General features: G+C 44.0%; 48 protein-coding genes and 1 pseudogene (2 of these 49 running past the window's edge). 34 read left to right on the top strand and 15 right to left on the bottom strand.

Translation table 11 applies throughout. The annotated features are described in order from the left end of the window. The 11 genes from ACBP55_RS25640 to ACBP55_RS25590 all read left to right on the top strand — a co-directional run. A protein-coding gene (locus ACBP55_RS25640; protein WP_464645705.1) for an extracellular solute-binding protein crosses the window boundary here: on the top strand, positions 1 to 532 show its 3' end. It extends 1,127 nt beyond the left edge of the window; only the last 532 of its 1,659 coding nucleotides appear in the window; its start codon lies off the left edge, out of view; its stop codon occupies positions 530 to 532. A gap of 168 nt (positions 533 to 700) precedes the next feature. Continuing rightward, complete coding sequence (locus tag ACBP55_RS25635; protein WP_464645704.1) at positions 701 to 1,627, top strand: ABC transporter permease; 927 nt, start codon at positions 701 to 703, stop codon at positions 1,625 to 1,627. Positions 1,628 to 1,658: 31 nt separating this feature from the next. Continuing rightward, positions 1,659 to 2,528, top strand: a complete 870-nt coding sequence (locus ACBP55_RS25630) for a carbohydrate ABC transporter permease (protein WP_029199052.1) — start codon at positions 1,659 to 1,661, stop codon at positions 2,526 to 2,528. Positions 2,529 to 2,604: 76 nt separating this feature from the next. Then, complete coding sequence (locus tag ACBP55_RS25625; RefSeq protein WP_464645703.1) at positions 2,605 to 4,188, top strand: extracellular solute-binding protein; 1,584 nt, start codon at positions 2,605 to 2,607, stop codon at positions 4,186 to 4,188. 121 nt (positions 4,189 to 4,309) lie between these two features. After that, the gene (locus ACBP55_RS25620; RefSeq protein WP_464645702.1) at positions 4,310 to 6,958 is read left to right on the top strand and encodes a GH36 C-terminal domain-containing protein; all 2,649 of its coding nucleotides are present in this window, start codon (positions 4,310 to 4,312) and stop codon (positions 6,956 to 6,958) included. Beyond that, entirely contained in the window at positions 6,924 to 7,844 is a 921-nt protein-coding gene (locus tag ACBP55_RS25615; protein WP_464645701.1) for a carbohydrate-binding protein, read from the top strand. Before ACBP55_RS25620 ends, ACBP55_RS25615 begins: the two co-directional genes overlap by 35 nt. A 1,124-nt stretch (positions 7,845 to 8,968) precedes the next feature. Beyond that, positions 8,969 to 10,024: a type I glyceraldehyde-3-phosphate dehydrogenase gene (gene gap, locus ACBP55_RS25610; protein WP_464645700.1), complete on the top strand. Its 1,056-nt coding sequence runs from the start codon at positions 8,969 to 8,971 to the stop codon at positions 10,022 to 10,024. Next, positions 10,003 to 10,179 (top strand): hypothetical protein, encoded by a 177-nt coding sequence (locus tag ACBP55_RS25605; protein WP_464645699.1) that lies wholly within the window; start codon positions 10,003 to 10,005, stop codon positions 10,177 to 10,179. Before gap ends, ACBP55_RS25605 begins: the two co-directional genes overlap by 22 nt. Further along, positions 10,179 to 12,860 (top strand): pyruvate, phosphate dikinase, encoded by a 2,682-nt coding sequence (ppdK, locus tag ACBP55_RS25600; RefSeq protein ID WP_464645698.1) that lies wholly within the window; start codon positions 10,179 to 10,181, stop codon positions 12,858 to 12,860. Before ACBP55_RS25605 ends, ppdK begins: the two co-directional genes overlap by 1 nt. A gap of 80 nt (positions 12,861 to 12,940) precedes the next feature. Next, on the top strand, positions 12,941 to 13,549 hold the full coding sequence (locus tag ACBP55_RS25595; protein WP_173187580.1) for a helix-turn-helix transcriptional regulator: 609 nt from the start codon (positions 12,941 to 12,943) through the stop codon (positions 13,547 to 13,549). Between the two features lie 13 nt (positions 13,550 to 13,562). Then, complete coding sequence (locus ACBP55_RS25590; RefSeq protein WP_171643224.1) at positions 13,563 to 14,363, top strand: pyruvate, water dikinase regulatory protein; 801 nt, start codon at positions 13,563 to 13,565, stop codon at positions 14,361 to 14,363. Positions 14,364 to 14,442: 79 nt separating this feature from the next. Here the strand turns inward: ACBP55_RS25590 and ACBP55_RS25585 are convergent, their stop codons facing one another. After that, complete coding sequence (locus tag ACBP55_RS25585; protein ID WP_464645697.1) at positions 14,443 to 14,634, bottom strand: hypothetical protein; 192 nt, start codon at positions 14,632 to 14,634, stop codon at positions 14,443 to 14,445. 232 nt (positions 14,635 to 14,866) lie between these two features. Between ACBP55_RS25585 and ACBP55_RS25580 the strand changes: the two genes are divergently transcribed. From ACBP55_RS25580 to ACBP55_RS25560, 5 genes are all read left to right on the top strand, one after another. Next, a complete protein-coding gene (locus ACBP55_RS25580) occupies positions 14,867 to 16,699 on the top strand; it encodes an assimilatory sulfite reductase (NADPH) flavoprotein subunit (protein WP_464645696.1) in 1,833 nt (610 codons plus the stop codon). 38 nt (positions 16,700 to 16,737) lie between these two features. Then, positions 16,738 to 18,459, top strand: a complete 1,722-nt coding sequence (cysI, locus tag ACBP55_RS25575) for an assimilatory sulfite reductase (NADPH) hemoprotein subunit (protein ID WP_464645695.1) — start codon at positions 16,738 to 16,740, stop codon at positions 18,457 to 18,459. A gap of 182 nt (positions 18,460 to 18,641) precedes the next feature. Beyond that, positions 18,642 to 18,971, top strand: a complete 330-nt coding sequence (locus ACBP55_RS25570; protein ID WP_029199067.1) for an ArsR/SmtB family transcription factor — start codon at positions 18,642 to 18,644, stop codon at positions 18,969 to 18,971. Between the two features lie 18 nt (positions 18,972 to 18,989). Then, entirely contained in the window at positions 18,990 to 19,499 is a 510-nt protein-coding gene (locus ACBP55_RS25565; RefSeq protein ID WP_464645694.1) for an SRPBCC domain-containing protein, read from the top strand. Between the two features lie 727 nt (positions 19,500 to 20,226). Continuing rightward, the gene (locus tag ACBP55_RS25560; protein ID WP_084160547.1) at positions 20,227 to 20,376 is read left to right on the top strand and encodes an aspartyl-phosphate phosphatase Spo0E family protein; all 150 of its coding nucleotides are present in this window, start codon (positions 20,227 to 20,229) and stop codon (positions 20,374 to 20,376) included. A gap of 58 nt (positions 20,377 to 20,434) precedes the next feature. Here ACBP55_RS25560 and cydS read toward each other — a convergent pair whose 3' ends face one another. The 7 genes from cydS to ACBP55_RS25525 form a co-directional block, all read right to left on the bottom strand. Next, on the bottom strand, positions 20,435 to 20,539 hold the full coding sequence (cydS, locus tag ACBP55_RS25555) for a cytochrome bd oxidase small subunit CydS family protein (RefSeq protein WP_414858833.1): 105 nt from the start codon (positions 20,537 to 20,539) through the stop codon (positions 20,435 to 20,437). Positions 20,540 to 20,544: 5 nt separating this feature from the next. Then, positions 20,545 to 21,576, bottom strand: coding sequence for a cytochrome d ubiquinol oxidase subunit II (locus ACBP55_RS25550; protein ID WP_464645693.1), 1,032 nt, complete (start codon positions 21,574 to 21,576; stop codon positions 20,545 to 20,547). Continuing rightward, entirely contained in the window at positions 21,573 to 22,916 is a 1,344-nt protein-coding gene (locus ACBP55_RS25545) for a cytochrome ubiquinol oxidase subunit I (protein ID WP_464645692.1), read from the bottom strand. The genes ACBP55_RS25550 and ACBP55_RS25545 overlap by 4 nt, the downstream gene beginning before the upstream one ends. Positions 22,917 to 23,260: 344 nt before the next feature. Beyond that, on the bottom strand, positions 23,261 to 24,637 hold the full coding sequence (locus ACBP55_RS25540; RefSeq protein WP_464645691.1) for an MFS transporter: 1,377 nt from the start codon (positions 24,635 to 24,637) through the stop codon (positions 23,261 to 23,263). A gap of 59 nt (positions 24,638 to 24,696) precedes the next feature. Continuing rightward, positions 24,697 to 25,266: a TetR/AcrR family transcriptional regulator gene (locus ACBP55_RS25535; protein ID WP_464645690.1), complete on the bottom strand. Its 570-nt coding sequence runs from the start codon at positions 25,264 to 25,266 to the stop codon at positions 24,697 to 24,699. A gap of 157 nt (positions 25,267 to 25,423) precedes the next feature. After that, a complete protein-coding gene (gene pdxR / locus ACBP55_RS25530; RefSeq protein ID WP_464645689.1) occupies positions 25,424 to 26,866 on the bottom strand; it encodes a MocR-like pyridoxine biosynthesis transcription factor PdxR in 1,443 nt (480 codons plus the stop codon). A gap of 226 nt (positions 26,867 to 27,092) precedes the next feature. Further along, positions 27,093 to 28,325 carry a cysteine desulfurase gene (locus ACBP55_RS25525; RefSeq protein ID WP_464645688.1) on the bottom strand — a complete coding sequence of 411 codons (1,233 nt, stop codon included), beginning with the start codon at positions 28,323 to 28,325 and terminating at the stop codon, positions 27,093 to 27,095. 116 nt (positions 28,326 to 28,441) lie between these two features. Between ACBP55_RS25525 and ACBP55_RS25520 the strand changes: the two genes are divergently transcribed. From ACBP55_RS25520 to ACBP55_RS25510, 3 genes are all read left to right on the top strand, one after another. Next, positions 28,442 to 29,269 carry a LysR family transcriptional regulator gene (locus ACBP55_RS25520; protein ID WP_464645687.1) on the top strand — a complete coding sequence of 276 codons (828 nt, stop codon included), beginning with the start codon at positions 28,442 to 28,444 and terminating at the stop codon, positions 29,267 to 29,269. Between the two features lie 214 nt (positions 29,270 to 29,483). After that, entirely contained in the window at positions 29,484 to 30,080 is a 597-nt protein-coding gene (locus tag ACBP55_RS25515) for a benzoate/H(+) symporter BenE family transporter (protein ID WP_464645686.1), read from the top strand. Continuing rightward, a complete protein-coding gene (locus ACBP55_RS25510; protein WP_464645685.1) occupies positions 30,028 to 30,594 on the top strand; it encodes a benzoate/H(+) symporter BenE family transporter in 567 nt (188 codons plus the stop codon). Before ACBP55_RS25515 ends, ACBP55_RS25510 begins: the two co-directional genes overlap by 53 nt. A gap of 47 nt (positions 30,595 to 30,641) precedes the next feature. Here the strand turns inward: ACBP55_RS25510 and ACBP55_RS25505 are convergent, their stop codons facing one another. Both ACBP55_RS25505 and ACBP55_RS25500 read right to left on the bottom strand, forming a co-directional pair. Further along, positions 30,642 to 32,141, bottom strand: a complete 1,500-nt coding sequence (locus ACBP55_RS25505) for a response regulator transcription factor (protein WP_464645684.1) — start codon at positions 32,139 to 32,141, stop codon at positions 30,642 to 30,644. After that, complete coding sequence (locus ACBP55_RS25500; RefSeq protein ID WP_464645683.1) at positions 32,138 to 33,880, bottom strand: cache domain-containing sensor histidine kinase; 1,743 nt, start codon at positions 33,878 to 33,880, stop codon at positions 32,138 to 32,140. Before ACBP55_RS25500 ends, ACBP55_RS25505 begins: the two co-directional genes overlap by 4 nt. A 173-nt stretch (positions 33,881 to 34,053) precedes the next feature. Here ACBP55_RS25500 and ACBP55_RS25495 point away from each other — a divergent pair, with 173 nt between their 5' ends. From ACBP55_RS25495 to ACBP55_RS25445, 11 genes are all read left to right on the top strand, one after another. Next, positions 34,054 to 35,373: an ABC transporter substrate-binding protein gene (locus tag ACBP55_RS25495; RefSeq protein ID WP_464645682.1), complete on the top strand. Its 1,320-nt coding sequence runs from the start codon at positions 34,054 to 34,056 to the stop codon at positions 35,371 to 35,373. Positions 35,374 to 35,573: 200 nt separating this feature from the next. Next, positions 35,574 to 36,413: a carbohydrate ABC transporter permease gene (locus ACBP55_RS25490; protein ID WP_464653409.1), complete on the top strand. Its 840-nt coding sequence runs from the start codon at positions 35,574 to 35,576 to the stop codon at positions 36,411 to 36,413. Continuing rightward, positions 36,410 to 37,222 (top strand): carbohydrate ABC transporter permease, encoded by an 813-nt coding sequence (locus ACBP55_RS25485; protein WP_464645681.1) that lies wholly within the window; start codon positions 36,410 to 36,412, stop codon positions 37,220 to 37,222. The genes ACBP55_RS25490 and ACBP55_RS25485 overlap by 4 nt, the downstream gene beginning before the upstream one ends. Positions 37,223 to 37,531: 309 nt before the next feature. Continuing rightward, positions 37,532 to 39,169: a response regulator gene (locus tag ACBP55_RS25480; RefSeq protein WP_464645680.1), complete on the top strand. Its 1,638-nt coding sequence runs from the start codon at positions 37,532 to 37,534 to the stop codon at positions 39,167 to 39,169. Beyond that, complete coding sequence (locus ACBP55_RS25475; RefSeq protein WP_464645679.1) at positions 39,166 to 40,962, top strand: sensor histidine kinase; 1,797 nt, start codon at positions 39,166 to 39,168, stop codon at positions 40,960 to 40,962. Before ACBP55_RS25480 ends, ACBP55_RS25475 begins: the two co-directional genes overlap by 4 nt. Beyond that, positions 40,952 to 41,941 (top strand): substrate-binding domain-containing protein, encoded by a 990-nt coding sequence (locus tag ACBP55_RS25470; protein WP_464645678.1) that lies wholly within the window; start codon positions 40,952 to 40,954, stop codon positions 41,939 to 41,941. The genes ACBP55_RS25475 and ACBP55_RS25470 overlap by 11 nt, the downstream gene beginning before the upstream one ends. A gap of 27 nt (positions 41,942 to 41,968) precedes the next feature. Then, positions 41,969 to 43,243: an ABC transporter substrate-binding protein gene (locus ACBP55_RS25465; RefSeq protein WP_464645677.1), complete on the top strand. Its 1,275-nt coding sequence runs from the start codon at positions 41,969 to 41,971 to the stop codon at positions 43,241 to 43,243. A gap of 674 nt (positions 43,244 to 43,917) precedes the next feature. Further along, positions 43,918 to 45,297 carry an ABC transporter substrate-binding protein gene (locus tag ACBP55_RS25460; RefSeq protein WP_464645676.1) on the top strand — a complete coding sequence of 460 codons (1,380 nt, stop codon included), beginning with the start codon at positions 43,918 to 43,920 and terminating at the stop codon, positions 45,295 to 45,297. A 112-nt stretch (positions 45,298 to 45,409) separates the two neighbouring features. Further along, positions 45,410 to 46,333: a carbohydrate ABC transporter permease gene (locus ACBP55_RS25455; RefSeq protein WP_171643309.1), complete on the top strand. Its 924-nt coding sequence runs from the start codon at positions 45,410 to 45,412 to the stop codon at positions 46,331 to 46,333. 13 nt (positions 46,334 to 46,346) lie between these two features. Next, positions 46,347 to 47,195 (top strand): carbohydrate ABC transporter permease, encoded by an 849-nt coding sequence (locus ACBP55_RS25450; protein ID WP_464645675.1) that lies wholly within the window; start codon positions 46,347 to 46,349, stop codon positions 47,193 to 47,195. A gap of 52 nt (positions 47,196 to 47,247) precedes the next feature. After that, complete coding sequence (locus tag ACBP55_RS25445; RefSeq protein ID WP_464645674.1) at positions 47,248 to 52,650, top strand: discoidin domain-containing protein; 5,403 nt, start codon at positions 47,248 to 47,250, stop codon at positions 52,648 to 52,650. Positions 52,651 to 52,737: 87 nt separating this feature from the next. Here the strand turns inward: ACBP55_RS25445 and gerPC are convergent, their stop codons facing one another. Genes gerPC through ACBP55_RS25425 form a run of 4 tightly spaced genes read right to left on the bottom strand, consistent with a single transcriptional unit; the run spans position 52,738 to position 53,867 of the window. Beyond that, positions 52,738 to 53,121: a spore germination protein GerPC gene (gene gerPC / locus ACBP55_RS25440; RefSeq protein WP_464645673.1), complete on the bottom strand. Its 384-nt coding sequence runs from the start codon at positions 53,119 to 53,121 to the stop codon at positions 52,738 to 52,740. Between the two features lie 48 nt (positions 53,122 to 53,169). Then, complete coding sequence (locus ACBP55_RS25435; protein ID WP_464645672.1) at positions 53,170 to 53,352, bottom strand: hypothetical protein; 183 nt, start codon at positions 53,350 to 53,352, stop codon at positions 53,170 to 53,172. Between the two features lie 13 nt (positions 53,353 to 53,365). Continuing rightward, positions 53,366 to 53,584 carry a spore germination protein gene (locus ACBP55_RS25430; RefSeq protein WP_464645671.1) on the bottom strand — a complete coding sequence of 73 codons (219 nt, stop codon included), beginning with the start codon at positions 53,582 to 53,584 and terminating at the stop codon, positions 53,366 to 53,368. Continuing rightward, positions 53,568 to 53,867, bottom strand: a complete 300-nt coding sequence (locus tag ACBP55_RS25425) for a hypothetical protein (RefSeq protein ID WP_464645670.1) — start codon at positions 53,865 to 53,867, stop codon at positions 53,568 to 53,570. Before ACBP55_RS25425 ends, ACBP55_RS25430 begins: the two co-directional genes overlap by 17 nt. Before the next feature lie 178 nt (positions 53,868 to 54,045). Between ACBP55_RS25425 and ACBP55_RS25420 the strand changes: the two genes are divergently transcribed. Beyond that, entirely contained in the window at positions 54,046 to 54,243 is a 198-nt protein-coding gene (locus tag ACBP55_RS25420; RefSeq protein WP_464645669.1) for a hypothetical protein, read from the top strand. 50 nt (positions 54,244 to 54,293) lie between these two features. Next, entirely contained in the window at positions 54,294 to 55,496 is a 1,203-nt protein-coding gene (locus ACBP55_RS25415) for a metallophosphoesterase family protein (protein WP_464645668.1), read from the top strand. 171 nt (positions 55,497 to 55,667) lie between these two features. Here ACBP55_RS25415 and ACBP55_RS25410 read toward each other — a convergent pair. Continuing rightward, positions 55,668 to 55,898 (bottom strand): annotated as a pseudogene (locus tag ACBP55_RS25410) (Lrp/AsnC family transcriptional regulator); the annotation flags it as partial. Between the two features lie 173 nt (positions 55,899 to 56,071). On the opposite strand from ACBP55_RS25410, the gene ACBP55_RS25405 reads away from it, so the two are divergent. Both ACBP55_RS25405 and ACBP55_RS25400 read left to right on the top strand, forming a co-directional pair. Further along, positions 56,072 to 57,247 (top strand): serine hydrolase domain-containing protein, encoded by a 1,176-nt coding sequence (locus ACBP55_RS25405; RefSeq protein WP_464645667.1) that lies wholly within the window; start codon positions 56,072 to 56,074, stop codon positions 57,245 to 57,247. Further along, positions 57,247 to 57,671, top strand: the 5' portion of a protein-coding gene (locus tag ACBP55_RS25400) for an MFS transporter (protein WP_464645666.1). The gene runs 763 nt beyond the window's last position; only the first 425 of its 1,188 coding nucleotides appear in the window; it begins with the start codon at positions 57,247 to 57,249; its stop codon lies beyond the right edge, outside the window. Before ACBP55_RS25405 ends, ACBP55_RS25400 begins: the two co-directional genes overlap by 1 nt.

Genomic DNA, 57,671 nt, shown 5'->3' with positions numbered 1-57,671 from the left:
AGGTGTGCATAGTAAGACGGAGCCAGGGAAATGCCCGCAGGTGACAGATCTGGACAAATGGAAAACCGAGTTTAATTTCGCCACCGGTGATTTTGCCATGCTGGCTTCTCCTATTTTATCGGGCAATTGTTATTACGGAACGGAGAAGCTGAATGCGAATGATCCCCTTCAGGCGGACGTGAAGAAAATGTTTGAGTTGAACTCTTCGTTTATCAATTTTGATCTTCAAGTTGCGGGTCCGACGCATTCCGAGCAGATGCCTCAGCTGCCCAAAGAATTGCAGCAGATCTTGTCCAACACAACTAATCACGTGGGCGTCGGCGATGGCGATATCTGGATCAAGTCCATTTTGACCCCCAATTATTTGCCGGAGCAGGCCATGCAGGATGCCATTTCACTATGGGAGAAGGCTGGAGGGAAGCAGGTCGATGATTGGTACAGAAATTACTATGCGAATGAAAAGAGCCATATGATTTTAACGAAAGACATCTATGACATTTTCAAACAGCAGCGCGCTGCTCAAAATAAATAAACAGAGTCCGGATGATCGCATCCGGGCTTTTTTTTGTCTCACCTAAAAATAGTATCCATTTTCCCAATGTTCGTAGATGTTGTCGAATTGCGTAACTACTATACTTGCTTCATAGAGGTGAACGAAAGCCACAGAAACACATATCAACAAGAATTTGAGGTGAAGGAAATGAGTTCCGTAACTGCCAATATCAAAGGCACATTTCGTTATTTGAACAAAAAGAAGTATTTGTATCTGTTATTACTGCCCTGCGTCATTTATTTCCTCGTTTTCAATTACATCCCCATGTATGGAGTGATGATTGCGTTTAAGGATTTCAATTTTGCAAAAGGCATTCTTCACAGTCCTTGGATAGGGTTGGAAAATTTCAGGTACATGTTCGGCTTAAGCGACTTTTACAAGGTGTTTTGGAATTCACTTTACCTTGGTCTATTGCGGCTCGTTTTCGGGTTCCCGTTCCCCATCATACTGGCTTTGTTATTGAATGAAATCCGAATGGCTAGCTTTCAACGCGTCACTCAGACCATGATCTATCTGCCTCACTTTATTTCGTGGGTTGTTATTGGAGGCATTCTAGTCAACTTCCTCTCGCCGTCTTGGGGAATTGTTAATATCTTTCTTAAAGAGATGGGCATAGACCCTGTGTTCTTTCTAGCCGATCCGGATTATTTCCGCCCAATCGTCGTGCTCAGCAGCATATGGAAGGAATCAGGCTGGGGGAGCATCATTTATCTGGCTGCAATTGCTGGCATTAATTCGGAATTATACGAGGCTGCGAGTATAGATGGGGCAAGCAGAATGCAGAGATTATTGCACGTAACACTGCCAGGCATCAAATCTACGATAGTCATTCTATTCATTCTGAGACTTGGTCAATTGATGGGAAATGGCTTCGAACAAATTTTCGTGCTTCAAAATCCAATGAATCTGGACGTCTCCGAGGTATTCGAAACGTATGCGTATCGAGTGGGTATCCTTGGTGGTCGCTTCTCTTTTGGAACAACCGTCGGGCTATTCACCTCCGTCATCGGGTTTATCTTTATCCTCATTAGCAACCAAATTGCCAAACTTCTGAAAGAAGACGGGATTTGGTAAGCCAATTACATTAGAAAAGGAGGCGCCTGTATTGATAATTCGATCCTTTGGCGATAAAGTTTTTGACTTTTTCAACTATATCATTGTCTCACTATTCGCTTTAGCTTGCTTATTCCCGTTCTTTTATGTGGCTTCCTTCTCAGTTACACCCTACTCGGAATATTTGCAAAATCCTTTAAAGTTGATACCCAGTCACATCGAGTTCGGTGCTTACAAACAAATTCTTCAGATGCCGCTTATGTGGACCGGCTATAAAAATACCATTTTGATCACCGTTATCGGAGTGGCCTTAAATATCTTTTTGCTGCTTGTTTCTGCGTACCCGCTCTCCAAACCGGATCTTAAGGGGAGGAACGTAATCTTGGTCCTTATCACATTTACGATGTTTTTCAACGGTGGATTAATCCCGAATTTCTACCTTGTGAAGACACTGCACCTCTATAACACGCTTTGGAGTATGATTTTGCCCGGCGCACTCGGTGCCTATAACCTGATTTTGATGAAAAACTTTGTAAGCGCCATACCGGCGAGTCTTGAAGAATCCGCTTTTATCGATGGCGCCAATGAAATTAAAGTGCTTTACAAGATTATTATCCCGCTCTCCAAGCCTGCGATTGCCACTTTTGTGATTTTCCATGCGGTGACGCAGTGGAACACCTTTTTCTCGGCCATTATTTATACCTCCAAACGGGAGCTTTGGCCGCTCATGCTGATCTTGCGGGATATGGTAGTAGATGACGGCGGCATTGTGAAGGATGCAATGGATACCAGTTCAGGCGTAACGGAATTTACGATAAAAATGGCCATCATCATCTTTGCCACACTGCCGATCGTGCTTGTGTATCCCTTTTTACAAAGATTTTTTATGAAGGGAATGCTAGTAGGCTCAATTAAAGGGTAAGCGGCTGAAGTTCGGTTTTATCTGCAATTCATTTGCAGTTGAAATATACCATTCGATGTAAAAGGGAGTGTTCGCAATGAAAAAGGTGGGAAGAAATTTCGTAAGTACGTTCGTCAGTCTCCTGCTGATAGCCGCTGTTTTAGAAGGCTGCGGCGCCAGTACGGACAACAAAAAGGGAGAGGCTGCGCCTACAAGCACCAGCTCGGCGGCAAGCTCGAGTCCGAAGGCTGCGCCTGTATCTATTAAGATGTTCAATAGGGTAAATGCCGGAATTGTGTTAGAAAATAATCCTGTCATTGCCGAAGTTGAAAAGCTAGCCAACGTCAAATTATCTATCGAAGCTCCGCCGATCAATAACTATGTGGATAAGCTGCAGGTGTTAATGGCATCGGGCGATCTGCCGGATCTTGTTTACAACTGGGGCGGCGCTGACGCCAATATGGAAACTTGGGCCAAAAACGGTCTTCTAGCGCCCTTGGATGACAAAATTGCCAAATACCCCAATCTGATGAAAAACATCACGAAAGAAATGTGGGACGGCGTCAAATCAGTTAACGATGGTAAAACCTACATCATTCCCAGAGCGAATGTCGTCAATCATTGGGGATATATGATCAATCAGCAATGGCTCGATAAGTTGAATCTAAAGGCTCCTACAACCCTTGATGAATTTACGAATGTTTGTAAGGCGTTCACAAAGAACGATCCTGATGGCAACGGAAAACCGGATACGTTTTGCTTGAACTTCTCCAATCCATCGCTAGGCAACAACTCGATATGGAACGCATCAAACTTTCTTGCTTCCGCATTCACTCTACCTATTGTTAATGGCGCCAAGGACACGGACGGAAGCTATAAAATACGTGAAAAGATGTCAGGCTATATCCCTTACTTGACTTACTTAAAGCAATTGAATGATGAGAAGTTGATCGATCCTGAATTTTTGATCAATAAAATTTATGTGGATCAAGAAAAGCTAAACCAAAACAAAATCGGTATCATCTACGCTCACCAATACGCGGTAATGGGCAACATTTCCAAGGAAAAAGAGTCGGATAAGAAGTACACCTATCAAGGCGTTTTAAAGGACAGCAAAGGTGTTGCTACGGATTGGGTGACTCCTGCAACGTGGGGCGGATGGATGATTTCCAAGTCGTCCAAAAATATGGATGCTGTCTTGAAATTCCTGGATTGGGGCAATACGACGGAAGCGAATACCTTATTCCAAATCGGTTTGAAAGGGCTTACATTTGATAGCTATGAACCTTCTACGAAGATCATTAGCCGTACAGCGGACCAGACAGCCAAGCTTCCAAGCACGACAAGTACTTACATGACAATCGCCAACGCGATTGACGGCAATCCCGCTATCATCGAGAATGCCGACACGCCAGAGCGTCTTGGCAAATACAAAGCACAGTTAGATACAGCAATGAAACAAATGACATCCGTAAATGTGCCGGCCGTAAGATCGCCAAAAATATTAAACTTGAACAGTACAATTCCTGATGTTGTAAAGAAAAAAGATGACAGAGAAATGAAATACGTCATGGGTGCTATTTCGCTGCAAGAGTTTAAAGATTTCCTTGAAAAAGAATGGTATCCGGCAACCGCCGATGCCGAAAAGGAATATGTCGACTACATGAACAAGCTTAAATAAAAGCGGAATCCCGCGCAGGGCAGAACGCAATGGTCATGCGCGGGTTAAGCTTTAATAACAGGCAATGAGGGAAGGAATGCTGAGACCTATTTTTTCATACTCGATAAAGGATGTGTTGATCATGTTAAAAAGAAAATTTCGGCTACTAGTGTGCTTTCTCCTATTGGCAAGTGTATGGCTAACAGGCTTGCCCATTGGTGAACAGGGAACCGTTCCGAAAGCGGAGGCAGCAGCCTCCCTAATAACCAAGAACGGAACGAGTTGGACGCTGGAAAACGATGTCCTGCGAGCTGTAGTTTCATTTGCCAATGGCAGTATTCAGATGACAAGCTTTTACAATAAAGAAGCGGGCAAGGAATATTTGACCGGAAGCGGCAGCAGCTATCTGTTTTATTATAATTATGGAGGCAGCGACCTCTATGCGAATGACGGCGGCTGGACGCTGGGTACGGATGCAATAACCAATATTTTCAAATTCGGTACGACTTGGGGAAAATCATTGGAAATCCCGATCACAAGAGTGTCTCCGCAAAATGTCACCATCACACTCAAATTTGAAATGTATAACGATAGAGCCGGTTTAAAGTATTCAAATTTCATCAAAAATAATTCGACATCGAATAAAACCATTACTAATTCGGATATCATTGCGTTGAATTTTCCAAATGACGCCCATACCCTGCACTATGTGCCTAATATGACATGGTATAGTACTTCAGGATCGCTGGCGCCAAATGCGGGACGCAACGCAGTGGTGAATTATGATACAGGCGATGGATGGATCATTCAGCCCGAAATGAATTGGAAAACACAGGACGCCACAGACAGGCTGCCATTTGCGAGTATTAATGCTTGGAGCGGAATTCCTAACGTTAAAGTGTCCACAAACACGGGATCGCTTCAACTGGTCCTATTTCCTAATGAACAATTTGAGTATATTCCAGTCAACTTGACTGTTTTCAAAGGAGATGCACTGGATGGCAAAATGGCTATGGAAGAGCATTTCAGAAAAAGATTTAAATATCACGACACGGAATCGATCTTTCTGACCAATGATTGGGATTGGCAGGGCAATCGCAATGACGCTTATTACCGGAATACGGTCGTTCCTAAAGCCGCTCAGGCTGGTCTGGATATGGTGATGATCGACGATTTGTGGAATACTACAAGAGATACGACCACACCGGTAAGCGGCTTCACTACCAACCTGCAATCGTTAAGTGATTATATTGTATCCCAAGGCATGAAATTCGGGTTGTGGTTCAGCATGACAGGCGATAACCATAATTTGGGCAGGGATTTGGCTGATCCCGCGAATATCGAATTTAAAAGAAGCCAGGTGGAAGATTACATGATTCCACAATACAATTTGTCACACCAAATGATAGATTTGACGGAATTCTGGCCTAATACATCAGCAACCTCCACTTCGCATCCGAGCGACAGCGTATACCGCAAGAACGTTCTGGTCAGGAACTATCTGAACGATCTAACTTCGCGCCATCCTGATTTTATTGGGAAGCTGACTAGCGAAGTGGATATTTACCCGACGCAGGGGGATCGGAATGTAGGACTCCTTCACATGGCGGACAATGGATTCGTGTCGTCCAAAGGCGACGTTGATAAAAGCATGAAGATCGGTATGTACAGCTTCGGTTATTTGCCGATGAGCTCTGTCTATTACGGCGGCGCGCCTACAGGGAAGATGGAGGATTACTATTCCTATATGTTGGCTAGAGCCATTAAGTTCAAAACCGATCCAGGAACCTGGAGTACGACTGGCATAAATTCGCTTAAAAAGTTCAATGATTGGAGAAAAAGTCCTAGAATTCAAGCCTTAACGAAGGAGACGATTAGACCGCTGTACGCAGGACCGAATTTCGATACTTCGGGACCGTATGCATGGATGTATACGCCGGCGGATAAGAGTAATGCGTTGGTCATCGTTACGGCTGCCAGCGAAGTGACGCCAGCTAACGAATTGACACTCAATTTGAGATGGCTCGACAATAACAAAACCTATCTGGTTGAAGATATCACGATGGACGACAGCGGGACTTCCTCTTATTCGTATAAAGGGAGATATACCGGAGCGGAGCTGAAGTCAACTGGACTCTCCGTGAATCTGACGGAGAACACGTCCAAAGGCAAAGCTTTCTGGATCCAAGAAGACAATGGCTCGAGTATGCAGGTTGTGTATGCCGATGAGCAAATCGCTTCCTTCACGACAAGTGCCGGTTCTTCAAGCATAACTGTGAATGTAACTGGGACGGCTAATTCAACCGGTCAAATTGTTGTCTTCGACAGGACGGCATACAAAGCATTCGTCAGCCAGGTATCGATAGGTGCAGGAGGAACGGGCAGTGCAACCATTGATTCCGGCATTAAATTCGAAGCGGAAAGCCTTGTGACTTCCGTGTCGACCGGGGACAATCATGTCATAGGCACGGATACAGCTGCAAGCAACGGATCTTTAGATTATGCCAATCTTAACGCCGTAGGCGACTGGGTGGACTATACGGTTAATGTGCCAAGCGCTGGAACGTATAACGTGAAAGTTCAGGTTAAGAAGCATCCGGACAGGGGAACAGCGCAATTGTATATTGACGGCTCTCCGCAAGGAGTCCCTATTGACGAATACGCAAGTTCTCAGGGATATACGGAACTGGATCTGGGACAAATTGCTTTCACGTCGGCAGGCAGCAAAACATTTAGATTTCAGATCACAGGAAAGCATGCAAGCAGCGGGTGCTTATACGCTGGCTACTGATTTTATAAGGTTGACGTATAAATCGCCAGATATCCTGCTGCCGCCAGCAGTGCCTGAACTGGTTAAGTATGAAGCTGAAAACTTGGCAGCAGCTATTTCGTCAGGAGATACGATAGCAAGTGCATCGGATTCGAGTGCAAGCAATGGAGGATTAAGCTACGGGAATGTTAACGCTATTGGAGACTGGGTACAGTATACGTTGAACGTCCCGTCTTCTGGAACCTATAACGTTAAAGTACAGGTTAAGAAACATCCTAATCGAGGTATGGCCCAACTGTATATTGACGGAGTTGCGCAGGGTACTGCCATTGATGAATATCAAAGCGCACAGGGTTATGTGCAGGTCGATTTGGGCAATGTAACGTTCGCTGCTCCCGGAAACAAGCAATTCAAGTTTCAAGTGACGGGAAAAAATGCAAGCAGCGGTGCATACACGCTGGCTACCGATTATATAGCTCTAACGCGGCAGCCTATTCTTTATGAAGCTGAAAGTCTGACAACTACCGTATCTGTCGGAGACACAAGCGTAAATTCTGCAGATGCTGCGGCGAGCGGCGGATCGCTCAGCTATGGCAATTTTAATGCCGTAGGCGATTGGATTCAATATACGGTAAATGTTCCGACTGCTGGAACTTATATCGTAAGCTCAAGAGTCAAAAAGCATCCCGATAGAGGAACTGCTCAATTGTATATTGACGGTATCGCTCAAGGGAATCCCGTTGATCAGTGTCAGAGCAGCGCGAGCTATACGACAGTAAGCTTTGGTGAAGTGACCTTTGCCTCACCTGGCAACAAACAATTTAAACTACAAATTACGGGCAAGGATCTGAGCAGTAATTCGTACACACTGGCCAATGACACCATTTATCTTACAAAGATAAATTGATAGATTTGTTTTAGCTACCGCCTTACGACTAACCGTCGTAAGGCGTTTTTTTTACCACTTAAGAAAGTATAAGTTTTCGGTTCTTGAAAACCAACTTCTTATGTGGTCACCCATCGTTGAATATCCTTGATAAAGGTTTTCTCATTGATGGAGTTTTACTGATGAGCCAAGCTAACCATTCCCTAACCGTAAACCGCTCAAACGTCCATAACGTGTCGTTTCGCCAAAATAGCCGCTCCTTCTGCAAGTAGCCAAACAATTGATGTTCACCCACCATTGAACATATTCTTTAGTATCTACCTGCCCACGCACTCAACTTCCTGCTATACACTCTGATAACGGAGCACATCTCATTCCCTATTATAGTATAGGCAAGGCGCATCTTTAGTTCTTTTAACTGTATCCCAAACTCAACGCGGCACCTGGCAGCACCAGATTTTAGCGGATCAGAGGAGACTGTCGATTGAATCACTACTGGTATTCATAACTCCAAAATGCGATTTTAGAGTCATTCAGCTTTCGTGATGGCAGATGGGCTATAGTGGTTACCAATGTTGTATTTTCTGCAACAATTCACACGCCAAAAGGCTATTTTGCATCTTGAAGTTGCATATCGTACAACAATTTGAGCACATTTGTTGCTAAATGCTCTATATTGGGCCAAATTGTTGTACATTATGCAACATCGAAGGGAAATAGGCGAGATTTAGGCAGCAATTGTTGCATTTTTTACAACATCATTCTACCGCGTTTAGGGATTCATTCATCCAGCAACCTCAAGAGAGCCTAAATGTAGATGATGTAGATGATACCGATATATGACATCATTATGTAGAACAAAATTTGACGAATAAATAGACGGTCTCCATCCATCGTGATAATCACTGAAATAGCGGCACCTCGTTCCGTGTGATCCTCAGTTTAGCAGCATATATGTCCGAAAATCGCTCCACAGTAGATGGTGCTTATTTTTGTGCTTTAAAATCGCTATATATGACGTCATATAAATATATTAACACCTTTAATAAGGACGAATAATGATATTTATGTGAAATTTAAAATATATATTGTGCATTATATAACCTTATGATACATTTATGACATACTAAATAACGAATTGGAGGATGGAGATGCGAGTTGGAATTAGTGGTACAGGTAGAATCGGGAGGCTTTGTTTGAGAAAAGCATTGGCCGAGAAACAGCAGGAGTTTGACATCAACGTGATCAACTCAACAAGCCCCATTCATGTATTAGCCCATTTGTTGAAATATGATTCGGTTCATGGCACATGGGACGCGAAAATCGATGTTTTAAATGACAACTTAATGAGGGTTAACGGAAAGCTGATTTCCGTCATTTGTGAAAGAGAGCCGGATTTATTGCCGTGGGAGGATTATGGCGTTGAATTGGTTGTGGATGCAACCGGAAAGTTCAATCATCGGCATGGTGCTGAACGACACTTATTTGCAGGAGCCAAGAAGGTTTTGATTACAGCACCAGGGACGAACATAGACCTCACAGTTGTCATGGGTGTGAATGAAGAGAAATATGATCCGAAGCAGCATCGCTTGGTATCTGCAGCTTCCTGTACAACCAACTGTATCGCACCAGTTCTACATATCCTAGATGAAGCTTTTTCTGTTAAACAGGGTTGGATGACAACGGTGCATGCTTTTACGAATGATCAAAATCATATGGATAACCCGCACAAAGATCTTCGACGTGCCCGGGCATGCACGAATTCAATTATTCCGACTTCGACTGGCGTGGGCAAAGCACTTATCGATGTGATTCCTCATCTGGCATCCCAAATTCAAGGCGTCTCCGTTCGCGTGCCGACACAAGATGTTTCTCTGTTAGATCTTCAAGTGGTGGTCGGCCGTAAGGTTAGCGTTGATGATGTGAAGTTCGCCATCAAGAAGGCGATTGCCGGGCGAATTGGAACCTTTGTTGACTACAATGAATTGCCGCTAGTTTCTGCGGATTATATAGGTAATGAGAAATCTGCCATCATTGACGGTCTTAGCGTTATGACGCACGAAAACCAAATCAAGCTGCTGGCTTGGTATGACAACGAATGGGGTTACACAAACCGAGTCATTGATCTAGTTGCTCATATGTCACGTGCTGAAAGCACACAACAAAAGGGGGAAACGAAATGTCTAACACAAACCATGTAACATTGGCGGCGATCCATCGGTATGATCTTGGTGTTATCATTTGTAAATCATGCAATGAAGTGATTGCAACGTTACCTACGGACGGATACAAGAAATTTTATAGCTTGTGCAATTCTAACATCTGTATCGATAAAAATAAGGAGGCTAGCAAATAATGATTCAGAAACAAGTGGTACCCTTTCAGGAGGGAAATGCTTCAATGAAAGCTTTACTGGGAGGAAAGGGGGCTAATCTCGCTGAGATGACACGTGCCGGCCTTCCTGTACCACCAGGTTTCACCATTACGACTGAGGCCTGCTTAGCTTTTTTTAAGGTGGGTAATCGGATCTCTGAAGGACTGCTTGAACAAATTGCAGAAGCTCTCAAGCAGCTAGAGAAACAGAAGGGTCAAACGTTCGGGGACGCCAACAATCCGCTTCTTGTTTCTGTACGTTCCGGTTCAGTGTCCTCGATGCCCGGCATGATGGATACCATTTTGAATCTAGGCCTCAACGACTTAACGGTTCAAGGATTGGCAGCACTTACGAACAATGAAAAGTTCGCTTACGATTGCTACCGTCGCTTGATGCAGATGTTTGGCAACGTGGTGCTTGGCATTGAAGGCTACCATTTCGAGCAGCTGCTGCACCGTTTGAAAGAGAAAGAGGGCGTACAGCAAGATCAGGATGTTACAGCTGACGGTTGGAAGAGTCTTATCGAAGATTATAAAGCGTGCATCCTGGCTAAAACAGGCCAAGCTTTTCCACAGCATGTCTACGAGCAGTTGCGACTGGCTGTCGAGGCTGTATTCAAGTCATGGAATAATCAAAGAGCCCAAATTTACCGCAAAATAAATCGAATTCCTGATGAGCAAGGGACAGCCGTTAACATTCAGAGCATGGTATTTGGCAATATGGGCAGCAGCTGCGGCACAGGCGTTGTCTTTACGAGGAACCCATCCACGGGTGAGAATACATTTTTCGGTGAATACCTGATTAATGCACAAGGGGAAGATGTGGTTGCCGGTATCCGAACACCGCTGGCGATTGCCGCGCTTAAAAGCGAAATGTCCCTGATTTATGAGCAATTGTTTGCGGCATCCAAGCAGTTAGAGAAGCATTACAAGGATATGCAGGATATCGAGTTTACGGTTGAAAATAATAAGCTTTACCTGCTGCAAACTCGAAACGGGAAACGAAACGCCCAAGCTGCACTTAAGATTGCCGTCGATTTGGTCCATGAAGATTTACTGACTAAGCAGGAAGCCGTTGAGCGCATCGAGGTGTCGCATCTTGATCAACTGCTGCATAGAGGCATCGATGAAGAGGCTGTCAAGGATGTGTTGGCCAAAGGACTTCCTGCTTCGCCGGGCGCCGCGGTTGGACAGCTTGTGTTTGACGCAGACACAGCTGCAGAATGGAGCCGTGCCGGCAAGACGGTCATTCTAGCAAGAAACGAAACAACACCCGAAGATATTCATGGCGTGATCGCATCGGAAGGTGTGCTCACGAGCCGCGGAGGGATGACGAGCCATGCCGCTGTTGTGGCACGGGGCATGGGGAAACCTTGCGTATGCGGCTGTGAAGAAGTCCGAATTGTGCTTGATGAGAAGCGGATGATGGCGGGAAGCAGGGTCGTAAAAGAAGGAGATTGGATTACACTAGATGGCGCAAGCGGTCGCGTCATTGTCGGCGCTATGCCTTTACATGAAGCCAGAATGACGGATGAACTTCTCGTAATGCTGAAGTGGGCGGATGAAATTCGATCGCTGAAAGTATTCGCCAATGCGGATAATCCGCAAGATGCGAGAGTCGCGAGACAGTTAGGAGCCGAAGGAATCGGGCTATGCCGAACAGAGCATATGTTTTTCTCGCCAACTCGTCTGCCTGTTGTTCAACGAATGATCCTGGCGGATGACAAAGAGGATCGCTTGCAGGCTCTTGCCCAATTGCTTCCCATGCAGAAGTCAGATTTTGAAGGCATGTTTGAGGAAATGGATGGTCTACCGGTAACGATTCGGTTGCTGGATCCGCCTTTGCATGAGTTTTTACCCAACCTCGAGGATCTGCAAAAAAGGCATTCGGAACTGACTTATGGTCATGCTGGGTCAGACTTAGAAAGAGAAGAGATCGCTCACCTTCTCCGCAAAGTGCAAGCTCTCCATGAGGCTAACCCTATGCTAGGACAACGGGGCTGCAGGCTGGGAATTGTCTATCCGGAGATTTATGATATGCAGATAGAGGCCATCTTCCGAGCGGCTTCAGGTTGTATCGACAGAGGTATCCGAGTTCTTCCGGAAATTATGATTCCGCTCGTGGGCCATGCCAATGAGCTGAAAATTTTGAGGGAGCTTGTTGATTTTGTTGCGGAACAAGTGTTGGGGAAAGACAAACTTCGGGATTGTCCGTACAAGGTCGGGACCATGATCGAGGTTCCGCGAGCGGCTCTGACAGCGCGTCAGATTGTGGCTTATGCCGATTTCTTCTCTTTTGGCACCAATGACTTGACGCAAATGACATATGGCTACAGCCGTGACGATGCGGAAGGCAAGTTTTTAACCCATTATGTCGATCAGAAGCTCCTTCCTCATAATCCGTTTCAAGTGCTTGACACGGAAGGCGTCGGACAATTGATTGACTTAGCCGTGAACGCAGGGAGGCTCGTTAAGCCGGCACTCAAAACGGGCATATGCGGGGAACATGGCGGAGATAAAGAGTCGATTTTCTTTTGCCACTTGACTGGATTGGATTATGTTAGCTGTTCCCCGTACCGAATTCCTTTGGCTCGAATAGCTGCGGCACAAGCGTTCATTATGCATGGGGTTCCAGGTGAACAAAAGGTTGCCCAAGCCATATGAACCAGCGAGAAAATCGGTTAAAATGGGGATGAACATGAAAGTTCGGGGAGGGAAATACGATAGAACTTACATCCCGTCAAATGGAAATCATAGAACGTGTAAAAAAACATGCTCCGATTACCGGAGAAAACTTAGCAGAAATGCTAGGAATCGCTCGGCCTACCATTCGTTCCGACCTAGCTCTTCTTGTTATGCTTGGTTATTTGGATGCGAAGCCTAAGGTTGGTTATTTTCTCGGCAAAACGCTGGAGCGTGAGGAATCATCCTACAAAAAGCTGGATGGCATTTATGTGAAAGATGTTATGGGTTTACCCGTCGTACTTCAAGAAACAGCTACGGTGAATGATGCCGTAGTCTCTCTGTTTCTGGAGAATGTAGGTACGCTGATGATTGTAAGCAGTAATCGGGCATTAGTTGGTATTGTCTCTAGAAAAGATTTGTTAAAGGTAACCTTAGGCAATGCGGGTGCGCCTTCTATGCCGATTAGTCTTGTAATGACGAGACAACCGAACATTGTTACCGTAAGCCCAGAGGACCACGTCATTGATGCTGCGCGAAAAATGATGCATCATCAGGTTGACAGCCTGCCCGTTGTGAGTATGGAACCCGAACAAGACCAGGTTGGCGTTATAGGACGTATAACAAAAACAACCATGACCAAATTATTGTTGGAACTAGCTGCGATTTAGGAGGTATTCACGGGTGGAGGAGAAAGTCCATACGATATTCGTTTGCTCGGACTCGGTTGGGGAAACAGCAAACACGGTTGTTCAAGCGACAATTCGTCAGTTTAACGCAAGTCAAGTTCATGTAAGGCGGTTTGGAACGATGCGTACGGAGGAAGAGATCCGAAGTATGATGGAGGAAGCTTCCCGACTTGGCAGCTTTGTTGTGTATACGCTCGTTCTTCCGGAATTAAGAGAGATGATGCGTCAAGAAGCGATTCGCTTAAACGTGACAAGCATAGACATCCTAGGTCCTGTTATGCAAGCTTTCATAGATACTTTTAATGATTCTCCCAAAAGGAAAGCAGGGCTGCTGCACCAAATGGACGAAGAATATTATAAGCGGGTCGAAGCGATCGAGTTTGCTGTTAAAAGCGATGACGGTAAAGACACAAGCGCTCTAAAACAAGCTCATATTGTTCTGTTGGGCGTTTCAAGGACGTCGAAAACACCGCTAAGTATTTATTTGGCGCATAAAGGGTATAAAGTTGCTAATTATCCTTTAGTGCCGGAAGTAAAGCCGCCGCAGGGGTTGTTTACGCTTAACAAAAGCAAATTGATCGGATTGACGATGAGCGCTGAGCAGCTTGTGAAGATCCGTACGGAACGGCTGAAAGCAGTTGGGCTGCCATTTGGCGCTAAATATTCAGCATTAGAAAGAGTGGCGGAAGAGCTGGAGTACGCCTTCGGATTGTATAAGCAGCTTGGGTGTACCGTGATTGATGTCACCGAAAAAGCCATTGAGGAAACGGCAGGTATCATTCTGGACGCCATGTAAACGCGATTACTTGGTTTTAAATAGCATGACTTAAACGATGACGAACTTTAGAAGCGATTCTAGAGGCTCGTTTTTTTTTCTATTTCAGGCCGTTTGGCCGCCGCTTCAAGCCGTTTAGACTGATCGGTTTTTCAATTTCCGCATAGTTGTCATCGATATCTGAACGAATCGAATTCAGGAGATGAAGAGCATGGCTTCTTTCGTCGTACTCAGGAATCAATTGGATCAATTCTTCTAATCGTTTTAATCTCGTTTCTGTTACAAATCTCATGAGTGAAGCTCCTCTGCATAAATCCTGTATCCTACAATATTCGTCAATGACTGCTCATATCGGTCTATACGTTTCCGAGGTTTTATCCCTTTATCAATATTACTGATAGATCACATAAGATCATTCTAATTGACCAATTTCGACATACATGATAGTTTCAAGAGAGTGAAAATAATGCGAAAAATGTATAATAGGAATTACTATCATTGCAGGCTATGAGAGGTGGATATTCTTGGTACTTCAAGTAACAAACAGTCCTTTTAATCAAGAACAAGTAGAATTGCTTAATCGATTACTTCCTACATTAACGGAAACACAACGAATCTGGCTGAACGGGTATCTCGCGGCAATTCAGGGGTCAGCGATCGTGACGACTTCGAGTGCAGTGCCTGTGGCTCCCTTAGCGACTTTGGCGGCGAATGCGCCGGTAATCTCTAAAGAGGTGACCGTACTATTCGGATCACAGACGGGTAAATCTCAAGGTTTAGCGAAGAAAATATCCAAAAAGCTGGAAGAGCAAGGTTTTCAGGTGACGCTCTCTTCGATGGCCGACTTCAAACCTAATAACTTGAAAAAGATTCAAAATTTGCTTGTTCTAGTGAGTACTCACGGAGAAGGAGATCCACCGGATAATGCCATTTCCTTCCATGAATTCCTTCATAGCAAGAGAGCTCCTAAACTAGAGGATTTGCGGTTTTCCGTGCTTTCACTTGGAGATACTTCCTACGAGCTTTTCTGTCAAACAGGTAAGGATTTCGACAAGCGTCTGGAAGAGCTGGGCGGCAAGCGCCTTGCGCCGCGCGTCGACTGCGACGTGGATTTCGATGAGCCTGCTGCCGAGTGGATGAGTTCCGTGTTAGGCGCTTTAAGTGAAGCTTCCGCGATCTCGATTGTTGGAAGCGGCGCCGGAGCGGCAGTGGAAAGCGGTACTGAATCCGAATATTCGAGAACAAATCCGTTCCAAGCCGAGGTTCTTGAGAATTTGAATCTAAATGGCCGTGGATCAGACCGTGAAACCCGCCACATCGAGATCTCCTTGGAGGGATCCAATCTTCAATATGAACCGGGTGACTGTTTAGGGATCTATCCGGAGAACCACCCGCGTCTTGTGGATGAATTGATCGAAGCCATGGGATGGAAAGCGGAAGAACTCGTTACTATTAATAAAAATGGCGAGAAGCGTACATTGCGCGAGGCACTGCTTCGTAATTATGAAATTACTGTGCTGACGAAGCCTTTTCTGGAGCAAGCGGCAAAGCTGAATGCAAGCAATGGGCTGCAAGAGCTGTTAGTTGCAGGACGCGAGCAAGATCTTAAATCTTATCTCAGTGGACGAGATTTATTGGATCTCGTGCAGGATTACTCCTTTAAGGGAGTATCCGCGGGCGAATTCGTATCGATCCTTCGGAAAATGCCTGCTCGACTGTACTCGATCGCAAGCAGTTCCAAAGCTTTCCCGGATGAGGTTCACGTTACCGTCCGTACTGTGCGTTACGAGGCCCGGGGAAGAGAACGTTACGGCGTGTGCTCCGTGCAGCTCGCTGAGCGAATCAAGTCTGGCGAAACGCTGCCAGTGTACATTCAAAACAACCCGAATTTCAAGCTACCCGAGAACCCGGAAACGCCTATCATTATGATTGGACCTGGCACGGGCGTCGCTCCGTTCAGAGCCTTTCTTGGAGAAAGAGAAGAGACTGGTGCAGAAGGCAAATCATGGCTCTTCTATGGGGATCAGCATTTCTCCACAGATTTCCTTTACCAGATTGAATGGCAGAAATGGCTTAAAGATGGCGTGTTGACGCGCATGGATGTTGCGTTCTCCCGTGACACCGACCAGAAAGTATACGTGCAGCATAGGATGCTTGAGAAGAGCGCCGAGCTCTATAAATGGCTTCAAGAAGGGGCAAGCGTGTACGTATGTGGGGACGAAAAGAAAATGGCACACGACGTTCATGCGACCCTGGCAACAATTATTGAGCAAGAGGGCGGATTCAGCTCGGAGGAAGCAGCGGAGTATTTGACCCGTATGCAACAGCAAAAACGTTATCAGAGGGATGTTTACTAAGTTCAAATCCCAAAGATCGCGAGAGGAGAAAGGCCAAAATGTCAGAAAACTACTTACTTTCAAAGAACAGTGCACCGCATAGCGAAGTCGAGCACATTAAAATGAGAACCAATTACTTGCGCGGGAGTCTCGAAGAGACGCTGATAGACGCAATTACGGGGTCCATCCCTGAGGATGATAACCGTTTGATGAAGTTTCACGGAAGCTATATGCAGGATGACAGGGATCTGCGCAATGAGCGGCAAAAGCAGAAGCTGGAGCCGGCTTATCAATTCATGCTGCGTGTGCGTGCCGCTGGCGGAATCGTTACACCAGAGCAATGGTTGATGATGGACCAGGTCGCACAGAAGTATGCGAACGGAACAATCCGTTTGACGACGCGTCAATCTTTCCAGCTTCACGGTGTGCTGAAGTGGAATTTGAAGAAAACGATCCGTGAAGTGAATGATTCGTTGTTAAGCACATTAGCCGCGTGCGGTGACGTTAACCGTAACGTCATGTGTAATCCGAATCCTTACCAGTCAGATGTTCATGCTGAAGTGTACGAATGGGCAAGCCGCGTAAGCAACCATCTGGATCCACAGACCAAAGCCTATCACGAGATCTGGCTTGACGGCGAAAAAGTAGTGGACAGCCAAGATGGTGTTGAGCAAGAGCCGATCTATGGAAAGGTTTATTTGCCGCGTAAGTTCAAAATCGGTATTGCAGTACCGCCTTCCAATGATGTAGACGTCTTCTCGCAAGATCTGGGTTTCATTGCCATTGTTGAAGATGGTCGTCTGAAGGGCTTCAATGTATCCGTTGGCGGCGGCATGGGGATGACTCATGGCGATCCGTTGACTTACCCGCAAGTGGCCCAAGTGATTGGATTCATCACGCCGGATCAAATTATTGATTTGGCAGAGAAGACAGTGACGATTCAACGGGATTATGGTGATCGCTCCGTGCGGAAGCATGCTCGTTTTAAATATACGATTGATGACCGCGGCATCGATTGGTTCGTTGATGAACTAACCGCTCGTCTAGGCTGGAAGCTCGAAGCGGCGCGTCCTTACCATTTTGATCATAACGGAGATCGCTATGGCTGGGTGAAGGGAAGCAACGGCAAATGGCATTTCAACTTGTTTATCCAAAACGGCCGTGTGAAAGACGAGGATAACTACTTGTTGATGACCGGACTGCGTGAAATTGCCAAAGTGCATAACGGGGACTTCAGACTTACGGCGAATCAGAATCTGGTGATCGGTAATGTGAGCACGCAGAAGAAGAAAAAGATCGAAGAGCTGATCAAGGAATACGGTCTTACGGATGGGCTTCAGTACTCCGCATTGCGCAGAAGCTCTATGGCCTGCGTATCTCTGCCGACTTGCGGTATGGCGATGGCTGAAGCGGAGCGTTACCTTCCCGACTTAATGGATAAAATCGAGCCGATGTTGGAAGAAGCCGGGCTGAGTGACAAAGAGATCGTCATTCGCATGACCGGTTGTCCGAACGGATGCGCCCGTCCAATGTTAGCGGAAATCGCGTTCATTGGTAAGGCACCGGGCAAATACAACATGTATTTGGGCGGCGGGCATTCTGGAAACCGACTGAACAAGCTGTATAAGGAAAACATCGGTGAAGTGGAGATCCTGGAGTCGCTGCGACCGATTGTTAATCAATATGCGAAGGAACGGCAAGAAAATGAACATTTCGGCGATTTTGTCATTCGCGCAGGTTATGTCAAAGAAGTTCGTTCCGGCCAAGACTTTCATTCGTAAAATTTGGTTAACGGATATAGAAAGAAGTGCGTACTTAGACGCACTTCTTTTTTTTATTTATTATAAATATTCCTTGACGGGAATATTCCGTATGGGGTATATTAGTTATAGAAGTTAAGGTAGCTAGCTAACGAAACGAGGTGGCCCTGACTTGACTAAAGCAGGAACTGGAAAACATCATCATGGATAATACAACATTTATCGCACTGGCCGAACCCAACCGTTTACGAATTGTTGAGCTTCTGTTAGAAGGTCCCTTGACTGTAGGGGATATCGCCGATGGTCTTGGGCTTCGCCAGCCTCAAGCCTCGAAGCATCTACGTGTTCTGCTGGATGCCGGACTAGTCGAAGTGCAGGCGGTCGCTAATCGCCGAAACTACAAGCTTCGATTGGAACCGTTCCAAGAACTGGACACTTGGCTTGAAACCTATCGCAGTATCTGGGATGAACGTTTTGAAGCTCTGGAAAATTACCTTAAGAAGCTGCGAAACAAAGAAAACAAACAAAACTAAAATGTAGGAGGAATTTCAATGTCAAACAAAATGATTACTAAGGTAGAGGGACAGGAACTAATTTTGGAGCGTGTTTTTAACGCGCCGCGCGAGCTTGTATTCAAAGCATTTTCAGAGGCTGAACATCTAAAGCATTGGTGGGGACCTCGTGGCTGGACGCTTACAGTTTGCAACGTCGATTTTCGTCCGGGCGGTATCTGGCATTACTGCATGAAGTGTATCGATCAGAACCAAGGGGATTATTACGGATACGAATCTTGGGGCAAAGCAGTCTATGGGGAAATCGTTGAGGCGGAGAAAATCGTTTACGTTGATTACTTCTCGGATGCCGAGGGGAATGAAACGGCGGGCATGCCATCGTCTCAGATAACGATGATGTTCGTAGAGCATGAAGGCAAGACGAAGCTTGTCAGCCGCGCACGATACGAATCTGCCGAAGCGCTCAAAACCGTCATGGAGATGGGAATGGAGCAAGGAATTACTGAAACTTGGGATCGTCTGGAAGAGCATCTGCAAGCCATTCAATAATTCTTATCACAAGGCCGTCCGACTTAGAGTCGGCGGCTTATTTTTTTTGGGTTTGCGGTTTTTTTTTGAAGAAATAGAGATTAGAAAGGCAAGTTGTACAGTGTACAACAATTTCCATGATTTCTTCTTGGAAAGCAAAGAATATTTTATGTTATACAACAATTTATCTCTTCCTGCTACTTTAGCGATGATTTTCATCGCTACACTTACTCGTACGCGCTCATATGCGACCTTAACGATGAAAATCATCATCTCAGCATGCACTTCAACAAATTTGGCACTCTTCTTGCGACTGTAGCGATGTTTTTCATCGTTACACTTACTCGTAAGCGCTCATACGCAACTTTAGCGATGAAAATTATCATCTCGGTTTGCACTTTAACCAATTAGGTGCTCTTCCTGAAATAATTCAGCCTTTATATAGGCAATAGAGATACTTTGAACTGGCTATTTTTTACAATTTTCGCGTAAATAACGCAGTTTAACCTGCTTATTGTTGTATAAAATACAACTTTGTCGTACTATTCAACCATGTTCGATCTTGTTAGATATCTATCATCAACAAATGACATGAAGGTGCAAAATAACAGAAATATTATTAAATATTGAAATAATATTTCACAAATTTGTCATAAATTTTATCGACGCAATCATTACCTTTTTCTGCGTCCTGTTTTATAATAGGTGTACAAACCATTATTGAACAGAATTGGTGTGAATAAGTGAGATGGAACTACTATTATTAGAAAAAATCGAAGCATTACGCATTGAAATGATTGAAGAGGCGTATATACGCGGAAGTTTAACGCATGAGAAAGTAGTAGATCTTAGTCAAAAATTAGATGAATATATAGTTAACTTTCAAGAGTTAAAATGATATCACTTTCATAGAGAATGGACCAGAGGATATACAACTGTATATCCTCTTTTGTTATCTATTCAGGAAACCTATCCTGCCCTCTTGAGAACATCATGAACAGAATCCCAATTGAAAAAGCCACAAGCAGCAAAGGCGCAATCATAAGCAGAAAAAATTCCATCCTTATCACCCTTTCTTGGAGGGATTCCCTCGCACGTACTCAGCGTCGAATAGGAACAGTCGCATCAGTAGAACAAGTGATGGAACAAGCAAACATAGTCCTGCAAGGAAAACGACAATGAGAGAGATAGCCATCGCATCGTTCGTGAAATTTTGGTGAATGGTAATGAACGGATAAAGGATATACGGCAAGTGGGAGGCTCCATATCCGAAGAAGGCAAAGGCGAATTGCAGCATAACCAGTATGAATGCCCAACCAAAGCTTTTTCGTTTGTAGATCAGATAAACCGCTGCCAAGAAGCAGAATAACGAAGCAACGAACATCCAAGACAGATCAAGCATGGCCTGAAAATGCTCCGGATTGTGCCAGCGAATAGCGAAAAAAACAAATATACTGCATACGATTGTTGGCGGACTCCAGCCTAGTGCGTAGCCCCTGACGATTTCAAGTGCTTCATAATCCTGTGCTTTGTTGGCATAGTAGGAAAGAAACATCGCAGAAATATAAAGAACGCTAACTAGTGCGAGCAGCACGACTGACCAAGAATAGGAGCTTGTGAAGAGTTTGCCAAAGTGTAAAATAACCTTGCCTTTCTCCTCTGTCATATAACCACCCTCTGATATCGTAAGGACGGTTGACAAGGAAGCAGGAATGAGGAGGCCGGTTGCTCCATACAAAAATGTATACAAGTGGCTTTGTTTTTGCATTTGTCCATAAATACTAAAAGCATAGTAAGAGCCGCGTATCGCAAGTAGAACAATCGCAATGCTGCCGGGCACCAAAAGGGCTGTTCCAAAGTAATACGAGCTATCCGGAAAAAAGCCGACAATGCCGACGAAGAAGAAAACGAGGAAAACATTCGTTACTTCCCATACAGGGGATAGGTAGCGTTTGATGATGTTTTCAACCAGATGTTTTTTTCCCGTAGCGTAGGAGTAATAACTGAAAAAGCCTGCCCCGAAATCAATGGAAGCAACTATCAAATAGCCGTATAGAAATATCCATAGGACTGTAATGCCAATAACCTCGTACTTCACTTTGTAGGTCCCCCCTCAATACCTCTGCTCTTGAGTTCTTCTTGTACATCGCTGTTCGTGAACATTTTCCTTAGCACTTTGACCAAAGTGAAACCAATGGCTACATATAGGATGCAGAACAAAAGGAGCATCAGATCCACATGTGTGGAGGTGGTCGCTCCGCGGGCGGTCTTCATATAACCTCGAAGGATCCATGGCTGTCTCCCTACCTCAGCATAAATCCAACCTAATTCAATCCCCAAAATGGCAAGGGGGCCAGAAAGGACGATCAGCCTCAACAGCCAGCTTGGATATTGGACACTTTTCAATTTGTAAACCATCCAAACCGATAGCATTGAAAGTACCGTAAGGAAGATGCCGATCGAGACCATCGAATCAAAGTAATAATGAACAATTAGCGGGGGACGTTCATTAACAGGTGTTTCATTTAAGCCCTGAACGACGGAATTCGGGTTATCGTGAGCTAGAATGCTTAGGGCGTATGGGATTTTTAACCCGTATTTAATCTGATGATCTTCGGTTAAAATCCCGCCTAGAACAAGCGGCACTTGTTTTGCTGTCTCAAAATGCCATTCAGCGGCAGCCAGCTTCTCAGGTTGGTATATAGCCAGGAATTTCCCGGAAAGATCGCCAATCAGAGCCGTTGTTATAGAAAAAATAAGAGCAGCGACCATCGTTAGCTTGAGTGCTTTGCGATGATAGAGCGAGTCGCGCTTCTTAAGCAAAGCAGCGCCGGCAATCGCCGCAAGGACGAAGGCGCTTGTCATATAAGCCGAAGATAGCACATGAGCAACCTTCGTTGGGGTAGCGGGATTGAACATCGCTATAAGCGGTTCAATGTCAGTAATGGAGCCGTTATTTAGCTTAAAGCCCTGCGGGGTGTTCATGAACGCGTTAACGGTTGTAATAAAAAAAGCTGATGCGGAAGAACCGAGCATGACCGGAATACTTAGCAGGAAATGAGTGATGGGCTTACGGAAACGATCCCAAGTATATAGATAGATGCCTAAGAAGATAGCCTCAAAGAAAAAGGCGAAGGTTTCCATAAACAAAGGCAAAGCAATAGCTTGGCCGGCAACGCGCATAAAGCTCGGCCACAATAGGCTGAGCTGGAGACCTATCGCGGTTCCTGTGACAACACCAACAGCAACGGTTATAACGAAACCGCGTGCCCAGCGCCGAGCAAGAAGCAGGTAGTAAGGATCATTCCGCTTAATGCCGGACCATTCGGCGAATGCGATCATGATGGGAATTCCGACACCTACGGTGGCGAAGATAATATGGAAGGCGAATGTGAGCTCAGTGAGCATTCGGCTGTAAAGTACGGGATCATAAGCCATATGTGATGTACTCCTTTTCAGCTTGAAAATTGCTTGGGAAAGCAGTTAGTGTGAATTTGCGAACATCTGACGGAGCCAGGATAGAAGCATGAGAGTAGCAATGAGGATACAGAGCCATATTAACCGTTTTTCTTGCTTTTTGTACTTATCTATTTGATCACCTACTGTACAGGTAGAATGGATGTTTACTTCCTATTAGAATGCCAATATTATGAAATTTTACTCCACGTACTTGATTGCCAATCCGACATTTTTGTGAACAATAAACCCTGTTGATATTCATACATACAGGAAAACCCTCAGGCATAATGCCTGAGGGTTCCCGGCGAATGACACTGATTTGCTCAGTGTTCTAATGCAACGCTTGAATTTTTGGTACGGAATTGCAAGTGGTAGAAGAATAAGATTCCCACATGCATTGCGGCAAGAATAAGATAAAAATTGCTGAATAGGTAACTGTTCGGATCCGCATTTAACGGATTCCAATGAACGGATGAACTCTGTGCAGCCACAATACCGTAAACGCCTGCAGCTATTCCTTGAGCAATAAAATTGACCATCGAGAAAAGTCCCATACCCACGCCAACCTGATCTTTGGGCAATGATCTTGAAATGGAGTTGGACATAGCAATCTGCAAGAAAGATTGGCCTACATTACCAAATATCAAAAAGAATGAGATCCATTGCGGCGAGATGCCTGTAAAGATGGACAACATGACAAAACAGGTAATTAATGAAATGGAAGCAACAGAGAGCAGATACGAATTGCCTTTCCGATCCGCCAGTTTCCCGCCTTTTCTTCCCAGAAGGGCGGAGGCTGCAGCCGCAGGGACCATGGCGAAGCCGATCCAATTGGAACCAAGATGATAAACTTGCGAAAACAGAATCGGAGTTAAAAAATACAAGGAAACGCCTATGCCACTGATGAGAAACGCCAACGTTATTGCGATGGTATACTTCTTATTACGAAACAACCGAGGTTGGATAAAGGGTTCTTCGGCGGCACGAATTCGAACGATAAAGAGGAGTAAGGTCGCTAAACCGGCAACCAAATACCACCATGTTCGATTCGTGACCCCTAGCAGAAGCAGCGCAATGGAAGCGGCGAGCAAGCTTCCGCCAAGCCAATCGAATTTACGCGGAGCTTGCTTCACTTCATGCTCGAGATATTTTCGATACAGCGGCAGCAGTAATAAAATCAACAGGGAAGGAAGAAACAGCCATCTCCAATTCGCGAAGCTGACGACAATTGCGGAAATAACTGGCGCAAGAGCGCTTCCGAGCGCAATCCCGACGGCGGTCATGCTTAATGCGGAGCCTCTTTTCTCAGGCGCAAAATACCGTACTGGGATAATCAGCGCAATGGCTGGAATAGCTGCTGCCCCCGCAGATTGCAAACACCTTCCTAGAAGAGCGAACCAGAATGTTTGGGAGACGAGCCCCATTAGAGAACCTGCCGCAAACAGCGCCAGACCGAACGTCAACAGGCTCTTCAGTTGAAATCGGTCCGCCAGCTTCCCATAAGTTACGGTTCCAAACGCATAGATAAGCGTATAGGCAGATGACAGCCAGCTCACTTGAGCCAGGGTTAAATGGAACTCCTTACTGATTTGAGGAAGTACAACGTTAAACATAAGGGCGCTCATCGATGACATCATAACGGTAAACATCAATAATCGCATTAAGATAGGGCCTTTTTGCAGCATGGTTTCAGAATTCATGGTTCATCGCTCCTTTGAATGAATGCAAGCACATACTTGCATAATGGTTTATAAAAAAGCTAGGGAGTTAAGGCCCTAGCGAATAACCGCACGCTTTCTTCGATAAATTCGTCCAAATCTACGGGGGACATGTTACTATTGAATGCACCATGATTCATCAACATGAAAGCATATGCCTGTATGTCAGGTTTTGAAGTGATCACTTTACCTTGCTCCGACATGGAAACCAGATAGTTCGTTATAAGCTTCTTAAGTTCCTGAGGATGGCGGTGGGCCTCTTGATATACTTCTGGAGGGAGGTTGCTGCTTCCTTTTTGAATGATTTGAAGCAGTTTTCTGTTCCGATTCATGAGATAATGATACTTTCGACTGATGATAAGAAGGTCCTCATGCAGCTCGCCGGTCAGAGATTCGTTAAAAAGCTTTGTCATCTCTAAGGCATAGTGATAACGGTTGAAGGCAGCTGCTAACAGCTTCTCTTTCGTGCCGAAATGGCGAAATAATGTGACTTCGTTCACTCCGGCAGCAGCAGCGATTTCCTTAGTCGTCGTGCCATCATACCCTTTTTCCGCCATGAGATCGATTGTTGCTAACAGAAGTTTATCACTTGTACTTGGATTGTTGCTCATTGATCTTGATCTACCCTTCTTTGATGCAAGTACTTACTTACATTTTTATTGTAAGAGAGTCATGCTGAAATGTCAAGGACTGGAAGCGTAAATTTTTAAGTCAAATAATAAGCTGACCTTCCTATGTAATTAGCGAAGGGCAGCTTCCACAATCCTATTAACATTTCTGTGTTAATGCATGAAATGCCTGAGCTAGTTTGGATATACCAGGAGCGATCTCATCCATAGAGGGACGAGCAAAGCTTAATCGCAGATGTCCAGGCTCAGAGCCAAATACGGTTCCCGGCATAAACACAACCCCTCGTTTGATCGCTTCCTCTAATAATTTCTGATCATCAAGCTTGTCCTTGAGGGTGCACCATAAATTTAGACCTCCTCGAGCTGGGGTAAAGCTGAGTTGATCGGGTAGTTCTTGTTGAAGGGACCGGATCATGAGATGCTGCTTCAGAGAAAGGGAATCCCTTAGGAAATGCGAATGTTGATCAAACAATTCCGATCCCAGAAATTTATTAGCTAGCCACTGGGGGACAATGCTTAGGCCGAAGTCCATTTGCTGGCGTGCATCAGCTAATCGTTGTACAACAGCCTGTGGAGCTACCAACCAACCGATCCGTAATCCTGAAGCTGCAATCTTGGACAAGGAACCGACATAGAGTACAGAGCCGTGAGTATCGATGGATTTCAACGTATCTGGGGGAGAATGATCAAAGGAAGTAAGGCTGAAAGGATCATCTTCTACGATAGGGATACCGAGTTCAGCAGCGATCTTCAGCAAGGCTTCTCTTTTAGAGGCATGAAGGATCGTCCCTGTCGGATTCTGATAGTTCGGATTCAAAAAAATCATACGAATGCGATGTTGACGGTACAAGGTCATAATGTCTTCGGGGTCGATGCCATTTTCCTTTACGGGTAAGCGAAAAATGCGGAGCCCGGCAGACTGGAACATGGATAACGAATAATAATAAGAAGGGTCTTCAATGGCAACTGCATCCCCGGGAGCTAACAAACATTGCATAATCAAATACAGAGATTGCTGTGAGCCGGACGTGATAAGGATGGAAGCTTCTGTCGCTCGAATACGCAATCTTTCCTCCAAAAAACCTACAAGCGTTTCTCTGAGCGGCAAATACCCACTTGGATCGTCATATCCTAAGTAGGCTTCGAAAGGAATGTCCCTCATTATTTGCTTAATCGCCTCATTAGGGAATAAGTCGGCAGATAACTCGCCACTGGCAAAGTCAATGATCGATTCTCGCTCACGCAGAACCTCACGCACCCGCCGTAAATACGGAAGATTGGGAGCAAAAGTGCCGCCTTCGACATATTGACGCCAATTGGGTGTTAAATTGGGCCTAATTCCCCAAATGTGGTTGCTTACCATAGTGCCGCTTCCGCTAATACTTTCCACTATTCCTCTTGCACGTAACTCCTCATAGGCCTGTACGACGGTGCTTCGGTTTACTTCCAGTCGTTCGGCTAGCTTACGTTCAGATGGCAAGAAACTTCCAGGCGGATATTCGCCATGTATAATACTCCTCTCCATCTCATCGGAGATCTGTTGATAGAGAGGTTTTTTACTCGTTCGGTCAGGTTTGCGCATGTATACCACCATCTTTGAGAAATATCAATGTATTCCATAGTATAATACAGTTCATGAATTCGTTGTTGAACTCTAAAGTAGAATATATGACAAACTCGCTAATCTTTTAATAATGGCTGGGATAAAATGGGCAAGAATGTAGAAAGGGTCTGGTTATTATTTGCAAAATTATTGGAAAATATTCCAAGGTGTTAGCTGTGGAGTAACCCTTTATTCCATCACATTCTCATTGAGATACGTAGTTGAAATAAGATATGGCCCGCTTCAAACCCTTTACGAGAGCATCAATATCTTCTTCCGTATTGTAAATATAAAAACTCGCACGAGCTGTGGATGAAACGTTAAGCCATCTCATTAAAGGCTGGCAGCAGTGATGGCCCGCTCGAATAGCAATTCCTTCCGAATCCAGAACGGTTGCGAGATCATGGGGATGCACGTCTGCTACATTAAAGGTGACTAAGCCGCTCCTTAGATCGGACTGACTAGGGCCATAGATTGAAATTTCTTCAATCAGCGAAAGCTGCTCCAATGCATAGTTGACCAGTTGATTTTCATGACGACGAATGTTAGTTAACCCGATTTGTTGCAGGAAATCGATTGCGGCACCTAACCCGATTGCGCCTGCGATATTCGGCGTTCCGCCTTCAAACTTCCAAGGGAACTCCTTCCAAGTTGATTCGTGTAAGTCCACGTGATCGATCATTTCTCCGCCATATTCATAAGGCTCCATTTTTTCCAAGAGGGCTTTCTTGCCATACAGAACGCCAATACCGGTAGGACCCGCCATCTTATGACCGGAAATGGCCATAAAGTCACAATCCAAATCTTGAACATCCAGCTGAAGATGCGGTGTGCTTTGAGCTGCGTCAACGCAAATCACGGCCCCGTGACGGTGGGCAATTGCCGCTATTTGTTTCACAGGATGAATAGTTCCCATGACGTTGGAAACATGAGTTATGGATACGAACTTGGTTTTCGAAGTGATAGCTTCCTCCACATCCTCTAAGCGAATGGTGCCATCAGGTTGGATGGGGATAAAGCGAAGGGTTGCGCCCGTTTTTTTAGCTGCCTGCTGCCAAGGGATGAGATTGCTGTGATGTTCCATTAGGGTGATCAAGATTTCATCGCCTTCTTTAAGAAACTCTCTCACATAACATTGGGCGACAAGATTTAATGAAGCGGTAGTCCCGCGAGTAAACACAATCTCTGCCGACTCCCTGGCATGGATAAACGATTTGACTTTTTCTCTGGCATTTTCATATGCATCCGTAGCTAATGAACCTAACGTGTGTGCACCACGATGAACATTGGAGTTGTAATTCGTATAATAATCCCGTAAAGCTTCAATGACAGCGTAGGGCTTCTGGGATGTGGCCGAACTATCTAAATACACCAGAGGATGTCCATTCACTTGCTGCTTTAAAATCGGAAATTGGTCTCTTATTTCTTGAATGTTCATGGAGAAAACACTTCCTTTTAAAAGAATGACTATAGAATGACATGATTTGATCTATAATACAAATATCATTAAAATTATGTAATCATAATAATATAGTTATATATTTGGGGGCGCTTATGAATACGAAACACTTGTCCTTGTTCATGCAAGTTATTAAAAAGGGGAGCATTACTCAAGTTGCCAAGGAAACCTATGTGAGCCAACCAGCGATTTCCATGCAGCTTAAGCGTTTAGAGCAGGAAGTAGGAGTTCCGCTGTTTACGGTTGTTGGCCGGGATATCGCTGTGACAGATGCAGGACTTACTCTGATGGAGTATGCAGAGACCATGCTATCATTAGAAGGGCAAATTTATCGGGCCATGGAGGAATATCGACTAGGGAATCGAGGTAAAATCATTGTAGCTGCCTCCCAGGCAGTCGCCGCTTATTTGTTACCGAAATTCTTGTTTTCGTTTACTCAAACCTATTCCGATATCACCGTAGAACTGCTAACTAGAACGGATGAGGAAATTGAGAGATTAGTCAGAATGGGCAGCATTGATATCGGAATGACGCTGCAGCCACCAGACGACCATTTTTCGTTCCGAGTCTCACCATTCGCTCAGGACCGGTTGATAGGTATTCAACCTTCGTTGTCATTTCATAGCCGAAAGATGATCGTACCTCGAGATGTTGTATCCTTACCCATAAATAATGCAGGGGATATGGAGATCATGCATTTCGATACCACCGAGACTGTTAAACAATTTGTGATACAGGGAATGGGGTACGGAGTGATCTTGGAATCAGCAGCCAGTTTAGAGCTATCGTATGGGAGGCTGATGCCTTGGACAACGTTCACACCAATACCTGTCGTAGCAAGTGTTATTACACGGCCTGCCGAACGTCTGTCCAAGAGCGTTTGGTATTTCTTGAATCATCTAAGGAATGGAGAGGAAGGATGATACAGGAATGAATAGCGGGATTGGTTGGGAAAGAAATCTCGAAATTGGGTGGTTACTTGTCCATGAGGCTAAGCTACTATTAAAGTATTGAGTAATCACCTTCTCATAGAAAAAACGAAATGGTAGATTGGGGAGGTATATGTCAGCTCTGAATTCACAAAACCTATCGACCGGTGTTATGTCATCTTTGATGGCCTGCACGGGAGGCGCCATCATGATCATAAATTGTGCAGTAACAGCGGGATTCAGCCGTTCGCAGCTTATTTCCTGGTTGTTCTGCGTTTACTGCCTAGGCGGTATTCTAAATTTGGTATTGACGTTAAAATATAAGATCCCTTTTGCCGGGGCGCACTCGATCACGGCTGTTGCTTTTCTAAGCACGGTTGTCGATCAATTTACGCTGAACGAATTGGCAGGCGGTTTCATTATGGCGGGTGGGCTTATCGCTGTATTCGGCTTTACGGGATTATTCAGTAAAGCGTTGGATTTCATCCCAAAGCCTTTTATTGATGCTATGCTAGCCGGTCTTGTTCTTCAATATGTGGTGAATATCATTCCGGCGTTAAAGGATTCACCTCTGATTGGCGGGATGGCCATTTTAGGTTTTTTTATCGCACCCAAAATTTCCAAATCAATCCCTCCGTTACTAGGGGTGATCCTTTTTGGGGTCTTGGGGCTTGTCATCGGAAATGATTTTCCGGCAGTCCCCGGAAGCTTCCGGGTTTGCTTTACCCCATATCATTATTCCTTCCTTTACCTTGCACAGTTTCTTCTCGATTGCGATTCCGATTGCCGTTCTGATTTTGACTAACGATATTGCCGTGGCTTTAGCTGCTTTGAAGAAAAATGATTATCAACCTCCAGTTAACAAGACGCTTGTGCTTTCAGGGATTGGCACGCTAATCGCCGGTTTTTTTGGAGGTCATGCCGTGAACATTGGGGGGATGATGACAGCTCTATGCAGCAGTAAGGAAGCAGGCCCTAAGGAGAATCGGATAGGTGCAGCTCTAGTTTCCGGGGGATTGGTCACTTTATTCGGTATATTTGCATGGAAAGTCATTATGATTATTGAAATGCTCCCTTCCGCCTTTATTACGATGCTGTCAGGATTTGCCCTCCTGGCTGTATTGTTAAATAGCATGCAAGCCGCGTTCTCAGAGTCGTCTTATCGATATTCGACTCTGTTTGCTTTTCTAATCGCTATTTCCAATGTCTCATTTGTTGGGATATCCTCGCCTGTATGGTCTTTGTTGGTAGGGATACTTTCAGCTCAAATTTTCGGTGAAGGAAAGTTCAATAAGGGAACAAAATCCTTCAGTAACTAAGACCCAAAGAACGGCATTCGGGAGCAGATGCTTCCGGATGCCGTTCTTTATTTATCAAGATACTGCTCTCTAAATTGAGAAGGGGAAGTACCATGAAATTCCGAAAAGGTTTTGATGAAATGACTACTGCTGTAATAACCAAGTTGGTTAGCTATTTCTTGAATTTTCATGTTCGTCTTTTCTATCAATATCTCCTTAGCTTTATGCATACGAATCTGGGTAATGTACCTCGAAAACGTGACTCCGCATCGTTTGCTGAAGAGTGTGCTCAAATAATTAGGCGTAATATTGAATTGAGTCGCTAGTTGATTGATGCTGATATCATCCATATAATGCTGTTCAATATGGCGAATGACTTGATTAATCAGATCCTGATTGGCCAAGTCTTTATTAGCTGAAGTTGGTAACAATTTCTCGCCGAATTCCCTGAGCTTTTCTATCCATATTTTCGAATGAATGTTAGGGTCAAACGATCTTTTGATAGTCGTATTAAAGAATTCACAAATGGCGTGAATGGTTTTGATCTGATGCAGGGGAAGAGAAGCTAATTGTCGCTCCAGGGTGTCTATTTCTTTCTTATAGAATAAGTATTCATTACTTTGATAATTGCGGACGATCCTTTCAACAGTTCGGCTAATTTCAACGATAGGCTGATCGTTATTTTGATAGAAATCCAAATCTTTCTTTAACCATACTCCACTATGGGGTAAGACGGTCCGAAGCGGAGATGCGTTTTGAAGACTTGAAATTTGATGAATACATGTTTCCAAATCATTACTAATATCACTTTGCAATGCAGTTAATGAAAAGTAATCGGTTTTATATTCTATCATCTTGGATTTAATAAAATGGACTAGCTCTGAGCGTATACTTAACATAATTGCATGATGCGACGGACTCCAGGCTGTGATAATCGCATAATCGCCATTACGCAGAGTAATTTTGGCATACCTGATATCTTTATGATTCATCGTTCTTTTCATATGGGTATGAATCTCTTTCAACCATGTTTGTATCAGTTGGAGCTTTAAAGATTCAGATAATGAACTGTCTATACAAATAAGGATGCCGGAAAACTGATAAGATTGAATCCCAGATAAATCCTGTAAAGTTCTGTTTCCCCATACGAAAGAAGAAATTAAAAACTCGAATTCATCATTTCCTTTTACCAAATCATGATTGTAATCCTCTGAAATCTCCTCTACACACCTAGACAATGATTGGGGGTCAACTGGTTTTAATAGGTAATTTTTAACGCCTAGTCGAATGGCTTCTTGTGCGTATTTAAAGTCGGATGAACCTGACAAAATGACCCATCTAGTTTGAGGTGACAGCTCTTTGGCTACTCTAATTGCCTCTAGACCATCTATCTTTGGCATACGGATGTCAATGAAAGCGAGCTGAGGCTGATGCACTTGAGACATTTCAATCAATTCTTCACCATTGCTTGCTTCTCCAACAATATCGAGATGCATGTCTAGCTCCAGCAGCATATTTTTAATTGTTGTTCTAACCCAAGTCTCATCATCGGCAATGATAATTCTCATAAATGTGCTCCTTTTAGTGGAATGGTAATATGAACGGTTGTCCCCACTCCAGGATGACTCTGAATCATGAAACTAGCATCAGGATAAAGCATTTCTAATCTTGCTTTTACGTTAGAAATTCCAATATGATGATTGGTTGATTGAATGTCACTCATTTCGAATCCGACCCCAGTATCACGTACTTTGATTTGGATGAATTCCTTATCTTCATGAACATAAATAAGAGCTTTAGCTTCAACAAGACCTGGGTTATCACTAGGCTCAATGCCATGAATAATCGCATTCTCCACAATCGGTTGAATCAAAAGCTTAGGAATTTGAAAAGAACCTACAAATTTCTCGTAGCCGATATCAATTTGCAGCTTCTCGTTGAACCGGAGTTTTTGAAGCAGGGCATATCCCTGCAAAATGTGAAACTCTTGTTCAATTGTCGTGGTTTGATTATTGGCAAGAATATAGCGGAGCATACCGCTCAAGGCAAATATGGCATCTTCAAGCTTTCGCTTTTCACCTAATTGATTCAAACCAATAAATCCTGTTAATACATTGTAAAGAAAATGAGGTTGAATTTGTGATTGAAGTGCTTGATATTCTGCTTCTTTTAGGGAAAGGGCTATCTTATATTCGCGGTTAATCATATCATTCAATTGAAAAATCATCTTGTTTAAGGATTGTCCAAGCTGTGAAATCTCATCCTTTCCGATAGAGGTAAAACGTGCTTGTAAGTTTCCAGTCCGGACTTCTTTCATGACTCCATTCATTTGTTTAAATGGCCTTACGATCCATCTGGTTAAATACATAAAAAGAATGAAAGTGACCACGATACCTCCGGCGGAGACAATGATAGCAACAGTGGAAATCCATTGTATTTTCGTATTCATTTCTGACTCCGAAAGAAGCACGACAATAGTCCAATTCGCAGATTTTAAGTTTTTGGAAAGGGTTACATATTTTTGGTCACCGATTGCAATCTTGCTGCTTTTGTTAGCGAGTTGAGTCACCAAAGTGTCGGGTACTTCTTTATTGGAATACAGCAGTTGATTGTCCTCATCCATAATCACAATCATGGAATTCATACTAAATGAAATATCTTCCGTTATTTTGCTGAGTGCCCCATAATCTGCATCGGCTATGATAACAGCTATAGGTTCTTTGGAATCGGGATCTTTGATCATACGAGCAACTGAGAATACACGAGTGTTCATCGTTCCGGATAAGTAGTCTTGTTTATGAGATCCTAAAAAAGCAGCATTACCATTAGCTAGAAGCGCCTTCTGGAACCAATTCTGCTCTTGATAAGGAAAGCCCTGCACAAGATTAGTCGCATCAAACCTGCTACTCAAATGTCCTTGTCCATCATTAGTCACAATAACCGTGTTTAAGATCTCTTTTCTTGTACTGATCAAATAACTGGGCAAGGCCCCATTGAGAGCACGAGAGGTTTTTAGTTTAGTATAATCGTCCAAGCTCGAATTGGACTGGTATGCGGTAATTTTGAGGGCTTGTATAAGTTCATCGTTATAGTAAGGTAATAAGGTCAGACGATCCAAGTCATCCAGATACGTTTCTAAGTTTCTTGATAAGGAGTTCATGGCACCCGAGGTTACATGCTGCGTTTCTTCACTAATCAAGCTTTTGAAATAATAAGGTAAAATAATGGCTAATGTAAGAAAAGGCAAAATAATAGTTGCCGTAAAAATAATCATTAATTTATTGCGAAGAGATAAGCTGATTGTCATGAAAGCGCCTCCTAAGAGACAAGCATATAGTGAGGGGGGCTGACGTGTCAATCCAAGTTGAACTGTGTAGAAAATCACAATCAGAGTGTAGATATCCATCATTGAAAACGTTATTACTCATGTTAGGATATGAATGTAAGCAGTTACAAAATATATTTGAGGGGAAGAGAAAGATGAAAAGTATAAAATTTCAAGCCACATTATGCGTACTAATCGCAACTGTAGGAATTTTGTCCGCTTGCGGCTCAAACAAACCGGCAGCCGATATCAAACCTGCTGCAACAACAGAAACAAAGCAAGAGGATAAGAAGGATACAGCTAAGCCAGTCACGATTAGTGTTGCAACAAACGCCATCGGTGAACAAGCCAAAGTTTTACAAACAATCGCTGATAATTTTACCAAAGAGAATCCAACGATCAAAGTTGAATTCAGCGCTCCAGGTAAAGATTACGAAAACATAATGAAAGTAAAAATGGCAAGTAATGATCTCCCGGATGTTTTCTCTACCCATGGTTGGGCCAAAATCAGGTATGGCCAGTATTTGGCTGATTTGAAAGATCAAGCTTGGGTTGGAGCATTAGATGATGCTATTAAACCTGCTGTAACGGACGACAAAGGTAAAGTATATGTTTTGCCAATGGATCAAGATAAATCAGGAATTGCTTACAATGTGGATGTATTAGAAAAATACAACATTGCAGTTCCAAAAACGTACGATCAAATGATGCAAGCGGCTGAAACAATTAAAACCAAAAGTGGAGGTACTGTAGCACCTTTCCATATGGGGGGCTCAGATAACTGGCCAGTGGGACAGTATTTTGACTATTTTGCTACTCCACTTTATGCAAGCGCCGCTAAAAACAATTCTGCCCAGCTGCTAGATGGTACTTTTGATTGGAATAACTGGGATAAATTCGCTCAAATGTTTGCTGATCTATACAAAAAAGGTTACTTAAACAAAGATGTCTTAACAGCTAAGTACAATGATGATGCGAAAGCATTAGCAGAAGGAAAAACGGCTTTTCTTTTCTACGGAGCTTATGTAATTGAAGAAGCAAAGAAAGTGAATCCACAGTTGAAAGCAGGTTTCATGCCAATTCCATCTATCGTTGAAGGTGACAGCCCTACCTTTGTCGGCGGTGAAAAAACAACATGGGGAGTCTCTAAAGATTCCAAAAACATTGAAGCAGCCAAAAAGTTTGTCGCTTTCTACGCAAAAACTGAGAATGCTCAATTGGTGGCAATATCGAATGCGTTGCCTTCCGGAATCAAAGGTGCCAAAGTGGATGCTGGCGATTTAAGCAAATACTATGAGCAGTATAAAGATGTGCGCGTACTTCCGTATTTTGATCGTGTATTTTTACCGAACGGTATGTGGGATGTTATGTGTAAAAATGGTCAAGATATCATTGCTGGCGGAATTACAGCTAAGCAATTCTCTGAAAATATGAAAAAAGAATACACTCGTTTAAGAGCAACAGTTACAAAATAAGGGAATATAGATGGAAATGAATAGCCCCTAATAGCAATTATGGTTAGAGGCTATTCTTTGTTCCGCCATAGTGAGTTCGGAAGGAGAGAGAAAAATTGAATACTGTAGATACGAAAGCGATACAAAATAGAAATCGCGTAGAAATACATAAATCTATTTGGATTAAAAAGCTGCTTTTGTCTCCAAATGCGTTAAATATCATGTACGTACCTGCCTTGCTTTTGTTTGGTTTATTTATTTTTTATCCAATGGTCAAAGGAATTAGAATCTCTTTTACAGACTGGGATGGCTACTCGCCAACGTCTAACTGGATAGGTTGGGATAAATATGCGCAGATGCTCACGGATAAAAAAATATTCATAACGATGAAGAATACGCTTATATATGGGCTTGGAAGCACACTGTTTCAAAACCTGCTAGGCCTTGCATATGCTTTGTTTCTAGATCAGAAAATACGTGGAAAAGGGCTGGTCAGAACCATTGTTTATCTGCCAGTTATCATTAGTCCGTTGATTATGGGATACATTTGGTATTTCTTTTTTCAATATGATGGTGGAGCGATTAACGATATTAGGGTCCTGTTTCATCAAGCTCCCACCGATTGGCTCGCTAATGGCCCTGTGGCTGTCGGGATTATTACCTTTGTGAATACCTATCAGTTTATGGGAGTAGCGATGATTATTTACTTGGCAGGTTTACAATCGATTCCCAAAGATTATTATGAAGCTGCTTCTATCGATGGCGCCAGATGGTTTGCACGATTCCAAAATGTAACATTACCGCTGTTGATGCCGTCAATTACGATTAATGTTGTCGTCAATATCATTGGTGGTTTGAAGCTATTTGACGTTATTGTGGCTCTGACCAACGGGGGGCCTGGCTATGCGTCTCAATCCTTATCTACGATGATGTATAACTTGTACTTTGCGCGACAAGACGCTGGGTATGCTGCTGCTCTGGGGAATGTGATGTTTATACTCATTGGAATTGTTAGCTTGACCTTATTGAGAATGCTGCGTAAGAAGGAAGTGAGCATGTGAGTAAGAACATTTTGAAGTATATAATCATAGGGCTTATCTCGATTGTTCATATCGTTCCTTTTTATATTTTAATAAACTTATCATTTAAGAGTGCAAGCAATGTAAGTTCCAAGTGGCTTCCAGCTGCATCTTTAAGTCTTAGAAACTTTGTGGACGTCTGGAATCAAGCGCACTTAGGTAAAGCGATTCTGAACAATATGATCATCACAGCTGTCGTTCTTGTGTTAGTTATTCTTATAGGTTCGATCGCTTCCTATCCGCTGGCTAGACATAGAACCAAATGGAATAATTTTATTTACACCGTCTGCATATCATGCTTAATTATCCCTGCACTTACGATTCTGGTACCTTTGTATAAATTGATTGTGGATATTGGAGGTATTAATACGTACTGGGCAATCTCATTAGCGCAAGTAACTTTTGCTCTTCCAATGACCATTTTTCTCTATACTGGCTTTATAAGTACAATACCAAAGGAATTGGATGAAGCAGGCGTCATTGACGGTTGCAATCAGTATGCTATTTTCTTTCGTCTTATTTTGCCATTATTAAAACCGATCACTGCGACTATTGTTATATTAATTGGTGTCCAAGTTTGGAACGATTATCAATTCTCCTTATTTTTTCTGCAAAAAAGAGAGTTTCAAACAGTTCCCGTTGTTCTATCCATGTTTATTTCACAGTTCCAAAGTAATATTAATTGGGTAGCAGCTGGATGTTTGATGGGGATGTTGCCAATTACAGTCGTTTATCTGTTTCTTCAAAAGTTTTTTGTAAAAGGTATGGCGGATGGAGCCATTAAAGGATAGGTGAGAATGCCCCAGAAGACTTTGAATGCCGGTTGAACAAGACGACTGTTATGGTCGAAATCCATTTGACTGCTTAACGACCAGCTTCAATTATTTGAAGAAACTTGGTTTGGATGTTTAATTTTTAAGGTAGGGCTTAGATAGGCGTTCACTCTATTGGGAGAACGCTTATTATTTATGTTGTATGGAGGAGTCCTTAGGCGTATAGTACAAAATAAACTTCTTCCCGATGAGAGTAAAGACTTGTATAATATTAGAAAACAAAACTTGGGAATTTTTGAAAGCGTTCTCCTTTGATAAGCCGTATTAATGGAGGTGTACACTCTGTATAGAATTGTGATCGTTGATGACGAAATTGAAGTGAGAGAAGGAATAAAGGAGAGCATAGAGTGGGATCGGCACGGTTTTGAATGTATTGGAGACTATCGGAATGGCAAAGAAGCTTTGGAAGCAATTTCAGAACTCAAGCCAGACCTCGTCTTGTCTGATATTTGTATGCCATTTATGGACGGAATTGAATTGACTAGACAAATTCATTTGAATTATCCCTATATTAAGGTGATCATCCTTACCGGTCATGATGAGTTTGACTACGCACAGAAGGCACTGCGCTTGAAAGTACACGATTTTATCGTAAAGCCTATTACGGCAAACGAACTTCGCAGTCTGCTTGATAAAGTGAAAGTAGAGATGGATAGGGAAACGGAAAATCGCGAAAATCTCTCTCACCTTAAAATGCAACTTCATCAAAGCTTACCATTATTAAGAGAGCGCTTTCTTGAGCAGTTAGTGGGCGGGACATTAAGAGATGTAACCATTCATAATAGGTTTGAATATTTCAGCCTTCCGCTGATATCTCCACCTTATCTTGTTGTAGCTATAGACATTGATGACTTAGACGAAATAAAAAAAGAAAGATGGCAAAACGATCCTGAGCTTTTCCGATACGCGGCCTTTAATATTGTTCAAGAAGTTATGGAGGGTAAAGATGTAATCGTCTTTCGAACGAGGGAAGAACGAATTATCGTTATTTTTTCCGGGGAGGCGGAAGAAGGACTCAATGAAACTGCGATGGGCTTATCTGAAGTGATTCGCTTCTGCATGGAGAAATATTTGAAATTCACAGTAACGGTTGGTGTTGGTAAGCTGTGCAGCACCTTAAACGAGCTCCCTCTTTCTTACAACGGGGCAATCTCCGCACTGGATTACCGTTTTTTGCATGGTAAAAATAAGGTCATCAGCATCCTGGATATGGAAGGCGCCAATAAGCCCGTGCAGCAGCTTGATATCGAATGGAACCGCAAGTTTTCTACGTTGATAAAAACGGGGACGTTCGAGGAAGCTCAAATTCTAATTGGGCAATTAATCAGCAAATTAAAGGATTCCTTGATGTCATTGGGAGCCTGTTATTTACAAATTCAAGCGATTATTATTGCTATCATGACTATGATTCACGAGCTGGTTGGAGATGACAGCGCTCATTTTAAAGGACATGAAATTCTACTAGAAGATATCAATCGCTTCAAAACTCTGGATGAAATTGAAACATGGCTCAACACGATTTGTAAAGAAGCAATTTCATATATTTCGGAGCAAAGAAACGATCAAACGAAAATGCAAGTTCTGAATGTGATTGCCTATATCGAGAAGCATTATTCTGATGAGAACCTTACTGTCGATGACCTCTGCCGCCATGTACATTTGAGCAAAAGCTACTTCAGTACTGTATTTAAGCAGCATAAGGAACAAACGATTATGGAATATGTAACGCGAGTTAGGATTGAAAAAGCCAAAGATTTGCTGCAGCATACCCCAATGAAATCCTATGAAGTTGCGTCAAAAGTAGGCTATGGCGATCCCCAATACTTTAGTGTGCTGTTTAAAAAAAATACAGGGACAACCCCTACCGAATATCGAGAAAAGTTGTTGAGGGAGAAAATTCAATGAGAAAAGAAAGGGATGTCGGGTTGTTTCTTTTCAAATTTAGAAGCATCCAATCCAGTATTTCTGTCGTCTTTTCTTGCTTAATCTTATTTTTAATCATAATCACGAGTTATATCTCCTATCGTCTTTCGGCTGACGCGGTAGAAACGAATTCCAAACATTACATATCTGAAATTATTCAACAGATTAATATCAACATCCAATCTTACATAACCAATATGGAAGATATCTCTATGCTGGCATCAACGAACAAAGATGTGAAATATTACATTACGGAGACGAGCTTCATAAACGATGAGGAACGTAGGCCGTATGAGAAAAGAATATCCGATTTATTTCAATCGATCTTAATTACCCGTAAAGATATTGCCTCGATCATGGTTTTTGGTTATAACAACCGATTTGTCTCTGACCGCAGAATTACAAGTTTGAACATAAACGCCAATATTGTGGAACAGCCTTGGTACAAAAATGCGAAGGCGGAGGGTGGTAAATCGGTCATCTCTGCCCCGCACGTCCAGAACATTATCCAGAATGAGTACCGCTGGGTCGTTTCATTGAGTCGGGAACTGAAGAGTGCAGACGGTATTACAGGAGAAGGCATTTTTTTGGTTGATTTGAATTTGAGTGTCATCAATGACATTTGTAATCACATTAACCTGGGAAAAAGAGGATATGTATTCATCGTCGACAAGCAAGGAAGCATCGTTTATCACCCTCAGCAGAAGCTTATTAACAGCCATCTAAAGACGGAGATGATCGATAAGGTCAAACAATCCAGCGGTGGCAGCTTCATAACGGGGGAAGGAAATAAAAAACGGATTTACACGATCCAAGAGACTCATTTTGGATGGAAAATCGTCGGCGTCGCCTATGCAAGCGAGCTGATCGCCAACCAATATCAAATCAATTTGTCTTATTTTTTATGGACGATTTTAGCTTTAGTGATCGCTTTGTACCTCTCCTTTTTCATCTCCCGCCACCTTTCACGACCCATCAAGATGCTACAAAGCAACATGAAGCAAGTGGAAAAAGGGGACTTCAGCATCCGATCGGAATTTCGGAGCAAGAATGAAATAGGACAATTGAGTCATACCTTCAATATCATGGTGGGTCGAATTAGAGATTTAATGAATCAAATTATTCAGAATGAGGAAAGCAAACGAAAGAGCGAAATGAAGCTGCTTGAAGCACAGATCAATCCCCATTTTTTGTACAATACCTTGGATTCGATTATTTGGATGGCGGAACGTAAAAAGCACGATGAAGTTGTTCTGATGACTTCTTCTTTAGCCAAGCTGTTTCGCTCCATTATTAATAAAAATAATGAAACGGTTCCCGTGCGAGTTGAAATTGAGCATATCACCAACTATCTATTGATTCAAACGATGAGATATAAGGATAAGCTTGACTTTCAGATCGATGTTGATCCCAGTATCCTTGAAGTTCATATTCCCAAAATTATTTTACAGCCTATTGTTGAAAATGCGATCTATCATGGAATCAAAAATAAGTTGGATTCTGGCTTAGTTAAAATAACTGGGCAAGCAGATGGGGATAACATTGTGTTTGTCGTTGCGGATGATGGAGTAGGCATGGAGCAGGAAAAGCTGGACCAAATTTTGAAGTTGAAAGAGGGTATCATCGGGGGGATTGGGGTCAGCAATGTGAATGAGCGAATTAAATTATTCGGAAATGAGTTTGGTCTTACCTTTGAGAGCGAAAAGTGGGAAGGTACTAAGGTTACGATCGTACTACCCAAATGTGTCCAGAAAGGAGTTATAGATGGCACATAAGAAGCCTGTTTTTTTGGCCGTACTGCTCGTTATTGTGATTGGATTTTTAGTAGTATACAGCGTGGAGATGCTGCGATTCACGAAACAAAGAAAGTTTGAGATCGCTATCGTGTTGAAATCGAACAATATTCGCTCAGACTATTGGCAGATGGTTAGTACAGGCGTGAAGGCAGCTGCAAAGGAATTCGATGTAAATATCGACATTACGGGACCGTTATCGGAAACGGATACGGCTGGACAAATTCGCAACGTAGACGAGGCTCTTGAGAAAAAGCCCGATGCTATCATCCTCGCAGCTACAGATTACGATCGGCTTACCCCTACCGCTCAAAAAATAAAGGAGTCTGGCACTAAGCTTATCTTGATCGATTCACCGATCTATCCCCATGTAGAGGCAAGCCTTATTGCAACCGACAATACGGAAGCGGGAAGAAAAGCCGGAATCGTATTGACCGAAGGGCAGCAAGGCAAATTATATAAAGTATTGACGCTAAGCAGCAGATTAGGATCGTTAGCTGAAAAGGAACGTATGGTTGGATTTATGGAAGCAATTGCGGATTCTCCTGGAGCCCTATTTGCAGGTAATTACGAGTTTGATGGGACAGAGGATGCAGCGTATGACCGGGTGAAGAATCTGCTGTCCATGGATCCGGACATCCAAGGCATTGCCGGTTTGAATGAAGCGGCTACTTTAGGGGCAGCCAGGGCTGTTAAAGAGAAACGATGGACAGATCGTATCAAGATTGTCGGTTTTGATAGTTCCATTTACCAGATCAAACTTTTGGAGGAAGGCATCTTACAGGCGACAATTATCCAAAAGCCGTTCAATATGGGTTATTTATCCGTGGAAACGGCGGTACAGGCCCTAAACGGAATCAAAGTGAACCCAAAGGTGAATATAGATGCCATTGTCATTACGAAAGAAAACATGTATACCCAGGAAAATCAAGAGCTTCTCTTCCCTTTGGTGGAAAAGTAGCGATGTGACGGAAGGGTGGATCAAATAATGAGCCAATTACATAAGAGAAAAATGGGTTCTTTGCTCGTTCTCCTTCAATTTACGACAATGCTGCTTACCGGATGCATGTGGGGGGACGCTCATCATCCAGTTTCGGCCGATCCCGAAGCTAAAGCAACTATTACGTTTGTGGCTCCTGAGTATAGTGCGTCTACTAGACCCTATTTTGAAAACTTAGTGAAGGAGTTCGAGAAGAGGTACCCTAACATAAAGGTCGAACTCCAAGTGATCAACTGGGACATATTAGATAGTGCTTACAATACCATGATCAGCCGCAATCAACCTCCAGATTTGCTGCTCACGAACATATACGCGCATTTCGCTAAGGATGGACTGTTAAATCGTATGGAGGACCTTCTTTCTCCCGAATTGAAGGATAAATTTTACCCTTTTCTTATGGATAGCAGTAAAATGCAGGGCATTCAATATACGGTTCCTTATGTAACGACCATCCGGGAATTGTATTATAACAAAGATATTTTCAATGAAGTTGGTCTTACAGAACCGCCAAAAACGTGGAGAGATCTAGAGGAAGATGCACGCAAAATCAAAGATATGAAACAAGTGGACGGTTTCGGTGTCGATTTGACGGATAATGAAATTTGGGCCTATCTCACCTATTTTTTCTTCGGAGCCGGAGGAGGCTGGATGAAGGATGGCGAGTGGGTTATCAATTCTCCTGAAAATGTGGAAGGTATAACGTTTCTAAGAAACCTCTATGAAAAGGGTTTAACGGACCCAGAGCCAGCAATCACGACGCGCGACGAAAAACAGCGGATTCTAGGAAACGGCAAATTGGGGATGCTGATCTCAGGCAATTATTTTGAGGCCGTCGTACCTCAGGAGTTTCCAGGGTTAAAATGGGCGAAAGGACCGATTCCGGTAAAAGAGGGTCAGACTCCTATGGTACTAGGTGTGCAGGACGTTTGGATGTCTTTCAAAACTGATCATACCAATAAGGATGCGCTGTCTAAATTTCTCGATTTTATTTACGAGGATGCACGTTATGAAGAATTTGTCCTTAGGGAAGGGTTTCTTCCTACAATTCGTACGGTAGGCGATAAATTGGCGGCAAACGATACATACATGAAACAAAATCTTAACTCTATCAAAAGCGCTCGGTTTTACCCGATTAATAATCCAGCGTGGTCTGCCGTTCTTAACGCGACCAGAAATATGGGGCAAACCGTTTTGCTCGGCCAGATGACACCCAAACAAGCACTCGATCGGCTGCAGCAAATCGCTCTCGACAAAAGTCACTAATCCATGTAAGAACGAAGGTCAGGAAAATATTCCTGGCCTTTGTTTTTGTCCGTAGAAAGTATAAGTTTCGAGGTAGAGCTTAAGGGTATCCCCTTTCTAAGGTGGCCATTCAAAAACTTCTGCAATTGTGCAAAGTCGGCTGTCGATTCATTGTGGACAAACGTTAACGAACTCAGAAAACGTGATGAAGCCCAAAAGCGGGCTTTTGATAGTCTAACGAATCGAGAAAACGCTATTGCAGGAAAGACAGCCCCAAATCACGCTTTTTCGCTAACGTAACGAGGCTGCGATTCGTTAGCCATTCGAGTATGCGCATGATGAGGACAATTGCGTGTGCACGGTTCGTTAGCTCTTCGACAGCTTCCAAAATCGGTCTGCAGAGAAAAGAAGATGATCATGGAGAAAGCGGATATAGGCGGTTGGAGCTCTATATCCAATTCCCTCCCTGAGCTCAAACATATGGATTAACACACAAAGGACCTGAGGTAAAGTCTCAGGTCTTTCTTTAAAAAGTTACAAAAGACAGTACATTTTTAACTATTTACAGTACTAATTTCAATGGTTGTATACCGGGAAAATCAATATGATAAAGATGCACGAACCAATAGACAATTGTTCGAAGTGGATGCTTCCGAAACAGGTGTGCTCCGCAAAATTCTAGGGAGGTCGTTTCAATGATTAATTCAAAAAAAGCAATGGCATGGAGTATGGTTTTGTCGACGACTGTTTTTCTTACACTAACGGGTTGCGGAAGTAACAATGCGAGTACGAAGCCCGCTGAAAGTGTAAAACCGATCGAAAGCACCAAACCGGCTGATAGCGCAAAGCCAGGGGGAACAAAGCTTGCTGGGGACTTTGAGATCCAATATTTTGTCGGTGGGTATGGAGACGCGTGGTGGAAACAAGCCATTGGCGATTTCCAGAAGTTGAACCCGGACCTTAAGATCAAAGAATCCGCTGGAGCGAAAATTAATGATCAAATGAAACCGCGCTGGATTCAGGGTAACCCGCCAGATTTTGTATACATCGATGGAGCCGGCTCCAATACAAGACAAATGGTTACGGATGACCAACTTATGGATATTACAGATTGGCTGAAGGATGCGAAGAACGTAGATGGGAAGAAAATTCTCGATCTCCTGATCGCTCAGCCTGAGGAATATAAACCAGGAAAAGCATTTGCCGTGCCGTTAGTCTTCGGTTCTTGGGGAACGTTCTATGATAAAGCGTTATTCAAGAATAAGGGCTGGCAAGCGCCTGCAGACTTCGAAAGCTTCATGGCTTTAGGTGAAAAAATTAAAGCTGATGGCCAGATGAGTGATTACATTCATACGGGGGTTTATCCGTACTACATCAATGGGGGCTTATTAGACCCAACGATCATTGCAATGAACAACTATGATACATCCATCTTTAAGAAAATTAATTCCCTTGAAAAGGGTGTTTGGAAAAGCGAACCTGTTATGAAGTCACTTGCTAAAATTGTGGAAATGAGAGACAAAGGCCTCATCGACAAAGGGTCACCGGCTCTGAACCACACGGATTCCCAATCCCAATGGCTGCAGCATAAAGCGGCTTTCATACCGACTGGCATTTGGGTTGAGAGTGAAATGGCGAAGGACATTCCAGCAGGATTTGAATTTGGATTCTTACCTTCCATCGGCCAAGACAAAGGTGGTAAGTTCGTAGCGAATCCATACACCTCTACTGTAGCAATAGCGAAGAAAGCGAAGAACCCTGAAGCGGCCAAAGCGTTCATGCAATTTATTTTCACAGAAAAACAAAGTAAGGCATGGGCAGAGCTTTCCAAAGCCCCTTCTAACATCAAGGCGGATCTCGAAGGAACGAATGCACCGGCTCTAACGAAAGAAGCAGCCAAATTCTATAATTCGCCGAATACCGTCGTTGCGCCTGAAATCGTTATTCCAGAGGAACTAGTAACAGCGAGAAACAACGCAACAGTTGCTCTTACCAAAGGTGAAATTACACCGCAGCAGTGGGCAGATCGCATGGAAGAAGCGACTGATAAAATTCGCTCCAAAGAAAAGAAATAAGCCATATGAAGGATTTGAATGATAATGAGGGAGATCATCACATTCCCTTATTATCATTCAGAAATTTAGATTGGAGGAAAGTATGAAAGAGAGCAAGACAGCCGCAACTGGCATGATCGATCAGAAAAAAAGTGTTAGAACCGGCACAGCGAAGATGAAGCGTAATATCTTCATTCTTTCCTTTACCCTTCCAACCTTGCTTCTTTATCTCGTATTTACCGTTTACCCGATGTTTAAAGGTATTTATCTTAGTTTGTTTGATTGGTCAGGCGGCTCTGAAACCTATAACTTTATTGGTCTTGGAAATTTCAATGAGATGATGCATGACAGTGTGATCATGAAGACAATTCGAAACGATTACATTCTAGTCTTCGGCAAAGTCATTGGTTTTATGGTCCTGTCCATGTTCTTCGCGGTAGCGCTAACCCGTTTCAACATCAAAGGCGCGGGTATTTATCGAATCATTTTCTTTATACCTAATGTACTTTCTGTTGTTGTGGTCGGCGTCCTATGGCGTTATGTGTATAATCCAAACCTTGGATTTTTGAATTCCTTTATTTCTTTATTTACAGATAAAAAGTACGATTTCGCTTGGTTAGGCGATAAATGGTCGATATTTGCGCTCTTGCCGCCATCTATTTGGGCAGGTATAGGCTTTACGATCATTTTGCTGGTTGCCGGTATACTTAGTATCCCATCGTCGTTATTTGAATCAGCTGACATTGATGGGGCGTCACAATGGCATCAGTTTTGGCTGATTACCCTGCCCCTGTCGTGGGAACAAATCAAGACATCCGTTCTCTGGATTGTCATGACGACACTCAATGGATCATTCGTCATCGTCACGATTATGACCTTTGAAGGCGGAGTAGATAATGCCACACAGGTTATGGGTTCCTATTTGTATTTGAATGCATTCAAATTCGGGAAGTTCAGTTATGCGTCAGCGATTGGCGTCCTCATTTTGGTTCTCTCATTAATAACCACAGCAACCCTTCAGAGGCTGATGAAGAGAGAAACCATTGAATTAACGTAGAGGAGTTATTCTTATGGGTCAAGGTGTAGTCAATCCTGTATTTCGGTTATTTTTCAAATTCAGCCTTATTGTTTGGTCGCTATGTATTCTTTATCCGCTGCTTTGGACTGTCTTTAGCTCTTTAAAAGATAATCAGCAGTTTTTCTTAGGCAAACCGTGGGATCTGCCGAAGTTCCCTTTGCTTTGGTCCAATTTTTCATTTGTGTGGGAAAAATATAACTTTGGTCAAAATTTTATGAATTCATTAGTAGTAACCGTTGTAAGCACGATATTCGGAGTGCTCTTATCGGCAACGACGGCCTATGTGATTGCCCGATTTACGTTCAGAGGAAATGGATTGCTTTATTATTCGTATCTTTCCTACATGATGATTCCAACATTTCTTGGCATCATCCCCTTATTTTTTTTGCTGAATGATCTTCATCTAACGAACAATTTGTTCGGCCTGATCTTAGTTTACATGGTAACTGCAGTGCCATTTGCCGTTTTCGTACTAGTCAGTTTTTTTAAATCACTGCCAAGTGAACTAGAAGAAGCAGCTTCTATGGATGGCGCATCCCATTATGGCATTTTTTTTCGGATCATGCTTCCACTTGCTAAGCCGGGATTGATGTCTGTGGCTATTATTACTGTGCTAAATATATGGAATGAATACGTTTTTGCACTTGTGCTTATTAATGATCCAACCAAATATACGATACCGGTTGCCATTGCAGTCATGCAAGGTGAAATGCAGTACAGGACAGAATGGGGACCTCTCTTCGCAGCCCTGATCATTTCTATGGGTCCGACGATTATTTTTTATAGCATTTTCCAAAAACAAATTACAGGAGGGATTACGGCTGGGGCATTAAAGGGATAAGAACCCCTCGTTAGATTGGCCAAAGTTGAGAATGAAGAGGAGAGTGTATGATTTGAAGACGCTTAAAAACGCTTTTGGGTTTTCTTTTTGCCTGGTGTTCGTATTAGCGATTCTTTTCATTGGTGGAACAACGACTCATGCAGCAGCAGTTGGCGACATAACGAATTTTGAGAAAACAGACGCTAAGACATTTACGATCACGTCCGGTTCCGATAAGGTGAAAGTTGTTTTTAATCGTGATGACATGGTTCGTATATGGCTGGGTGTAGGCGGTAATTTTCAAACACTGGCTGGTAAAAGCTCGGCTACGCCTAAAGAGCCGATCGTGATAAAAGAAGATTTCGGTTCGGTCACTGTTGATTGGTCCGATGAGGGCAGTTACTACAAATTAGTAACGGGCAAATTCGTTTTGCGTGCCTACAAAAGCCCGCTTAAATTCGCGATGTACAAGAGCGACAACGCGACTGTCGTATGGCAAGAAGAGTCACCGTTAAACTATAGCTCATCTTCAACGACCCAAAAGCTCGTACGAGGAGCAGATGAGTATTACTACGGCGGAGGGATGCAGAACGGATTTTTCTCTCACCGCGATAAGACAATTAAGGTTGCCAAGAACTTCGGCGACTGGGGCAGCGGCACCGTGTCCAACCCGTCTCCGTTTTATTTGAGTACAGCTGGGTACGGCGTACTGCGGAACACGTTCCAAGACGGAACTTACGATTTCGGCAGTCCCGCTCAGCTGACACACAATGAAAACCGCTTTGACGCGTATTATTTTTATGGCGATACGTTCAAAGATATTTTGAATGGCTATACGGATTTGACCGGTAAGCCTTCACTGATTCCTAGATGGGGAATGAGTATGGGGGATGCGGATTGTTATAACACAAGCAATACGGGTGCTAACAAACCGAATAAGCTGACAACGCCGGATGTGCTGAAAGTTGCTCAAGGCTTCCGCACCAACGACATGCCGGGCGGTTGGCTGCTGCCAAACGACGGATACGGCTGCGGGTATGTGCAGCTGCCAAGCACCGTTCAACAGCTCCATGACTTAGGTTTTTACACTGGTTTGTGGACGCAGAACGGTCTTGCTAATATCGCAACAGAGGTAGGCGTGGCTGGAACTCGCTTGAACAAGCTGGACGTAGCTTGGGTCGGACCGGGGTATGACTTTGCGCTAGATGCAACGAAACAAGCTCATCAAGGGGTAGAAAATTACTCTAACGATCGCGGTTTCGTATGGTCCGTCGGCGGATGGGCAGGTACGCAGCGATATTCAACCGTTTGGTCGGGAGACCAATCCGGGAACTGGGAATATATCCGCTTCCATATTCCTTCCGTGATCGGTGCGGGGCTGTCTGGTATGAACTACGCTACCGGTGATGTGGATGGGATCTTCGGAGGAAGCGCCCAGACCTATGTACGCGATTTACAGTGGAAAGCATTCACTCCGATCCTTATGAGTATGTCTGGTTGGGCATCCGTAGATAAGCAACCGTGGCGCTATGGAGAGCCGTACACTAGCTATAACCGTGATATTTTAAAGCTCAGACAGCGCTTAACGCCTTACTTCTACACGTATTTGAACGAAGCTTATGAGTCGGGAGCACCGATGGCCAGAGGGATGGTGTATGAATTCCCGAATGACCCGAATACGAAGAACACTCTGACACAGTACCAATTCATGTCTGGGCAATCACTGTTGGTTGCACCGGTCTACAAAGATGCTGCGGTAAGAAACGGCATTTACTTGCCGAAAGGCAAATGGATCGACTACTGGACGGGTACTGAGCATTACGGCTCCAAAATGCTCGACGAATATAGCGCTCCACTGAGCCGTTTACCGCTTCTTGTCAAAGCAGGAGCAATCATTCCGATGTATCCAGAATCGCTGTATGACGGTCAAGTGCAGCCAAATCCGATAACGTATGACATCTACCCTTACAAAACCTCTACCTTCACGATGTATGAGGATGACGGCGTTTCGAGAGAGCACCGTAATGGCAAATTTGCGAAAACACTCATTACTTCGATCGCTCCTGAAACTGGAACAGGCGACTTGAAAATTCAAGTAGGGGCGAGCGTAGGCGATTACAACGGCAAATTGGCAGCGCGTACGAACCAATTCCAAATTCATATGCATGCGAAACCGACTAGCGTTGTAGTTGACGGCTTATCTTATGCTGAATTTGCAAGTAAAACAGAATGGGCGAGCGCTGCAAGCGGCTGGTACTTTGATAGTGCGGATAAAGGCGGCATCGTTTATGTGAAAACGCCGGATATGCCGGCGGATCAAGGCTTTGAATTGAAAGTGGCCGGTTTTGTGGCAGATACGACGCCACTTACAGACGCAGTTGTCATTTCGCTGCCAGAACCAGATAACGATCCGACGAAAATCGTACAGGCGGACATCGTAGCAACAGCTACGAGCACTGATACTACAAGTCCTGTAGCCAATGCGTTGGATGGCAGCTTAGAGACTATCTGGAGCACCAAGCTGGATGGCAGCACACCGCTACCACAGTCGATCACGCTCAATCTTGGCACGAAGTTTTCCGTCAATAAATTGAAATATTTGCCGAGACAATATTTAGGCTCGGATGGTATTATTACAGCTTATAACGTCTATGTGAGCACGGATGGAACCAGCTTCACGAAGGTGGCCACCGGTGCATGGAATGCGGATAAACTGGAAAAAACAGCGACATTCACTACCGTGGAAGCGCAGTATGTAAGATTGGAAGCGACAGCTGGTGTTAACGGTTTTGCGGCTGCGGCTGAACTGAACGTGTACCGGGACGGTTCGGTGCCGATACCGCTGGCGATTCCGAAAAATCAGATGACAGCTACGGCAAAGAGCTTCCAGCCGGGCAGTGAAGCGTCCAAAGCCATTGATGGCGATTCGAATTCCGTGTGGCATACGAAATGGGACGGCTCTGACAAGCTGCCGCAATCGATTATTCTTGATCTCGGCAAGGTTCGCAACATCAGCCAATTCCGTTACGCACCCCGTACAGATGCTGGAAATGGCACGATTACGACCTACAAATTATACGTAAGTACCGACGGAACAAACTATACGCAAATCAGTACGGGTACCTGGGTTCGAAACAATATTAAGAAATATATCCAATTTACACCTGTGGATGCCCGTTATGTGAAGCTGGAGGCGGTAGCGGCAGTAGGCGGCTTCGCATCCGCTTCCGAACTTGATGTCTATGAAACGCCTCAGGCACCGCCTACATTAGGTGATATTCTGCAAGGCAAGCCGGCAACGGCAGACAGCGTGGATCCGGCGTTCCCGGCAAGTAATGCCAACGACGGCAATGCGGCTACGATGTGGTCGGCAAATGATGCCAACCCGGGTCATGTTTGGTCCGCAGATTTGGGTAAAATGTATTCGATCCAAGGATTAGAGATTTCATTTGGACAGAGCGACAAAGTGTACAAATATAAGCTGGAAGTCCGGGAAGCGGGCAGCAGCAACTGGATTCAAGTGTTAAACCGCATGAACAATACGGAAGCTGGTCAAGTGCTGAAAGATACATTCGGCAGCCAAGGACGCTATGTAAAAATTACAATTACCGGACTGCCTGACGCGAGTACGAAGGCTAGTATCGCAGATGTAAGGCTGATCGGTTTGCCAATCATCGGAACGGCGCCTGTGACTGGTGTGACGTTGGATCGTTCGGCATTGAATTTGAATGTACTTGATGCGCCTGTTGCTCTAGAGGCAATGGTAGCGCCTCTGAATGCGGCGAACACTACAGTTTCGTGGAGCAGCAGCAATCCGGCCGTTGCGATGGTGGATGGAAACGGTGTCGTATCTCCGAAAGGAGCAGGCACGGCAACAATTACGGTCACTACAGCGGATGGTGGCTTCAAAGCGACTGTGGATGTCACCGTAACCGGGCAAACAGGTTTGGTGAAAATTCCGCAAGCCCAAATGACGGCAACGGCTACAAGTTTCCAACCTGGAGATGACCCGAGCAATGCGCTCGACGGCGATGTGAACACATGGTGGCATATCAAATGGTTCGGTACCGATCCGCTGCCACAATCGATTATCTTGAATTTGGGTGGAGCTTACAAAATCAGCAAACTGGACTATTTGCCCCGTCCCGATGGCGGTAACGGCACGATCACTGCATACAACGTATACGTCAGCCAAGACGGTGTGCAATATACGAAAGCAGCAAGCGGTGCGTGGCTGCAAAACAATTTGCTGAAAGAAGTAAACTTCGCTCCAGTAAATGCTTCTTACATCAAGCTTGAAGCAACTGCGGGTTCTGGCGGCTTCGCTTCCGCATCCGAACTGAACGTTTATAAGATCGTTGAAGCACCTACGCTTCAAACACTTGCGTTTGACGCAGCGCGCTATGAAGTGTATAAAGGACAATCCGCAGCGGTGAAAGTGACCGCACAGTATTCAGACGGTACAAATCAAGACGTGACAACGGCATCTATTTTCGAGGTCAGGAATACGGCATTCGCAACGTTTGCGAGCGGTACGATTACTGGTGTTTCGCAAGGTGAAACCGTCGTTACGGCAACGTACGGAGGAAAGCAGGCAACTGCAGCAGTAGTGGTGAAATTGGTCATTGATACAACACCACCAGCAGATGCAACCTTAACAGCAGATATTACAGCACCGACCAATACCAATGTCACAGTAACGATCAACTATCCGGCTGACGCAGCGTTGCAAGAATACAAAGTGGGCGCAAGCGGAACATGGGCAGCGTATACGGCTCCTGTTGTCCTTTCGGCAAATGAAACCGTGTATGCAAGAGGAACGGATGCGGCAGGTAATGTATCCAATGTAACTAGCATTGTTGTAAGCAATATCGATAAGATTGCACCCGTAAGTGTCGCATCTTTAAGTCCGGCTGCACCTAATGGCAGCAACGGATGGTATACGTCGGATGTAACGGTAAGCTTCACTGTAAGTGACAATGTATATGGCATGGCAAAAACAGAATACCAAGTGAATGACGGGGGTTGGATTACCTATACCGGTTCCATTCCTGCCTTTGGTGAAGGGAACTATAAGGTCGGTTATCGCAGCACGGATCTAGCAGGCAATGTAGAATCGATTAAAACCATCGAGTTCAAGATTGACAAAACGGCTCCAATATTAACCGTTCAATTAGATAAGACATCGATTTGGCCGGCGAATCATAAAATGGTGACAATAAATGCCACGCTGAATTCGAGTGATACAGCATCAGGGGTTGCATCTGTGGTGTTAACTTCCATTACCAGCAATGAGCCGGATAGTGGTCAAGGTGACACTCTAGCTAATATTGGTACTGCGGCCACTTCATTTAGTTTACGTGCAGAAAAAGGACGCATCTATACCATAACCTACACAGCAACGGACAAAGCGGGCAATCAATCGGTTACTTCTGCTATCGTCATAGTACCTCATGATCAATCAGGCAATCATTAAGAAAAGTACCCCCCATTTGCAATACGGATCATTCAGGAGGATGGCATTATGCTATCCTCTCTTTTTTTTGGCAGATTATCGAAAACCCTAGGGGCTCTCTGAATCCTGTGAAAAAACCATATTTTCGGCGGTATGCCCCTGATTGGTTTTCAGCTTGTCGATCATACCATGCAACTCTTCGGTAGTTGCGGTGGACGTCAGACCGATGTTCAGCGTGCCTTTTAGCTCGTTTACGTGCAGTTCCTGAATTTTGTAGGTAATATTCGGGGACGTTGTGTGCTTTAGATCGGCCAAATAATTGTTCAGCTTCTCTTTGAGCTGGTTATCCAGATGATCCTTCAGTTGAGCCTGGAGCTGATCTTTCAATCGTTGATTTTCCGCCTTCAACTCGCATTGCTTAAACTCTAGCATGGCAATTCTTTGTTCGAATTGGCATATACAGGAGTGCAGATAAGCATGTGCATCATACATGATGCCGCCTCCTTCAGGTATGGAAAAACTTGACTTTACAGCCACCGATCATTTGGCTACAGGGTGTATGGGCGGTATCAACTCTTCTTCCGGAACCACCGCGGCCTTCTTCTCGTTCACGCCTTCCGCAATCTCCGTCGCCCTGTTATCCGACAAAATGTTGTAGCCTATATTGAGGGAGCCCAGGTTGGCGATGGAGTTGATTTTAATATGGTTAATATAAAAGTTCATCGCTTGCGCTCTCCTATACGAGGTTGCTATTTCCCTGATCGATGATATCCGGATCCAGAACGCTGTTTCGGTCCGTATTAACTGAGGATGTGGCGTCACCGATGACAGTGTTGCCTCCGACCGCTTTGGAATTTGCCGCATTTCCGCGCAACAGGTTGTCTCCGAAATTGACGACGCCGCCAGTAGCGACTTGATTGATTTTGATGTTAAAGATGTTAAACACATTCGGCATAAAGCTCATCCTTTGGGCAGTTTGACCGCGAAATATCGGTCTTTTGCACGCTCGCGGAGATCGGTACATTAACAATAAGATATTCCGGTATTTTATGGTTTCGATAGCCGGGTTGTCCTTGCGGAAGGGCATCGGACTTTCCGGAATACCGTTTCAATTCGCCTCGGATATCGGATTCAATGAGTTCAAGCTTTTGCAGCCGCAATTGCGGATTGGACGTAATTTCCGGCGTGAAGATGTGTGTGACACTATCCCACTGAAAAGCCGTCTTCGTCTGTTTCATCCGATTCCCACTCCCTTTCATTCACTCTTGTGATGTAGTGTATTCATTTTCCTAGGTATCTGTGTCTCAAATTCTTGCTGGTAGTGAACGGAGCGAAAAGGTCCTTTTTGATAATACCTGATTTTGATCCTTATTTATGCAATAATATAATCACATAAAAGCTTAAAAGGAGAAAAAAATGCCAAAACAACGCAAACTGATAGAACCGTCCGACTTTGAAAGGATGCGGGTATTTCGACAGCCCATCTCGATCTTTTTACAGGGTGAACAAATAGGTGAAAAGGTGATCATTCAATCTCATGATGACGAATTAGTTGTAAGCACCACTGGAGAAAAATTCGTGAAGGCAAATTGTGATTTTCTAAGTAAAAGATAGTCATTTTCGATAGGATTGATTAGTGCCAAAAACGCAAAGGTGGTAAATAAATGATGGAGTATATAAATGAGGGACAAGATGCAAAGCCGAATGTCAAATTCATCGTCATAACAGATACACATGTTGAAGAAGAAATAGACGGCGTATATTCGCTGAATTTCATTCAGGCCTTACAGGATATCAGGGCAACTTCGCCCGATAGTCAAGGAATTATGCATATTGGTGATGTGACTAACAATGGCAAGCAAACAGAATTTGAAACGATGACACGAATTTTGAAGGATCATAGAGAGGGTCTGCCGCCCATCTATTTTGCTTACGGCAACCATGATGTCCGTTGGGCGGACTTTGATCGTCAAATGTATTATTTTACAACGAGTACGGGGATTGATAAAAAGTATTACGATGTTTGGATGAACGACTATCATTTTATTTTCCTAGGGACAGAGATAGGGTTAAAAGACTCTTCTTATTTATCAGAGACGCAGCTTGAGTGGTTAGATCTAAAGCTATCGGAGCACGAAGTGGCTCACAAACCGTCCTTTATTTTCATTCATCAGCCTTTGAAAAATACCGTTTCAGGGTCACAAAACAAGTTCGGTTGGCATGGTATTCGGCAAGACACGGAGCTTAAGACAATTCTAATTAAACATCCGCAAACGATTGTATTTACGGGTCATACCCATTGGGAACTGGGCTCGGCAGATACGATGTACAACGCAAAGTATGCAACTATGTTCAATGCAGCCTCGACAGCCTACTTATGGACGGATGAGGATGTGGAGAAGGCAGGCTCGCAGGGATATGTCGTAGAGGTTTACAATCATAAAGTAGTCGTAAAAGGAAGGGACTTTCTCGCTAAAACGTGGATTGAAGATGCCATTTTCTCAGTAGATCTTCCTTCATTAATTCCGAAAGTAGCCCCTGAATTCGATACCGATCTAACGCTTGGTAACCCGACAATGCAGATAGACAAGAACGTTTATCGGACTCACGATTTGATTGAAGTTACTTATACGGGGTCATTGAGAGAAGATGCATTCGGTATTTTCCCGAAAGGTGCTTTGCCGAGTGAGATTGAACCGATTACTCCCTTAGCGCATATTAAAAGCAATTCGGCTAGTCAGCCGGATGGGAAGATCATATTCACTGATTTGAATCTGTCAGTAGGATCTTACGATATGATCTATTTGGGAGAAACGTTGAATACAGAGCTGGTTCGAATATCTTTTGAGGTTATTTCTGAAGATTAGACGATGATTGAGTGCATGCTGAATAATTTACATGCTAAGAGCTTTCTCGAAAGTAAATAATTACACTTAGGGGTACAGATAAAAATGAGGTGGCAGGGTTATTCTTGCTTCCTCATTTTTTTTGTTTTCAGTCGATTGCAAGGGGAAGTCACCCGACCTCTAAGTATGCGGAACTAGGTAGTTGTGTTCTCCGCTTATGCGGTTGCATTCGACGACATCGGGTGATGAGCGGCAAAAATCAAGGAATGCATGACAATCCCGAGTACGAAATAGGATGTAGGCGGCAGCTTGTTTCCCGATTTTCTCCGGGGAAATCATGGTGCGATACTCTTGGATGATCCCTTTTTCCTCCATACGTCTTACTCGCTCCGTTACTGCGGGTTGCGATAACCCGACACACTTATGAAATCGGTTCCTTTAAATTTAAGGTTTTTTTTAAAAACTAACTCGTTTTTATTTGTTAAAGGGTTGATATAACTTGAATGCCTTATGTAAAGAAAGTAACTTAATTAATATAATATACTAACAATAGTTGAGTAATCAAATCTTTAACTATTCAGAGAGGATGAATAACAATGAATAAGTTGAATGTAAACAAAATGAATTCTGACCGTTTACAAGCACGCATGGATGAAGTAATCGATCGTACCCTTGCAGATAAACGGTTGGTTGGCGCTGTCATTAAAGTGGCGATAGACGGGGTACTGGTTTATAACCGCGCTGCCGGTTTTGCAGACCGTGAAAAGAACCAGACGATGCAAGAAAATGCCTTATTTAGGCTTGCTTCTGTAACTAAACCTATCGTTTCAACAGCTGCGATGATACTTGTTTCGCAAGGCCGCTTAGGACTTGACGACCGGGTTGATCGTTGGCTTCCAGAGTTTCGCCCACGTTTGGAGAGCGGTGAATTCGCGAATTTGACGATTCGGCATTTGATGACGCACACGGCAGGGCTGACTTACCGCTTTTTTCAGGAAGAGAATGGTCCCTATCACAGCGCCGGTGTATCAGATGGTATGGATCAGGCTGGTATTACATTGGAAGAGAACCTGCGTCGTATCGCCTCTGTTCCGCTCCTCTACACGCCTGGCACTCAGTGGAAATATTCAATTGCTACTGATGTTCTCGGCGCCGTGATTGCGAAGGTTACAGATTTACCGCTTGACGAAGCCGTTCGTTCGCTAGTGACAGCGCCGCTGGGCATGGACGACACTGGGTTTACAGCAGTCGATCCAGAGCGACTAGCGACGGCCTATGCCAATGCTGTTCCAGAGCCACGGCCTTTGCGTGATCCCGATAGCATTGATTTTATAGAAGGCACGGCTGGCTTCCGGCTTGCCCCTGGCCGGGCACTTGACGATTCGGCCTATCACTCCGGCGGAGCCGGCATGGTCGGGAGCGCCGGCGACTTATTGCTGCTGCTTGAAGCACTACGAAAGGGCGGAGCGCCACTGCTGCCGGAGAGTCTGGTTAGCGAGATGACTACTAACCAACTTGGTGAGTTGCCAATGGCCTATTGGCCAGGGCGAGGCTTTGGCTTAGGATTTACGCTGCTCAATGATCCTATCGCCGCAGAAACTCCGGAATCACCGGGCACCTGGCGCATGGGCGGTACCTATGGTCATTCCTGGTTCGTTGATCCTGAGAAGCAACTAAGTGTCGTAGCGTTTACCAATACAGCTTTGGAAGGTATGTCGGGTCAGTTTACCGTTGATCTTTGTGAAGCTGTCTATGACGGGATCAGGAACTAATGGATGCGCTCAAGACCAACCCCATATTCTTTATCGCACTTGGTTTATTCGGCGTTTATACCATTGAGTTTGGTGTTGTCGGAATATTACCAGCTATTACGGAACGTTACAATATCAGTACATCTCAGGCCGGCATGCTCGTCGGGGTGTTTGCGCTTGTTATAGCATTATGTGGTCCCTTTATGGTGCTGCTTCTTTCAAAATATAATCGTAAAAACGTAATGATAGTGTCTTTACTCATTTTTGCTGGAAGTAGTTTATTATCAGCTTATGCTCCTAATTTTTATGTTTTGCTGGCACTTCGGATGATCCCGGCATTGTTCCATCCTGTTTATTTTTCATTGGCTTTTGCAGCTGCAGTTTCACTCTATCCTAAAGAAAAAGCCACTCAGGCTTCTGCCAAAGCATTTGTTGGTACTAGCAT

This window comes from Paenibacillus sp. WG02, assembly GCF_055396115.1.
Note: the sequence above shows the minus strand (reverse complement) of the source record. Positions and strands in the feature narration are given on the sequence as shown.

Bases quoted from the DNA above. Each gene is read 5' to 3' on its own strand.
- ACBP55_RS25635 (WP_464645704.1), top strand. From the start codon at position 701: ATGAGTTCCGTAACTGCCAATATCAAAGGCACATTTCGTTATTTGAAC.
- ACBP55_RS25625 (WP_464645703.1), top strand. From the start codon at position 2,605: ATGAAAAAGGTGGGAAGAAATTTCGTAAGTACGTTCGTCAGTCTCCTG.
- ACBP55_RS25620 (WP_464645702.1), top strand. From the start codon at position 4,310: ATGTTAAAAAGAAAATTTCGGCTACTAGTGTGCTTTCTCCTATTGGCA.
- ACBP55_RS25615 (WP_464645701.1), top strand. From the start codon at position 6,924: ATGCAAGCAGCGGGTGCTTATACGCTGGCTACTGATTTTATAAGGTTG.
- gap (WP_464645700.1), top strand. From the start codon at position 8,969: ATGGAGATGCGAGTTGGAATTAGTGGTACAGGTAGAATCGGGAGGCTT.
- ACBP55_RS25605 (WP_464645699.1), top strand. From the start codon at position 10,003: ATGTCTAACACAAACCATGTAACATTGGCGGCGATCCATCGGTATGAT.
- ppdK (WP_464645698.1), top strand. From the start codon at position 10,179: ATGATTCAGAAACAAGTGGTACCCTTTCAGGAGGGAAATGCTTCAATG.
- ACBP55_RS25595 (WP_173187580.1), top strand. From the start codon at position 12,941: ATGGAAATCATAGAACGTGTAAAAAAACATGCTCCGATTACCGGAGAA.
- ACBP55_RS25585 (WP_464645697.1), bottom strand. From the start codon at position 14,634: ATGAGATTTGTAACAGAAACGAGATTAAAACGATTAGAAGAATTGATC.
- cysI (WP_464645695.1), top strand. From the start codon at position 16,738: ATGTCAGAAAACTACTTACTTTCAAAGAACAGTGCACCGCATAGCGAA.
- ACBP55_RS25570 (WP_029199067.1), top strand. From the start codon at position 18,642: ATGGATAATACAACATTTATCGCACTGGCCGAACCCAACCGTTTACGA.
- ACBP55_RS25565 (WP_464645694.1), top strand. From the start codon at position 18,990: ATGTCAAACAAAATGATTACTAAGGTAGAGGGACAGGAACTAATTTTG.
- ACBP55_RS25560 (WP_084160547.1), top strand. From the start codon at position 20,227: ATGGAACTACTATTATTAGAAAAAATCGAAGCATTACGCATTGAAATG.
- cydS (WP_414858833.1), bottom strand. From the start codon at position 20,539: ATGGAATTTTTTCTGCTTATGATTGCGCCTTTGCTGCTTGTGGCTTTT.
- ACBP55_RS25545 (WP_464645692.1), bottom strand. From the start codon at position 22,916: ATGGCTTATGATCCCGTACTTTACAGCCGAATGCTCACTGAGCTCACA.
- ACBP55_RS25540 (WP_464645691.1), bottom strand. From the start codon at position 24,637: ATGAATTCTGAAACCATGCTGCAAAAAGGCCCTATCTTAATGCGATTA.
- ACBP55_RS25535 (WP_464645690.1), bottom strand. From the start codon at position 25,266: ATGAGCAACAATCCAAGTACAAGTGATAAACTTCTGTTAGCAACAATC.
- pdxR (WP_464645689.1), bottom strand. From the start codon at position 26,866: ATGCGCAAACCTGACCGAACGAGTAAAAAACCTCTCTATCAACAGATC.
- ACBP55_RS25525 (WP_464645688.1), bottom strand. From the start codon at position 28,325: ATGAACATTCAAGAAATAAGAGACCAATTTCCGATTTTAAAGCAGCAA.
- ACBP55_RS25520 (WP_464645687.1), top strand. From the start codon at position 28,442: ATGAATACGAAACACTTGTCCTTGTTCATGCAAGTTATTAAAAAGGGG.
- ACBP55_RS25515 (WP_464645686.1), top strand. From the start codon at position 29,484: ATGATCATAAATTGTGCAGTAACAGCGGGATTCAGCCGTTCGCAGCTT.
- ACBP55_RS25505 (WP_464645684.1), bottom strand. From the start codon at position 32,141: ATGAGAATTATCATTGCCGATGATGAGACTTGGGTTAGAACAACAATT.
- ACBP55_RS25500 (WP_464645683.1), bottom strand. From the start codon at position 33,880: ATGACAATCAGCTTATCTCTTCGCAATAAATTAATGATTATTTTTACG.
- ACBP55_RS25495 (WP_464645682.1), top strand. From the start codon at position 34,054: ATGAAAAGTATAAAATTTCAAGCCACATTATGCGTACTAATCGCAACT.
- ACBP55_RS25490 (WP_464653409.1), top strand. From the start codon at position 35,574: ATGTACGTACCTGCCTTGCTTTTGTTTGGTTTATTTATTTTTTATCCA.
- ACBP55_RS25480 (WP_464645680.1), top strand. From the start codon at position 37,532: ATGGAGGTGTACACTCTGTATAGAATTGTGATCGTTGATGACGAAATT.
- ACBP55_RS25475 (WP_464645679.1), top strand. From the start codon at position 39,166: ATGAGAAAAGAAAGGGATGTCGGGTTGTTTCTTTTCAAATTTAGAAGC.
- ACBP55_RS25470 (WP_464645678.1), top strand. From the start codon at position 40,952: ATGGCACATAAGAAGCCTGTTTTTTTGGCCGTACTGCTCGTTATTGTG.
- ACBP55_RS25465 (WP_464645677.1), top strand. From the start codon at position 41,969: ATGAGCCAATTACATAAGAGAAAAATGGGTTCTTTGCTCGTTCTCCTT.
- ACBP55_RS25460 (WP_464645676.1), top strand. From the start codon at position 43,918: ATGATTAATTCAAAAAAAGCAATGGCATGGAGTATGGTTTTGTCGACG.
- ACBP55_RS25455 (WP_171643309.1), top strand. From the start codon at position 45,410: ATGATCGATCAGAAAAAAAGTGTTAGAACCGGCACAGCGAAGATGAAG.
- ACBP55_RS25450 (WP_464645675.1), top strand. From the start codon at position 46,347: ATGGGTCAAGGTGTAGTCAATCCTGTATTTCGGTTATTTTTCAAATTC.
- gerPC (WP_464645673.1), bottom strand. From the start codon at position 53,121: ATGTATGATGCACATGCTTATCTGCACTCCTGTATATGCCAATTCGAA.
- ACBP55_RS25435 (WP_464645672.1), bottom strand. From the start codon at position 53,352: ATGAACTTTTATATTAACCATATTAAAATCAACTCCATCGCCAACCTG.
- ACBP55_RS25430 (WP_464645671.1), bottom strand. From the start codon at position 53,584: ATGCCGAATGTGTTTAACATCTTTAACATCAAAATCAATCAAGTCGCT.
- ACBP55_RS25425 (WP_464645670.1), bottom strand. From the start codon at position 53,867: ATGAAACAGACGAAGACGGCTTTTCAGTGGGATAGTGTCACACACATC.
- ACBP55_RS25420 (WP_464645669.1), top strand. From the start codon at position 54,046: ATGCCAAAACAACGCAAACTGATAGAACCGTCCGACTTTGAAAGGATG.
- ACBP55_RS25415 (WP_464645668.1), top strand. From the start codon at position 54,294: ATGATGGAGTATATAAATGAGGGACAAGATGCAAAGCCGAATGTCAAA.
- ACBP55_RS25405 (WP_464645667.1), top strand. From the start codon at position 56,072: ATGAATAAGTTGAATGTAAACAAAATGAATTCTGACCGTTTACAAGCA.